Source organism: Streptosporangium sp. NPDC048886 (genome assembly GCF_055586905.1).
Map to the genome: position 1 here is coordinate 112,614 of NZ_JBVJHH010000015.1, position 56,502 is coordinate 169,115.

Genomic DNA, 56,502 nt, shown 5'->3' on the forward strand with positions numbered 1-56,502 from the left:
CATCCGCGCATCGCGGTGCCTCCGGAGACACGGTTCGTGGTGCCCGGCTACTACCGCAGGTTCGTCTTCGGGGACCTGCGCGAGCAGGGGAACCGGCGCAGGCTGGGCCGGTGGATCGTGAGCGACAAGGACACCAAGTTCAAGGAGCTCAAGCTCAACGGGGAAGAGCTGATCGAGAGCATCGCCGCCGGGCCGCCCACGCTGGGCTCGGCGATGGGCATCACCTTCCGTTCCTACGCCGAGCAGCACAGCAAGTCCCGCTGGGGCGACAAGCGGCCCAGCTACTACCACCACGTGGACCTACTGCTGCGCCTCTTCCCGGACGCCCAGTTCGTCCACCTGATCAGGGACGGCCGGGACTGCGTGTCGTCGCTGAAGGAGATGCCCTGGTACACCAAGGACATCTTCCACGCGGTGACCAACTGGGCCGAGGCGATCGACTTCGGCCGGCGGCACGCCAAGAACCTCCCGGCCGACAGCTACTACGAGCTGCGCTACGAGGACCTGACGGCCTACCCGGAGACCGAGCTCAGCAAGCTGTGCGACTTCCTCGGCGAGGACTACGACCCGGCGATGAGCGAGCCGCAGCATGTGGCCCGGGTGGCGATCCCCGAGCACAAGGTCTGGCACAGCAACACCCACGGAGACGTGACCACCGCCCGGACCGGCTCGTGGAAGTCCAGGCTGGAGCCCTGGGAGCTCTCGGTCTGCGAGACCGTGCTGGCCGAGCGGCTGACCGCCAACGGCTACGAGCTGAGCGGGGCCCCCAAGGCGGGCCGGGAGCACGTCGAGGCGTGTGAGAGGGCGGCGACCAAGCGGCGCTGGGCCCGCCGGCGCAAGGAGTTCCGCGACCGCCTGAACCGCTTCCGCGAGCCGAGTCCGGTGGCCGCCCAGCTCACCACCCGGCAGCTCGGCGAGCTGGCGAAGGTCTGACAATGCAGTCGGATCGGCCGATCTTCATCGTGGGCTGTCCCCGCTCGGGGACGACGATGCTGCAGCTCATGACGCACGCCCACCCCCGCATCGCGATCCCTCCGGAGACCCGGTTCATGGTCACCGCCTACCAGCGGCGGCTGCACTTCGGCGATCTGAACGACCCGGCACGCAGGCGCGAGCTGGCCGAGTGGGTGGTCAACCGCCGCCAGTCGCGCTTCCACGATCTGGGGCTGGACGGCGAGGAGGTCATCCGGCAGATCGTCGACGGGCCGCCGACGCTCGGCTCGGCGCTGGGCATCGTCCTGCGCTCCTACGCGACCCGGCACGGCAAGCCGCGCTGGGGCGACAAGCGGCCGTCGTACTTCCAGCACATCGACGTGCTGCTCCGGCTCTTCCCGGACGCCCAGTTCGTCCACCTGATCAGGGACGGCCGGGACTGCGTGGCGTCGCTGAAGGAGATGCCCTGGTACAACGGGAGCGTCTACAGCGCGGTCGCCGGCTGGGCCGAGGCGATCGACTTCGCCCGGCACGGCGCGCCCAAGCTCCCCGAGGGCAGCTACCACGAACTGCGCTACGAGGACCTGACGACCGACCCCGAGGCCCATCTGCGCCGGCTGTGCGAGTTCCTCGGCGAGGAGTTCGCCCCGGTCATGTGCGAGCCGAAACTGGTGGCCGGCATCGCCTGCCCCGAGCGCAAGACCTGGCATTCGCGTACGCACGAGGACGTGACCACCTCGCGGTCGGGCTCCTGGCGGGAGCGGCTGGATCCCTGGGAGATCTCGCTGTGCGAGAGCGTCCTCGGAGACCGGCTGGAGACCTACGGCTACGAGCTCAGCGGGGCGCCGAAGACCGAGACCTCGCGGATGGTCGCCTACGAGCGGACCGCGGCCAAGCGCAAGCTGGCCCGGGTCAAGCGGGTGGCCTTCGACCGGCTGATACGGCTCCGCGAGCCGAACCCGCTGGGCGCCCGGCTCACCGCCGGTCAGCTCGTGCTGGCCGGGGTGCCGCTGCCCCGCACCGAACCCGCCAAGGTCAACGGCTGACCCGCCCGGACGGACGTTTCCGCCGGGCCGGCGGTCAGCGGCCGACCTGCGCGAACAGGGCCCCCCAGCAGGTCGGCGGCCAGTGGCCGGCCCGCCCGGACGGACGCTTCCGCCGGGCCGGCGGTCAGCGGCCGACCTGCGCGAACAGGGCCTCCCAGCGGTCCAGGACCCGTTCCAGCCGGAACGCCTCGACGTGCGCGCGAGCGGCGGTGCCCAGCCGCCGCCGCTCCTCCACCGAGGACATCAGCCCGGCCAGGGCCGCGGCGAGGGCCGTCACGTCGGCCGGCGGCACCAGCAGGCCGGTCTCCCGGTCGACGACCAGCGTCCGCACCCCGCCCGACACGTCGAAGGCCACCGAGGGCACGCCGTGGGAGGCGGCCTCGCCGAGCACGAGCGGCAGTCCCTCGTGCTCGCTGGAGAGCCCGAGCAGCGATCCGTCCAGATACTCGCGGCCCATCTCGGCGGCGGGCACCGCGCCGCGGAACACCACCCGGCGGGCCACCCCGCACGCCCGCGCGTGCGACCGGAGGCGTTCCAGCTCCTCGCCCTCGCCGATCAGATGCAGCTCCCAGTCCCCGCCCACGGCGCGGCAGGACTCCGCGAAGGCCGAGATCAACCGGTCGAACCGCTTGACGCCCTCCAGCCTGCCGACTCCGAGCACCCGGTGGCCGGTCAGCTCGGCGGTCCGCGCCGGCCAGGCGGGCAGCGGATTGGGGATGGCCCAGGTGTTGGGCAGCAGCGCGTGCTCGGAGAACAGCCAGGCGTCGTCCTCGCTGAGGAACACCGCCTTCTCCAGCCGGCCGTAGTGGCCCCGGACCGAGCCGAGGTGCCAGGATCCCCGCGCGTGCTCGTAGGACCCGTGGTACTGGCCGATCGGGAGCAGGTGCTCCGGGAGCAGGGACGCGAGCCGGGTCACCACACCCGGGGAGGCGAGCACCGCGAAGCCGGCCCCCAGCTCCCGGAACAGCCTCCCGAGCACGCGGCGCTCGCGGTGCCTGCCCAGCCGGGAGACCTTGCCGATCGGCGTGCGGTGGATCACGTGGTGCCGGTATCCGGGCCGCTCCACGTAGCGGAACGGGCTCTCGGCCCGGTGCAGCCCGACCACGTGCACGTCGTGTCCCCGCTCGGCCAGGCCCTGCGCCACGGTGTGGGTGACCCGCTGTATCCCGCCGAGCGTGTCGGCGTCCATGCAGGCGAACACCACCGAACCCGTCCGGACGCGCGCCTCCGAACCCGTCCGGACACGCGGCTCCGGGCTCATCGCGACCACCACGGCGGGGTGAGCCGGATGGGCGACCACGCCGGCAGGGGCAGTCGGACCGTCCGCCGCGCGCCGTCCCGGCCGCGGCCGTCATCCCGGGTACGGCCGTCGCCCCGGGTATGACTGTCGCCCCGGGCGTGGCCGTTGATCCGGACCTGTCCGCCGGCCGGGGCCGGGGCCGGGCCGAAGAAGGCGTCCACCACCTTCGCCGAGGCGTGGCCCTTCTCGTCGGCGCACCACGTCCGGCGGAAGGCGATGTATCGGGCGGCGAACGACGCGGCCACCTCGTCGAGATCGCGCAGCGCGCCGATCAGCTCCTCCGTGGTGGTCAGGCAGGGACCGGGGGCGATCGACGGCAGGTCGTGGTAGACACCCCGCTCCACGCGCCGGTATTCGTCCCAGTCGTCGATCAGGAACAGCATCGGCCGGCCGGTGATCGCGTAGTCGCACATCAGGGAGGAGTAGTCGGTCAGCAGCGCGTCGGAGGCCAGCATCAGGTCGTTGACCTCGGGATAGGAGCCGGCCGGGCAGACGAAGTGGCGCAGGTCCTGCGGCACCCGGTAGCGCTCCACCGGGTGGGGGCGCAGGATCACCACCCATTCGTCGGCGAGCGCCTCGGCCATCATGGCCAGGTCGGCCCGGACGGACCGCCCGGAGGATCTGGCCCGGTCCCGGTAGGTGGGCGCGTACAGCAGCACCCTGCGCCCCGGCGGGAGCTCCAGGCGCTTCCTGACCCGCCGTACGGCCTCGTCGTCGCCGTGGACGAGCACGTCGCACCGGGGTGAGCCGTAGCGCAGGACCGGCCCCTCGTATCCGTGGGACGGCAGGAAGACCCGTTCGAACTCGGCGCTCGGCGACACCAGCGCGTCCCAGCGCGCCACCGCCGCCCGCCACTGCTCCCGCGGCCCGGGGAAGTCGGCCCGCAGGTCCGGCGAGTTGAAGCCGACCGACTTGATGCCCTGGCCGTGCCAGGTCTGCAGGTAGCGGGTCCCGGGTGGTTTGGGGTAGCCCAGCGGCATGCCGTGGCTGTCCACCCAGTAGCCGGCCCTGGCCATGGTCCACAGATGGCGCCAGCTCATGCGGCGCACCAGCTTGGCGTCGGCGGGGAAGTTCCGCCTGTTCCTGGCGACGGACCAGACCATGTCGAGGGGCGCCCGCCGCCGCCTGAGCTCCTCGTAGACATAGCGCGGATTGCCGGTGTATCCGGCGCCGACGTCGGACTCGAACAGCGCCAGGTCCCGGCGCGGCGGCACGATCCTGATCAGGCCCCTGTAGACGCGGAGCTTCACCTCCGGTCGCCCCACCCGCCTGATCACCCTTCGGGCGAACCGCCCCAGCCGGGGCACCGGCCGGAGCAGGCCCCTGCGCCGCCACTGCACCCGCAGGACCGCGGCGTGCCCCTCCGCCCTGACCGTGACCCGGTGGCCCGGGACGGTGGCGGTGAACGGCCCGGCGGCCGGGTCGACGAGCAGCCGGTCGGTGGTCACCCGGCCGTCGGCGCGGACGATCCCGACCCGGGGGTCGTAGTGGCCGCCGAAGCCCAGCGGGCCATGCCTGAACGTGGCGAGGTCGACGGTCGCCTCGCTCAGGTGGCTGCCGTCGTCCTGCTCACGCGGTGCCAGCGGCACCTGCCGGTCCCACATGCGCAGGGACGCGCTCCAGCCGGGGTTGGCAGCGAGCACCCCGAACGGGTCATAGGTCCTGATCGTCAGCGTGACCCGGGTGCCCTCGCCGGTGAAGGTGGCCTCGTGGCGGAGCCGGGAGGCGGTGTAGGGCAGCTCGGCCATCCGCAGCGAGGTGATGTCCATCCGCTCGTCGGGGACGGTGCCCCAGTAGGTCCGGCCGCCCTGCCGTACGGCGGAGCGCGGCGCGGCCTGCGGCCCGTTCAGCGAGCGGGCGGCCACCAGGAGCTCGTCGGTCCGGCCGTCGAGGATCAGCCCGCAGCAGACCCGGGCGACCGGCTCGATCCGCGTGAAGACCTCGGGGTCGATCTCGGCCAGGTAGGGCCGGACGAGCGAGGCGAACTCCTCGGCCCAGGCCAGGTCGCGCGAGGGCAGCGGGTTGAGGTAGACCCGCAGGTCCTGGCGGAGGAAGCGGCGATGGCGCTCGGGCACCAGGTGGGCCAGGCCGTGGCCGCGCAGGATGTCGTCGCTCAGCCGGGCCGCCCGGATCCGGTGCCGGACGTTGTCCATCTCCTTGACGCGCAGCGAGATGGACAGCCGTGCCCCGTCCTTCTCCTGGGCCCGGTGCCAGAGGTAGACGACCCACGGGACCACGGCGAAGCGCCGCGCGGCGCAGTAGAGCTCGGTGCTGAAGACGTGGTCCTCGTAGTACAGGTCCTCCCGGAAGGGCAGCCGCCGCAGCAGCTCGGCCGGGTAGAGCTTGTTGGTGCTGAAGGAGTCGAGGAACAGCTCGGGCTCCTGCGCGATCCCCTCGACGGTCCTGCGCCTGGCGAACAGGGCGGGGTAGTAGCTCTGCGTCCTGCCGCTCCACTCGTAGAGCCGCGAGATCTGTCCGGTGACGAAGTCGGCGCCGGTCCGTTCGATCTCCAGCACCATGCTCTTGCAGGCGTGCCGGGTCAGCCGGTCGTCGCTGTCGAGGAACATGACGTACGGCGCGCGGGCCGCCGCCACCCCGCTGTTGCGGGGCCGTCCGCAGCCGCCGCTGTTGACGTCCGCGCGCAGGTAGCGGACCCGGGGGTCCTCCCGCTGGAGCTCCCGCGCGACCCGTTCGGTGTCGTCGGTGCTCGCGTCGTCGGAGATGATCACCTCGACGTTCCGCAGCGACTGGTCGAGCACCGACCGCACGGCTCTGGGCAGCCGTGCGGCGTCGTTGTAGGTGATGACGACCACGCTGCAGTCCGGTGGATTGATCACATTATGTGGTGTTCCCGTAACTAAGGGGTGTCCTGTCTTGCTTGTGAACTGCTGAAGCTGTTTTTAACGGCTCCCGCACCACCGGGCCCCGCGATCCCCCCGGCCGGGTCCTCCTCCAGGGCCAGGCCGATGACGTCCTCGGTGTGGGCGCCGTGCTCGAAGGCGGTCGCGTAGGCGCGAGCGTCGAGTGTGCGGCGGATGAGGCGGACCGCCCTCGTGTGGGCGTCGTGGAAGGGGCGCAGCCCGGCGAGCACGACGCCGGTCGACTGCCGTAGCCGGTGTGCGGCCCCCAGCAGCCGGGTGGCGTGATCGTGCTGCCCGGCGGCGGCGACCGCCCAGGCCAGCGTCTCGACTCCCCATATGGGACCCCAGGAGTCGTCGATCTCCCGCTGGCGGCGCAGGGAGTCGCGGATCAGGGCGGCGGCCCGGCGGGGCTCGCCGTGTCTCAGCTCCGTGAGGCCCAGACACCACAGCGCCCACGAGTGGGCCCAGACCCCCTGGGACGCCTCGGCGTCGGCAAGGTAGGCGTCGCCGGCGGCGACCGCGATGTCCCGGTCGCCGAGGAAGGCCGCGGCCATGGCCCACATCATCGTGGCCATGTGGGCGTCGCCGACCTCGCCGCCCTGCCGGAAGCGGTCCCGCGCCCGCGCCAGCAGCGGTATGGCCCGCGCGTCGGCTCGGACGAGCATCGCGTGGGCGCCCTCGATGTATTCGACGGCCGCCACCGCGCCGGCGACCGCCGGATCCTGCCCCACGGTGGTCACGGCGTCCTGCCCGGCGACCGCCACCGGGTCCTGCCCGGCGACTGCCACCGGGTCCTGCCCGGCGACCGCCACCGGGTCCTGCCCGGTGAGCTGCCGCGCCGCGTCGCGGCAGTCGGCCAGGAAGGCGTCGGCGGCCTCCTGGTCGCCCTGGCAGAGGGCGATCCACGTCATGAGCGCCGCCCCGCCGGCGCGCAGCGGGCCGGGCCGGCGCGGGGACAGGGCGAGCGTGCGCTCCAGCCAGTGGCGTCCCTCGCCGAGGCTGCCGAGGAAGAACCAGCACCGGGTCCGGGTGAGGCCCGCGGCGATCTCCACTCCGGCCGGAGCCTGACCCGGCTGCGTGATGCAGAAATCCAGCGCGGCCCGCAGGTTGGGCAGCTCCTGCCGGAGCCGGGCCATCCACTCGGCCTCGCGGGGGCCGCACCAGTCCGCCGCGGCCCGGGCGACCAGGTCGCGATAGTGGTCGCGGTGGCGCCGCCGCAGCGCCGTGCCCTGGCCGAGGCCGTCGAGCCGCTGCTGTCCGTACTGGCGGATGGTCTCCGGCAGGCGGTATCGGGTCCGGTCGCCGGGACAGCTCGCCGTCACGATCGACTTGTGCACCAGGCCCGCGAGGACGTCCATGACGTCCTCGCGGGCGAGCCCCTCGCCGGAGCACACGGCCTCGGCCGCCGCCAGGTCGAACCCGCCGGAGAACACCGACACCCGCGCCCACAGCCGCCGCTCGTGCTCGGTGCACAGGTCGTGGCTCCAGTCGACCACGCCGCGCAGGGTGCGGTGGTAGCGGGGGGCGCTCCGGGCCCCGCTGTCGGTCAGCAGCCGGAACCGGTCGTCGAGCCGGTCGAGGATCTCCTCGACCGAGAGCGTGCTCAGCCGTACCGCCGCCAGCTCGATGGCCAGGGGGATGCCGTCCAGCCGCCGGCAGAGCTGGGCGACGGCGCCGCGGTTGCGGTCGGTGATCTGGAAATCCGGAGCCGAGGCGGCGGCGCGGTCCGTCAGCAGCCGTACGGCCTCATAGCGGGTCAGCGGCCCGTCGCCCCCGTGGGCCGGTGCCGGCAGGGGCGGCACGGGCAGGGGCGGAACGGGCAGGCAGTGCTCCCCCTGGAGGCCGAGCCGCTGCCTGCTGGTGGCGAGCGCCCGCAGGCCGGGCGCCGCGCGCAGGAGCGTGACCGTCAGCGCCGCGACGGCGTCCACCACGTGCTCGCAGTTGTCCAGCACCAGCAGTATCTGCCTGTCGCGCAGATGCTCGACCAGGACGTCCACGCCGGAGCGCGTCGACCGGTCGCGGATCCCCAGGGCCTCGGCCACCGCCCGGTCGAGCAGTCCGGGCTCGGTCAGCGGGGCGAGGTCGGCCAGCCAGACCCCGTCCAGGAAGGCGGGGGAGACCCGCGCCGCCACCCGCAGCGCCAGCCGCGTCTTGCCCACCCCGCCCAGGCCGGTCAGGGTGACCAGCCGGGCGCTCTCCAGCAGCCGCTGGGTCTGGACGAGCTGCCGCTCACGGCCGACGAACGTCGTCAGCTCGGCGGGCAGGTTGCCGGCCGCCCGCGTGCCGCCGTCACGCGGCACCGGGCGGGCGAGCGCGGGATCGGCGCCCAGCAGCCGCCCGTGCAGCTCCCGCAGCTCCGCGCCGGGATCGATGCCCAGCTCCTCGGCGAGGATCTCGCTGACGGTGCGATAGCACTGCAGGGCCTCGCCCTGGCGCCCCGACCGGTACAGCGCCAGCATCCGCTGCGCCCAGAACCGCTCCTTCAGCGGGTGCGCGCCGGTCAGCTCCCGCAGCTCCGGGAGCACGTCCTGGTGGCGCCCCAGCGCCAGGTCCGCCTCGATCCGCAGCTCGATCGCGCCCAGCCGGCGCTCGGCCAGTGCCGGCACGACCTCCCGCTGGAGCGGCTCCGAGGGCACATCCGACAGCGGCTGCCCGCGCCACAGCCTCAGCGCCTCCCGCAGCAGCGCCGACGCCTGCCCCGCCTCGCCTGCGGCGACGGCCGTCCTGGCGTGGCGTACCAGGGCGTCGAAGCGGTGCAGATCGATCGCGTCGTCGGCCACGCCGATCAGATAGCCCTGCGGGCAGGTCCGCACGGGACCGCCGCCCCCGGGGCCGCCCAGCACCCGGCGTAGCCGCATCACGTAGTTCTGCAGGGCGTTCCGCGCCCCGTCGGGCGGGTCCTCCCCCCACAGCCGGGCCGTCAACGTCTCGACGGGGACGACCCTGTTGGCCTCGATCAGCAGGCAGGCCAGCAGCACCCGCTGCTTGGCCGCTCCGACCGCCACGGGAGCGCCGTCGCGCAGCACCTTGAGCGGCCCCAGGACTCCGAACTCGAAACCCGTCCCTGACAGGCGGTTGTCCCGCCGAGCGTCCGTCACATGACTTTACGTTACCTTGTAATGACTTTGAGTCACCATTCGATGGCATGCTGTGAGTGCCGGGTGACCGTAAGGTGACCGGCGCGACAGCGGCCTCTGAGAACGTCTCCCCTGCCAGGCACTCCCGTGCCTGCCCAGCGCAAGTGAGACAAGGAGAACGAGATCCAGATGCGGAATCACACAGCACGCCACCGCCTCCCACGCATCACCGCCACCGCCGTCGCCACCGCCGCCGTTTCGGCGCTGACCTTCCTCGCCCCGGGCGTCGCCCTGGCGGACACCCGGCCGGCGGAGGCGGCCAACGGCGATCTGACGATCCGGAACGAGCTCCTCGCGGGCAAGTGCCTGGACGCGGACCTGGACAGCCTCGCCAGTCCCGGCACGAAGGTCCAGCTGTGGTGGGACTGCAACGGCCAGCCCCAGCAGAAGTGGTTCATGCCGGGCGACGGCACGATCCGCAGCCGCGTCGACGCGGGCAAGTGCCTGGACGCTGACCTGAACACCCTCGAAGACCCCGCCACGAGGGTCCAGCTGTGGTGGGACTGCAACGGCCAGCCCCAGCAGAAGTGGGACCTGCCGGGCGACGGCACGATCCACAGCCGCATCCGCCCGCACAAGTGCCTGGACGCCGACCTGAACACCCGCGAGAAGCCCGCCACGGTCGTCCAGCTGTGGGCGTGCAACGGCGAGCCCCAGCAGAAGTGGACCCTCGCCGGCTGAGCACCGCCGCCCGCCGGGCCTCCGGCGGCGTCCGGGGCCGTGCGGTCGCCGCACGGCCCCGGCCCGCCACCGGTGCTCATCGCCTTCCCCCGGCGTAACCGCTTCGACCCCTCCCGGGGCGGCGTCCGACCCTGGCTGTACGGCACCGCCACCGACCTGATCGGCCGCCACCGCCGGGCCGAGATCCGCCGCTACCGGGCACTGGCCCGGACAGGCCCGCCACCGGACGAGGACGGTCACGACCAGCGCGTCGTCGACCGCGTCACGGCCGGTGGTGCGGGGCCGGCTCAGCGGCGGCGCAGCATCCGTCGGACCAGCCAGCCGGCCAGGACGAGCCCCGCCAGGGCGGCCAGCAGCGGGGCGGCGCGCTTGAGCAGGGGCAGGCCCGCGATCTCCATGAGGTCGAGGGCCTCCTCCTCGGCGGTGCGCGAGGCGCGGTGGGTGCCCGCCGGGTGGGCGTCGAGGCCGAGCGCCTTCTCCACCGCGGCCCCCTCCGGGGAGGAGGGCACCGCGGTGAGGTGACGGACCGGCTCGCCCCTCCTGGAGGGCTCGCCGGAGCCCTCGCCCGCCGGGGCCGCCCCGCCCGCCGGACCCGCGGCGTCCTCCGGCGCCGGGAGATCCGCGGGCTCCGCCAGGCCCGCCAGGCCCGCCGCGCCCGTGCCCGCCGCGCCCGTGTCCGTGCCCTCCACGCCCTCGGTGACCTGCTCGGCCGTGCCCTGCCCGGGGACCAGCGGCGGCGCGGCCGGCTCGGCGGCCGGGCTCTCCCCGAGCAGCCCGGCGAGGTTGGCCGCGAACCTGTCGATCAGCCTGCCGCCGATCTCGGCCATGACCCCCCGGCCGAACTGGGCCGGGCGGCCGGTCACGTTGAAGGAGGTCTCGACGGCGACCCGGGTGTCCGGGCCCGCGGCGTGCAGCCGCGCGGTGACCGTGGCGCCGGCCGTGCCCGAGCCCCGCGTCTCCTTGCCGGCGGCCTTGATGGTCAGGGCGTGGGCGTCCTTGTCCACGTCTTCGAACGCGGCCTCACCCTGGTAGGTCACGGTGATCGGGCCGACTTTGACCTTCATCCGGCCGGTGAAGGAGTCACCCTCCACCGTGTCGAGGGTGGCGCCCGGCAGGCAGGGCGCGACCCGCTCGACGTCGAGCAGCACCGACCATGCCTGCTCCACCGGCACCGGAACCGTGAACTCGTGCTCGAACCGCATCGCCATCGATCCGCTCCTTGTCGATCGGCCACCGTCGACCGGCCGCCCCCGCTCCTGCGACATGGCGACCGCGCGGCTGTTACCAGTCTGCCTGCCCGCACCGGCGGGAGGTGAACTCACCGCCGGCGCCGACCTGCCCCGCACCGGCCGGGAACGAGTTCCCGGCCGGTGCGGGGCGCGGTTCAGCCGGCCGTGGCCCGGACCGCCCGGTGGGTCAGCACCCGGGCCAGGTGGCGGCGGTAGTCGGGTCCGGCGTGCAGGTCCGACGGGGGCGAGGTGCCGGAGTCCGCCTGGCCGCAGGCGTCCCTGACCGGGTCGTGCGCCCCGTCGTCACCGGCCGGCGGGGAGCCCAGGCCGCGCAGCGCCGCCTCCGCCGCCCGCGCCCGCACCGGCGTCGGACCCATGTTGGTCAGCCCGATCCGCGCCTCCTCGATGGTCTCGCCGGCACGCCGTACGGCCGCCGCCACGCCGACGATCGCCCACGCCTGCGCGGTCCGGTGGAACTTCTCGTAGTGGTAGCCCCAGCCGGGGCCGAGTTTGGGCACCCGGACGCCGACCAGCACCTCGCCGGGCCCGAGTGCGGACTCCAGGTAGTCGACGAAGAACTCGGCCGCCGGGATCTCCCGCTCGCCCTCGCCCGACCTGACGACGAACACGCAGTCCAGCGCCAGGGCGACGGCGGGCAGGTCGCCGGCGGGGTCGGCGTGGGCCATCGATCCGCCGAACGTGCCGCGGTGCCGTACGGCGGGGTCGGCGACCGTGGCGGTGGCCAGCGCGACCAGCGGGATCTGCTCCCTGACCAGGGCGGAGCGGAGCACCTCGTCGTGTGTGGTGAGCGCGCCGACGAACACGTGGTCGCCCCGGTCCTCGACGCCGTGCAGCTCGGGCAGCCGGCCCAGGTCCACCAGCGCGGCCGGGTAGGCCAGCCGCAGGCGCAGCAGCGGCAGCAGGGACTGGCCGCCGGCCAGCACCTTGACGTCGTCGCCGGAGGCGTCGGCCTCGGCGAGCACGCCGCAGGCCTCCTCCAGCGTGGCGGGCCGGATGTAGTCGAACGGAGCGGGGATCATCGGGCGCCCTCCTCGGGCGTGGAAGCGGACGCGGTCGTCTCCCCGGCTCCGGACGCGGCCGGCTCTCCGGTCCCGGTCCCGGTCCCGGACGTGGCCGCCGGCGCGGGCGCTCCCGCCTCGGAGACCAGGCGCCAGATCCGTTCCGGGGTGCACGGCATCCGCACGTCGTGCACGCCGTACGGGCGCAGCGCGTCGACGACCGCGTTGACGACGGCCGGGGTCGAGGCGATCGTCCCGGCCTCGCCGACGCCCTTGACGCCCAGCGGGTTGCTGGTCGCCGGGGTCTCGGTGCGGCCGGTGGTGAAGTCGGGCAGGTCGGCCGCCGACGGGATCAGGTAGTCGGCCATGGTCGTGGTGAGCAGGTTGCCCTCGGAGTCGTGGACCGCCTCCTCGAACAGCGCCTGGCCGATGCCCTGCGCGATGCCGCCGTGCACCTGGCCCTCGACGATCAGCGGGTTCACCACGGAGCCCACGTCGTCCACGGCCACGTAGGAGCGGATCGCGCACGCGCCGGTCTCGGTGTCCACCTCGACCGCGCACAGGTGGGTGCCGTGCGGGAAGGAGAAGTTGTCCGGGTCGAAGGTCGCCTCGGCGTCGAGCCCGGGCTCGACGCCGTCGGGCAGGTCGTGCGCGGCGAAGGCGGCCAGCGCGAGCTCCTGGATGGTCTTCCCCTCAGATGTCCCGCGCACGGTGAACGACCCGTCGGCGAACTCGACGTCGTCGGCGGCGGCCTCAAGCATGTGCGCGGCGAGCTGCCGGGCCTTGTCCTTCACCTTCTCGCAGGCCGCCAGGACGGCGACGCCGCCCACGACCAGTGAGCGCGAGCCGTAGGTGTCCATGCCCTTGTGGGAGATCGCCGTGTCGCCGTGGAGCACGGCGACGTCGCCGAACGGCACGCCCAGCGCGTCGGCCGCGATCTGGCTCCAGGCCGTCTCGTGCCCCTGGCCGTGCGGGCTGGTCCCGGTGACCACCTCGACCTTGCCGGTGGGCAGCATCCGGACCGTGGCGTGCTCCCACCCGCCGGCGCCGTAGCTCAGGCTCCCCAGCACGCGCGAGGGCGCCAGACCGCACATCTCGGTGTAGGTCGAGACCCCGATGCCGAGCTGCACCGGGTCCCGCCGCTCCCGCCGGTCGGTCTGCTCGGCCCGGAGCTTGTCGTAACCGAACAGCGCGAGCGCCTTGTCCGTCGCGGCCTCGTAGTTGCCGGAGTCGTAGGTGAGCCCGCAGATCGTCTCGTACGGGAACTCCTGGTGGGTGATCCAGCTGCGCCGCCGTACCTCGACGGGGTCCAGGCCCAGCTCGTGCGCGAGCTCGTCCATGGCCCGCTCGATGGCGAAGGTGGCCTCGGGACGGCCGGCGCCCCGGTAGGCGTCGGTCGGCATCTTGGTGGTGAAGACGCCGGTGCAGGTGAAGTCGTAGGCGTCCATTTTGTAGATGCCGTTGTACATGAACGCGCCGAGCAGCGGGACGCCGGGCGTGACCAGCATCAGGTAGGCGCCCATGTCGGCGAGGAGGTCCACCCGGACGCCCCGCAGCCGCCCGTCCCGCTCGGCCGCGAGGGAGATCCGCTGGAGCTGGTCGCGGCCGTGGTGCACGGTCAGGTTGCCCTCGGAGCGCGACTCGGTCCACTTCACCGGCTTGCCCAGCCGCCTGGTGACGAGCAGGGCGAGCACCTCCTCGGCGGTGACCTGGAGCTTGGAGCCGAAGCCGCCGCCCACATCGGGGGCGACCACGCGCAGCTTGTGCTCGGGGATGCCGGTCGTCAGCGCGAGCATGACGCGCAGCACGTGCGGGATCTGCGTGGCGGAGTAGAGGGTGAAGTCGTCGCCGTCGGTGGTGGCCACGACCGCGCGGGGCTCCATCGCGGTCGGGATGAGCCGCTGCTGCACGTAGGTGCGCTCGATCACCACGGGGGCGTCCCGGAACGCCGCGTCGATGTCACCCCCGGCGAACTTCCAGGTGAAGGCCCGGTTGCCGGACTCGTGGACCAGGGGAGCGTCCTCGGCGAGCGCCTCGGTCATGTCGGTCACCGCGGCCAGCGGTTCGTAGTCGACCTCGATGGCCTCCAGGGCGTCGGCGGCCTTGTAGCGGTCGGTGGCGACCACGCAGGCCACCGCCTCGCCCGCGTAGCGGACCTCGCGCACCGCCATCGGCGGGTGGTCGGGGATGACGATGTCCTCGGTGACCGGCCACGCGCACGGCAGGCTGCCCTGCTCGTCGGCGAGATCCTGGCCGCTGTAGACCGCGACCACGCCCGGCCGGCCGCGTGCGGCCGAGGTGTCCACCCGGGTGATCCGGGCGTGCGCCATCGGGCTGCGCAGGAACGCCATGTACAGCATGCCGGGGAGCTGGATGTTGTCGGTCCACGTGGTCCGGCCGGTGACCAGCCGGGCGTCTTCCTTGCGCCTGCGGGCCCGGCCGACCTCGCGCGCGCCGGAGGGCTCGCCGAGCCGGCCGCTCTCGGCGATCTGCTCGGCGACCAGCCCGGCGTCGAGTTGCTCGCTCATGACGCCGGGACCTCCCGCTCCTGACGGGCCTGCGACATCTCCTGGGCGCCGCGCCGTACCGCCCGGACGATGTTGCAGTAGCCGGTGCACCGGCACAGGTTGCCTTCCAGCCCCTTGCGGACGGCCTCCTCCGACGGGTCCGGGTCGTCGCGGAGCAGGTCGATCGCGGCCATGATCATGCCTGGGGTGCAGTATCCGCACTGCAGGGCGTGCTCGGTGTGGAAGGCCTTCTGCATGGGGTGCCACTCGCCCCCCTGGGCCAGGCCCTCGATCGTGACGACGTCGCTCCCGTCGGCCTGTACGGCGAGCACCGAGCAGCTCTTGGCGCTCCTGCCGTCGAGCAGCACCGTGCAGGCTCCGCAGTTGCTCGTGTCGCAGCCGACGGGTGTCCCCGTCCTGCCGAGCCGATCTCTCAGTAGGTGGACGAGGAGAAGACGCGGCTCGACCTCCTCCTCGTAGGTGATTCCGTCGACGGTGACGGTGATGCGAGGCATACGTCCTCCAAGAACACCCACGCGGGGCAGGAGAAGTGAGAGCCGACAGAAGTGAACGTACGCCCCTGTTGTTCCCGGTCAACCCCCTGGTATCACGTCAACGGAAGTTCCTTCGGTGTGCGGCCGCCGAGGATGCGGCGGTCCGCCTCGTCGATCCGGACGTCGTTGATGCTCGCCTCGCGGCGCCGCATCAGCCCGTCGTCGGCGAACTCCCACAGCTCGTTGCCGTAACTGCGCCACCACTGACCGTCCGCGTCGTGCCACTCGTACTGGAACCGTACGGCGATGCGGTTGCCGCCGAACGTCCACAGCTCCTTGCGGAGCGCGTAGTCCTGCTCCCGGGCCCACTTGCGGGTGAGGAACTCCCTGATCTCCTCGCGTCCGGTGACGGACTCCTCCCGGTTGCGCCAGACCGAGTCGGGCGTGTAGGCGAGCGAGACCCGCTCGGGATCCCGTGTGTTCCACGCGTCCTCGGCGGCCTGCACCTTGGCCCTGGCCGTCTCCTCGGTGAAATTCATGCTTCCTCCAGGAATATCGCCTGCACGGGGCAGGCCCGCGCGGCCTCCTCGACCGCGTCGATCAACTCGTCGCCCGGTTCGGCGACATGGACCAGCTCGTCGTTGTCATCCAGCTCGAACACCTCGGGCGCGGCGAACACGCACTGCGCGTGCACCTGGCACAGCGCCCGGTCCACGACGACTCTCATCGGGGCCCTCTTTCCCCGTCGGATCCCGTCGCGTGTCCCGCCGGCCCCTCCGGGGAGGCGGCGTGCAGCGGCGGGTTGAAACGGGAGTATCCGTCGAATCTCCAGCGGAGCGGGCTCGCCCCCCGGACGTGGACGGCCCGGTCCACCTCGAACTCGACCAGTCGCTGCGCCCCCGGGACGTCCCGCGGGTCCCAGTCGACGCGTGCCCGCCCGGTCAGGTGCAGCGCCTCGCCGCTGTCCCAGCCGAGGAAGAGCAGGCCGCAGCTGTCGTCCAGCTCCAGGTTGCCGAGCGTCATGTACATCGAGTTGCCGACGTAGTCGGGCCAGACCAGCCGCCGCTCGCCGACCACCCGGACGAACCCCGGGTTGCCGCCCCGGTGGGACAGGTCGGCGCCGAGCCCCGCCGCCCGGGTGGCGACGAAGAACGTGTCGGCGCTCTCGATCCAGGCCCGGTGCCCGCCGGTGAGCGCCTCCGTGGTTGAGACGGTCGCGGAAGGTCCGGCGGGCCCATCCGAGATGTCCCGCGTCTGGATGTATTTGGGGCAGTTCGCATAGGTCTGCTCGGTGTGGACGATCAGCCGACCGCCGTCACGCCGGACGGTGCCGTTGATCCGCATCCTGCGTCTGGTCTGCGGCTCGATGGCGAGCATCCCGATCTCCCCGGCGGCCAGCCCCGCCAGCGGGTCGTGATCGCCGGGCACCGCCTCGACCACGACCGTCCGCTCGTCCACCGCCTCGGCGAACCCCGCCGCCCCTGTAAGCGGGCTCGCCCACAGCAGCCCTTCCCGGTCCGCGGCCCCGATCAGCAGCATCCGCTGCCGCCGCAGGAATTCGGCGGCCACCGCCGGGATCTCCGGCCTGGCCGAGGCCGAGCCCCACGCCCCGGGGCGCACCCCGGCCCGCCGCTGGACCGCCAGCTCTCCCGCGTGTCTCATGGTCTTAGAAGAAGCCGCAGGTGGGAGCGCCGGCGGTCGGGGCGGGCCGCGCGCCGGCGCCGCTGGGCGCGAAGATCTCCAGCCGGATCCCGTCCGGGTCCTCGAAGAACACCCCGCCCGAGGACGCCCCCTCGCCGTGCGGCACCACGCCGTCGTGGTGGAGCGTGGCCCCGAGCTCCCGGATCACGGTCTCGGCGCGGTGGACCGCCTCGATGTCCGGCACCTGGAAGGACAGGTGGTGCAGCCCAGGCAGACCGGTGGCCGAGCGGCCCTCGCTCTGTTGCCAGAGGGTCAGCAGGAGGTCGCCGTCGAGGCCGAGGAAGGCGTAGCGGCGGTCCGCCTCGCCCGACTCGCCGAAGACCTGGAAGCCGAAGACCTTCAGGTAGAAGTCCTTGGACCTGTCGAGGTCGGTGACGTTGAGGCCGACATGGCCGGTCTTGAAGGTCATCCCATCTCCCATCACGTTTCTAACGGATGCGTCCGTTAGGTACCTGAAAGTAATCTAACGGAATTTACAAGAAAGCTCCGTTAGAAATATGTGATGTAGCTCACTCCTTCTTGGAGTCGCGGTGCTCCCGCCGTCCGCCCGCGCGGCACCCGGAGCCGCCGGGCGGGGCGTCCACGCGGCGGGACCGTGTGGACGCCCGCGTGGGCGGAAGGGGGAGGGGAGGCGGAAAGGAGAGGCGGAAGGGGAAGGGAAGGGTGCGGCGAGAGGGGAGGAGCGCGGCGGGTGGGACCGGCCAGGCTGCGGACCCGCGGGTCACCGGCCCTTGCGCCGGCGGTAGCGGCGAGCGGACCTACGGGTCACCGGCCCTTGCGCCGGCGGTAGTGGCGGGCGGACCTACGGGTCACCGGCCCTTGTGCTGGTGGTAGTGGCGGGCGGCGCGGGCCCGGTTGCCGCACCCGACCGAGCACCACTCCTGGCGCGGGTGCTCCTTGACGAAATAGAGCACGCAGCGCGGGGCCGGGCAGGCGTGCAGCTGCCCGCGCTCCGGCCCGGCCAGCAGCGCTATCGCCGAGGCCGCGAGGGCCGCGCGGATGCGCGCCGACTCGCCGGCCCGGCCCGCGGGGACGTCCGTGGCCACCGGCTCGCCCCCGTCCGGCCACTCCAGCCTCGGGGCCCGCGGCACGGCGAGCGCCGCGGCGTTGACCAGGTCGAGCGAGGCGGCGGCCCCCGGCAGCCGGTCGGCGTCGGCGCTGCTCACCGGGCCTGGCGCGACGGCCCTGGCGAACAGGGCCCGGACGGCCTGCCGCAGCTCGATCACCTCACGCCACAGGTCCTCCGTGGCGGTGAAGTCGGTGGCGAGCCCCAGCTCGGCGGCGTGCGCCCGGCCCCAGTCGGTCATGCCCGCGACGTCCGAGAGCGTGTCCAGAGGACCGCTCCGCGTCGCGCGGACCGTGCTGACGAACTCCAGGGCCAACATCCTTCAAGCCTAACGCTTGAGGGACCTTGAAGCCGTGAGGTCGGCATGGGTCCTGTTCCGTGGACCACGCCGGAGAACCGCTGACGCGATGAGCCGAGACGGCGCCGGCGGATCATGATCCGCGGTCGCCGGGGACGGGCGTCCTGGACGTGGCGGAGATCTGATACCGTCGCGGTGCACGTCATCGACCCGTCGCCGTGGAGGCGACCGGACTTGGGAGGTGAGACCCATTCCCGCTGTATCAGGCAGGGTGCTCCCTCAGTCCGCCGTGCGGTCAAGCTGACACAGGTGGCCGAGGGAATGCCCGCAGGCATTTCGAAAGGCAGAACCTGTGCGTTTCACCTCGCAGACGATCTCCGACGGCATCTCGGAACGACTGTTCACCCTCGGCGACGTCCCCGGCGTCCTCTGGTCACCTGACGGCGCCACCGGCCGCCGTCCCCTGGTCCTGCTGGCCCACGGCGGTGGCCAGCACAAGAAGGCCCCCGGTCTGCTGGCCCGTGCCCACCACTATGTGAAGGCGTGCGGCTTCGCGGTGGCGGCCATCGACGCGCCCGGGCACGGTGACCGGCCCCGGTCGGAGCAGGACACGCGGTCCGTGGCGGTCCTCAGGGAGCGGATGGCGGCGGGCCGGCCCGTCGGCCGGCACATCGCACGCGAAAACGCCGCACGAGCGGTACGGGCGGTCCCCGAATGGCAGGCCACGCTGGACGCGCTGCAGGGACTCGACTGCGTCGGCGCGGACGGGCCGGTGGGGTTCTGGGGCGTTTCGATGGGCAGCGCGATCGGCGTCCCGCTCGCCGCCGCCGAACCGCGGATCACCGCCGCCGTCTTCGGCCTCGCCGGCCATGAGACCCTGGCCGAGGCGGCGTCCCGGGTCACCGTCCCGGTCGAGTTCCTGCTGCAGTGGGACGACGAGCTGGTGCCGCGCGATTCGGCTCTCGCGCTGTTCGACGCCTTCGCCACGCGGGAGAAGACGCTGCACGCCAATCCCGGCGGCCACACGGCCGTGCCCGCGTTCGAGCTGGGCAGCTCCCAGCGCTTCTTCACCCGTCACCTCGCCGGCGACGCTTCCGCGGCGGCCGGGTAACGGCCGACTCCGCGGCGCATGAGTAAGGGCGCATGAGTGAGGCGGAGCCGGCCGCTGCCCGGCCGGCTCCGCCGCGCGTGAGTGGGACCGAGACGTACGCCAGGGCGGCGCCACCGTCGACGGTGAGGGCGGTGCCGGTGCCGGGCAGTTCGGACGGTGAAGGGCCGGCGCCGCTCCGCCCGCCTGCTCGGCGGAACGGAGCACCGGAGCACTAGCGCCGGAACGCCCGGGCGAGGATGGCGACCAGGCCCGCGAAGCCCAGGCCGCCCAGCACGACCGGGAGCATGATCAGCGGATCGATGGCCGGCCGGCTGATGAACACGGTCCCGACCGCGATGAACAGCACGCCGCTGAGCAGGGCCATCCAGTCCGTGCGGTGCCGCCCGCCGCGCCCGGTCCGCTCGACCTCAGGCCGCACGGCGCACCTCCACGTCTCCGATGCCCGCCCTGACGTTCAGGACGATGGTCGCGACGTCGCCCTCCGGGGTCACCTCCGGCTCCAGGACCTTGCTGAGCTGGATGTCGGCCCCGCCCTCCAGCTCGTGGTCGATCTTGACGTCGCCGAGCTTGGTGTAGCCGTTGACCTCGATCCGGGCCGTCGGCGGCAGGATCACGCTGATCTCGCCCACCGAGACGGACGCCTCGAGGACCGTCCGCGAGCCCGGTGGGAAGGTCAGCTCGCTGAGGTCGAGCGCGCCCTCGCCGACGCCCACCGTGTATTCCTTGGCCACATCGGACATCAGGACCGGCTCCCAGTGGTAGCTGCCGAACTTCTTCGGCATGTCGGTCAGCGTGGCCCCCGCGACCAGGGCGATGGAGATGAGCGTGCCCGCCGCGACCAGGGCCGCGCCCCGGCCGAACCACGCGGCGACCAGGAGGCCGGCGCCGATGGTGACCAGCGCCGCGCCGCCGGCGATCGTCATGTTGACCGTCCCCGAAGTGGCTTGGATCGCCATGATGATCCCTCCAACGACCATGGCCAGGCATAGGGTGACGCTTCCGATGAACGACCGGGGCCGCTTCGGCCGGGGCGCGGTCCGGACCGGCCCGCCGTACCCGGAGAGGTCATAGGGGGCGTAGGGCTGCTGCCGCCTGCGCGGGTCCAGGGGCTGGTAGGGGCCGTACGGCGAGAACGGCTCGCCGGAGGAGTCGAACGACGGCACGGCGGTGCGGTAGGGCGGGGGCGGCGCGTTCCCGGCCCGCGGCGTGCTCGGATGCCGCGGCACGTTCTCGGAGGGCGGGGCGCTCCCGGAGGACGGCGTGTGCTCGGGGAGTGGGACGCCTTCGGAGGGCGAGGTGTCCTCCGCTGGCGGGGCGCTCCCGGAGGACGGGACGCTCTCGGAGGACGGCGTCCCCGTGGAGAACGGGACGCTCGTGGAGAACGTGACGTCCCCGGCCGCCGAGGTGCCCGCGCTCGGCCGGGCGGTCTCCGGGGCCGGGCCCGCGGACGGGGGCTGGGCCGCGTGGGGGGCGGTGGGTGCCGCTCCGGCCCACGGGCGCCCGGTGGGATAGGGCTCCGCGATGGGCGGCTGCGCGGGGCCGAACGCGGCGGGCGGCCGGGGAACGCGGCGGCCGCGCAGCCGGTCGGGCAGGGAGCGGGCCACGGCGAGCAGGTCGACGCCGCGCGCGTGGGCGACGAGCATGGCGATGGCGAACAGCGTGCCGACCACGACCGTGCCGGTGCTGACGCCGTCCGAGGACACGTTGATGATCAACCCCAGCGCGAACACGCCGGTCAGCAGGGCCAGCACGGTCTCGCTGTCGAAGGTGCGCCGGGTCCACTGCTCCATGTATCCCGGACCGCCGTTCGTCTCCCGCATCAGCAGGAACGCCGCGATGTAGAGCATGACGCCGATCCCCGAACCGAGGATCAGCACGGCGAAACCGACGCGGAACAGCACCGGGTCGACACCGGCGTAGCGGCCCAGGCCGGCGCATACGCCGGTGAGCATGCGGCCCTCGTTGCTGCGCTGGAGCACGCGCTCCTCGCCGAAGGTGAATGCGGAGGGCGAGTCGGACAAGGTGCTCGCCGGGTCCTGTGCGCTCCCGGTGTCGGTCATGTTCCCATCGTGGCCCCTCTCCGGTGGGGGCCGCATCCGGGAGACCCCTGAGTCCTCCCGGAGCGCGCGGCCCCTCCTCAGGGTCGTGTCAGGGGAACGCCGGATGCGGTGAGGGGCCCCGACGTGTGACGATGCTGACGATATGGCTGAGCGACAGACAATTCATGACGCGGCGCCCGCGACTTCCGAGGAGCCCGCCTCCCCCCGGCTGATGAGGCCGGTGGAGGGGCGCCTGGTCGCCGGCGTGGCCCAGGGCGCCGCCGCCCAGCTCGGGCTCGACCCGGTCGTGCTGCGGCTGGCGTTCGTGCTGCTCACTGTGTTGGACGGGATCGGCACCGTGGCCTACGCGGCGCTGTGGATGTTCACCCCGCGTGAGCCGTACGAGGGCAGGGAGCCCGACCGGGACTGGAGCCAGCTCGCCGCCTACGGCGCGGTGGGGCTGGCGCTGATGGCCCTGGGCTGGCTCACCGGCACCTCGAAGGGCGGGATCGGCGCCTGGCCCATCGCGGTCGGCGGGATCGGCTCGCTCATCCTGTGGCAGCAGGCCGACCCCGACCGGCGACGGCGCTGGATGAGCACGACGGTCGGGCAGGTGCGCCGGAACCGGGTGCGCACCTTCGCCGGCCTGGGGCTCGTCGTCGTCGGCGCGATCGGCTTCCTGGTGGCCAACAACGAGCTGAGCAAGGCGCGTTCCGGCATCGTCTTCACGCTGGTGGTCGTGGGCGGCGTCGCGCTCATCGCGGCCCCCTGGCTGGCCGGCCTGTGGAAGGAGCTGCAGCGGGAGCGCCGTGAGCGCATCCGCCAGGAGGAGCGTGCCGAGATGGCCGCGCACGTGCACGACTCCGTGCTGCACACGCTCACGCTGATCCAGCGCAACGCCCATGACTCGCGCGAGGTGACGCGGCTGGCCCGCTCCCAGGAGCGTGAGCTGCGCAACTGGCTCTACCAGCCGAAACAGGACGCCGACGCGTCGGTGGCCGCGGCGGTGCGCCGGGCCGCGGCCGAAGAGGAGGACACGCACGGGGTGCCGATCGAGGTCGTCTGCGTCGGCGACCACCCGCTGACTCCGGAATTGTCGGCGATGATGCAGGCCGCCAGACAAGCTATGGTCAACGCCGCGAAATACTCTGAATCATCGGTCATCTCCGTCTACGCCGAGGCGGAGCCGGAGGAGGTCGTCATCTTCGTCCGGGACCGTGGTGTCGGGTTCGACATGGAGCAGGTGCCCGTGGACCGGATGGGCATCCGCCAGTCGATCATCGGCAGGATGGAGCGCCACGGCGGCAGCGCCCGCGTGCGGACCGCACCCGGCGAGGGCACGGAAGTGATGTTGACCATGAAGCTGGAGAAGACGTGAGCGAACGAGCCAGGAAGAATCGGGCCGGGGAGAGCGGCGGTGCGGGGACGCGGCCGGTGAGGGAGGACTCATGAGCACCGTCAAGGTCTTGATCGTCGACGACCATCGGCTGTTCCGCTCGGGTGTCCGCGCCGAACTGGGCGACTCCATCGAGGTGATCGGGGAGGCCGAGGACGTCGAGTCCGCGGTCAGGACGATCGCCGAGCTCCAGCCCGACGTGGTCCTGCTCGACGTGCACATGCCCGGCGGCGGCGGTCAGGAGGTCCTGCGCCGCGTCCTGGGCTCCGGCTCCACGGTCCGCTTCCTCGCGCTGTCGGTCTCCGACGCGGCCGAGGACGTCATCGGCGTGATCCGCGGCGGTGCCCGGGGCTACGTCACCAAGACCATCAGCGGTCGCGAGCTCACCGACGCGATCCGCCGGGTGGCCGAGGGCGACGCGGTGTTCTCCCCGAGGCTGGCGGGCTTCGTGCTGGACGCCTTCGCCTCCAGCGAGGCTCCGCCGATCGACCCCGAGCTCGACTCGCTGACCCAGCGCGAGCGCGAGGTCCTGCGCCTGATCGCCCGCGGCTACGCCTACAAGGAGATCGCCAAGGAGCTGTTCATCTCGGTCAAGACCGTGGAGACCCACGTCTCGTCCGTCCTGCGCAAGCTCCAGCTCTCCAACCGCCACGAGCTCTCCCGGTGGGCGACCGCGCGACGCTTGGTCTGACCCGTACTAACTTGGTCTGACCTGTACTATCTGTAACTTATGTGCGACTCTGCGAAGTATGGGTCGCGATGTGCCTGCGATGGTGTTCAATCGGGAGGACCGACGGCGATACCGGGACAAGGTCCGCCGATGTCTTGACGTCTTCGCGCAGCTGCTGCGCGAGTCCAGGTTCGAGTTCGACCGGCCGAGAGCCGGGCTGGAGATCGAACTCAACCTGGTGGACGACCGCGGCGAGCCCGCGATGAAGAACGCCGAGGTGCTGGCGGCGATCGCCGAACCGGACTGGGCGACCGAGCTCGGCCAGTTCAACGTGGAGATCAACGTCATGCCGGAGTCCCTTGAGGGGGACGGTCCCGTGCGGCTGGAGAAGGTGGTGCGGGACCGGCTCAACCACGCGGAGGAACGCGCGCGCACGGTCGGCGGGCACCTGATGATGGCCGGCATCCTGCCCACGCTCCGGGAGGAGGACGTGCACGAGGGCACCCTGTCGGCCAACCCGCGCTACAAGCTGCTCAACGAGCAGATCTTCCAGGCCAGGGGCGAGGACCTGCACCTGGCGATCCACGGCGAGGAGGCCCTGGAGACCTACGCCGACAGCATCACCCCCGAGGCGGCCTGCACGAGCCTCCAGCTCCACCTCCAGGTCAGCCCGCAGGCGTTCGCCGCCCACTGGAACGCGGCCCAGGTCATCGCCGGCCCCCAGGTGGCGGTGGCGGCCAACTCACCGTTCCTGTTCGGCCGGCGGCTCTGGCAGGAGACCAGGATCCCGCTGTTCGAGCAGGCCACCGACACCCGTCCGGTGGAGCTGAAGGCCCAGGGCGTGCGGCCGCGGGTCTGGTTCGGCGAGCGGTGGATCACCTCGGTCTTCGACCTGTTCGAGGAGAACGCGCGCTACTTCCCCGCGCTCCTGCCCATGTGCGAGGACGCCGACCCGCGCGAGGAACTGGCCCGTGGCGTCACCCCCGAGCTCGGCGAGCTGACCCTGCACAACGGCACCGTCTACCGATGGAACCGGCCGGTCTACGCCGTCGTCGACGACACCCCGCACCTGCGGGTGGAGAACCGGGTGCTGCCCGCCGGACCGTCGGTCGCGGACGTCGCCGCCAACGCCGTGTTCTACTACGGTCTCATGCGCGTGCTCCCCCACGCCGAACGGCCGGTGTGGACGCGCATGTCCTTCGCCGCCGCCGCGGACAACCTGCACGCCGCCGCCCGGCACGGGCTGGAGGCGCGCCTCTACTGGCCGGGCCTGGGCGAGGTGGCCGCCGCCGAGCTGATCCTGCGCCGCCTGCTGCCGCTCGCCTACGAGGGCCTCGACCTGTGGGGGGTCGACCCCGGCCCCAGGGACCGGCTGCTCGGCATCATCGAACGACGGTGCGTGACCGGCAGGACGGGGGCGAACTGGCAGATCGACACGGTGAACGCGCTGGGAGATCTCGACAGGCACGAGGCGCTGCGCCGGATGACCCTGCGCTACATCGAGCACATGCACACCAACGAGCCCGTGCACACCTGGCCGTCCCCCTGACCCGGTGGAGGCCGTCGCCCGTGCCGTGGGCGCCCCGTCGCACGAGGAGGGCCGGCCGGGTAAACATGAGGCGTATGAAAGCCTTCCGCTGTCTTCTCGTGCTCCTGATGGCCACGGCCGCGGCCTGCGGGAGTGACCGGCCGGGCACCGACGCCGCCAGGCCCGCCCCGCTGGGCCAGACGTTCGAGTCCGACGTCCGGCTGGCCAAGGAGCTCGGCGAGGCATACTGGCGGCAGACCTTCTCCGCCGACGGGCTGACCTACCGGCCGGTCACCGCCTTCACCCCCTACCGGGGGGACAACGGCCCCGACTGCGGCGGGCAGCCTTCGGCGCCGAACAACGCCTTCTACTGCCCGGTCGGGCACTTCATCGCCTACGACGAGAGCTGGATGCGCGAGCTCTACGACAAGATGGGGGACGGCTCGGTCTACGTGATCATCCCGCACGAGCTCGGGCACGCCGTACAGGCACAGCTCGACAGCGACTTCAGGCTCAACGTGGAGCGGGAGCTGCAGGCCGACTGCTACGCGGGCGGCACCCTGGGCACGCTCGTCAGGAGCGGGTCGCTGCAGGCGGAGCCGGGCGACGAGGACGAGCTGCTGCTCAACCTCGCCGCGGCGGGGGACCCCACCGACGACTGGCTGCGCCCCGACGCCCACGGTACGGCGGAGCAGCGCCAGGCGGTCTTCGCCAAGGGTTACAACGAGGGCACCGCGGCCTGCTGAGATACATCCCGACGGTGACCCGCGAATCCGCCGGGAGGCTGATGTCGCGCCACTGGGATCCGCCTAGTCTGAGGGCCGTCGATCCATCAGGGGGTGATGGCATGCGGAAGACGGTCCGCGAGATCGGCTGGGCCATCCGGGGGGCCTGCCGCGCGAGTGACCCCGAGCTGTTCTTCCCGCTGGCGCAGTCGGCCGAACAGGAGGCGCGGGCGAAGGCGGTCTGCGCGGAGTGCCCGGTTCTGGCCGAATGCCGGGCCTATGCCGTACGGGCGGGGGAGCCCGAGGGGATCTGGGGCGGCCTCACCGTCCAGGAGCGGCGCAGCCTGAGGTTCCCGTCCGGATGGCGACAGCCCGCCGCGGGATGATCCCGCCTCGCATAGCCTCGGAGCCGAGGCTGAGGAGGATCAAGGTGCGCGGATCCCAGGAGGAGCGCCGGAGGCGGAGCGCGGAGCCGCGCGCGGGCGGGTGCGGCCGTGACGGTGGAGCGGGCGGCGGAGCCCGGCGCGCGGCGGTGGCCGTGGGGCGGGGTGCCGTGTCCGGTTGGGCGTGGCGGTGACGGCGGTCCCGAGGCGTGGTCAGACGGCTGCGGGGCAGGGTGCCGTGTCCGGTTGGGTGTGGCGGACGGCGGACCCGAGGCGTGGTCAGGTGGCCGCGACGGTGACCGTGGGGCAGGGGGCCCCGCTCGCGGGCGCGGTGACCGTCCTGGTGGCGGCCAACGTGCTCAACAACCGCGTCGCGCCGCGCCTCGCCCCGCTGACCTCGGCCGCCGCCACCTGCGCGCTGCTCACCCTGGCCCGCCGTTCCGGGCTGTCCTGGTCCGAGCTGGGGTTCCACCGGCGCTCGCGCGGCCTGCGGATCGGCGGCGCCCTCGCCCTGGCCGTCGCCGGGGTCTACGGCGTGGGGATCACCGTCCCGGCCACCCGCCGCTTCTTCCGCGACGAGCGGGCGCTGTCGCTCTCGCGGGCCCGCGTGCTGGAGGAGGCCCTGCTCCAGGTGCCGGTCGGCACGGTCCTGCTGGAGGAGGTCGGCTTCCGGGGCGTGCTCCACGCCCTCCTGGCCCGCTCCCACGGCCCCCGTACGGCCGTCGCCGTCTCGTCGGTCCTGTTCGGCCTCTGGCACGTGCTCCCCGCGATCGACATGGTGACCGCCAATCCCGCGCTGAGCGGCCTGGCGTCAGGGGAGGCGCCCGGCGGCGGGCGGCGGGCGGACGGCGCCGGCGGGGCCGCGCCGGGACCGCCGGCGAAGGCGTCGCCGTGGCAGACGTCGCGGGCGGTGGCCGGGTCGGTGGCCGCGACAGGGCTCGCCGGGGTGCTCTTCTGCGAGCTCCGCCGCAGGGGCGGCCTGGCCGCGCCGTCACTGCTCCACATCGCGACCAACTCGCTGGGCTACCTGTCCGCCCGCCTCGCCCCGGCGGAGCCCGGCGCCGCGCGGAGCGCCGGGGACAACACCGCGGGGGGACGCCCCGCCGCCGCGCCGGGAGATCCGGTGGCGTGAAGGGCCGGCGGGGTTCAGCCGTCCGAGCCGCCGGGCGGGACGTCGGCTGTCTCACCGCCGGGCTGTTTCCCCGTCGGGCAGGGAGATCGGCTGTCTCACCGCCGGGCTGTTTCAGCGCCGGGCCGGGAACCGGCCGCGGGCGGCGAGCTCGATCGTGACGAGTACGGCCACCGCCTCGGAGGCCAGCAGCGCGACCAGCACGACGAGCTGGACGATCCCGGCCTGGACGGGGCTCGCCCCGCCGAGCAGCATGCCCACGAAGGCTCCGGGGAGCGTGACCAGCCCCACGGTCGATGTCTGGTCCAGCGCGGGCACCAGCGCCTGGGCGGCCGCCGGGCGGCAGATCTCCAGCGCCGCGTCCCGCTCGGAGAAGCCCAGCGCGAGCGCCGCCTCGACCTCGCCGCGCCGCTGGATGAGCTCCTCCACCGCCCGCCGTCCCGCGAGCGCCGTGGCCGTCAGGCAGCCGCCGAGCAGGATGCCCGCCACCGGGATCAGCGTGATGCCCTTCAGCGGGACGGTCCCGGTGCCGACGAGCAGCGCGAGCACCGGCAGCGTCCCCGCCGCGACCGGCAGGGCGGCCCACCGGACCGCCCGGCCCGAGGTGATCCTGCGGCCCGCGGTCAGGCTCGCCACGCCGTACATGACCAGGATGAAGGCCGCCACCGCGAGCGGCCGCTCCACGGCCCAGACGATGATCAGCGCCACCGCGCCGAGCTGGACGGCCGCCCGCAGGCACGCGGTGATGACGGCGCGGGCGTGGCCGAGGCGGCCGAGCAGCGCGGCGGCGGCGCCCCCGGCGGCCAGGAGGGCGACGACGACGGCGGTGGCCGGCGAGAGGTCGACGGTGTTCACGGGTGTGAGATGCCTTCCGGCGGGGCGTTCTCCGTCCCGGCCCGCTCAGGCGGTGGGGACCCGCTGGAAGGCCTCGGCGTAACGGCCCTCGCCGAAGCCCGCCTCGGTCGCGACCTGGGAGAAGCGGGTCCGGAGGAAGTCTTCGAACCCCTCCATGTGGCTGGTCTGGCTCACATGGGCGCGCAGCGCGGCGAGCTTGCGTTCGAAGGTGTCGGTGATGTCGATGTGGTGGTCGGGGGTCTGGCCGCCGTTGAGCCAGACCTCCCGGACCGTCCACGCCTCCAGGCCCTCCTGGAGCAGGAGCTCCGGGAAGGTGTAGGGGTTGCGCGCGTCGGGGTAGACGGCGTCGAGCGCGGAGCCGCCGACCGCGCGGTGGTCGGGGTGGCTGGGGGCGACGAACCTGTAGTTGCGCTCCGGAGTGTGGGTGACCACCAGGTCGGGCCTGACCTGGCGGATGACGCGGGTGATGTCGCGCCGCAGGTCGAGGCTCTGGACCACGGTCCCGTCGCGGTGGCCGAGGAATCGCACGTCGGTCACCCCGACGATCTTCGCCGCGTTGGTCTGCTCGGTGCGGCGGAGCTCCGCCATGCCCCCGTTGTCCAGCTCGCGGTCGAAACCGCCCGCGTCCCCGTCGGTGACGACACAGTAGGTCACCTCGACGCCACGGTCGGTGAACCGCGCGATCGTGCCTGCCGCGGCGAAGTCGACGTCGTCCGGATGGGCGGTCACCACGAGCACCCGGTTGATCTCGTTCTCAGACAACATGAGAGGCCCCTCTGTTCTTCCGCATATCGATCATCTCTCACAACCGGTGACAAGTCAGTCGGCATTCCTCTCCGGTGCTGGACCCGGTTGTCGGTGGACCGCCATAACCTAGGAGCGTGTCGATCCCAGCCGCTTCCCTGACCCACCCGTTGCTCGACGGGCTCAACCCCCAGCAGCGTGAGGCCGTCGTCCACCACGGCAGTCCGCTGCTCATCGTCGCGGGCGCCGGTTCGGGCAAGACGCGGGTGCTCACCCACCGCATCGCCTACCTGCTGGCCGAGCGGGGCGCGCAGCCGCAGGAGATCCTGGCGATCACCTTCACCAACAAGGCCGCGCGGGAGATGAAGGACCGGGTCGACAACCTCATCGGTCCGCGGTCGGCGGCGATGTGGGTGATGACCTTCCACAGCGCGTGCGTGCGGATCCTGCGCCGCGAGGCCAAGCGGCTGGGCTTCCCCTCCAGCTTCTCCATCTACGACCAGGCCGACTCCCAGCGGCTGATGGCCATGGTCTGCCGGGAGATGGACCTCGACCCCAAACGCTACCCGCCGCGCTCCTTCTCCGCGCAGGTCAGCAACTTCAAGAACGAGCTGATCGACTACGAGACGGCCGCCGACCAGGCGTCCACCCACCTGGAGCGCACGCTCGCCGAGGCATACCGCAACTACCAGCGGAAGCTGACCGAGGCCGGCGCGATGGACTTCGACGACCTCATCATGCTGACGGTCACCCTGTTCCAGATCTTCCCCGACGTGGCCGAGCACTACCGGCGCCGCTGGCGCCACGTCATGGTCGACGAATACCAGGACACCAACCACGCGCAATACACCCTGATCCGCGAGCTCGTCGGCGCCCCCGAGCTGCGCACCGCCGACGGCGACCTGATCCGGGAGGGCACGGTCGCCCCCGCCGAGCTGTGCGTGGTCGGTGACGCCGACCAGTCGATCTACGCCTTCCGGGGTGCGACGATCCGCAACATCCTGGAGTTCGAGCGCGACTATCCCAACGCCAGGACGATCCTGCTGGAGCAGAACTACCGCTCCACCCAGACGATCCTGAGCGCGGCCAACGCGGTGATCTCGCGCAACGAGAGCCGCAAGCCGAAGAACCTCTGGTCCGACCAGGGCACCGGGCCGAAGATCGTCGGATACGTCGCGGACAACGAGCACGACGAGGCCATGTTCGTCGCGCAGGAGGTCGACAAGCTCACCGACGACGAGGGCGTCGTGCCCGGCCAGGTGGCGGTGTTCTACCGGACCAACGCCGCCTCCCGGGTGTTCGAAGAGATCTTCATCCGGACCGGCCTGCCCTACAAGGTGGTCGGCGGGGTGCGCTTCTACGAGCGCAAGGAGGTCCGTGACCTGCTGGCCTACCTGCGGGTGCTGGCCAACCCCGGCGACGTGGTGTCGCTGCGCCGCATCCTCAACGTGCCCAAGCGCGGCATCGGCGACCGGGCCGAGGCGATGGTGGAGGCGTTCGCGGCGCGCGAGCGGATCTCCTTCTGGGAGGGGCTCCGCCGGGCGGACGAGGCACCCGGCATGGCCACCCGGTCGCTCAACGCCATCAAGGAGTTCGTCGCGCTGCTGGAGGAGCTGAGGGTCAAGGCCGCCGACATGCCGCCGTCGGAGCTGGCCCAGGAGGTGCTGGAGAGCACCGGTTACCGCGCGGAGCTCGCGGCCTCGGGCGACCCGCAGGACGAGAGCCGCCTGGAGAACCTGGACGAGATGGTCTCGGTGGCCTCGGAGTTCGAGGAGGCCAACCCCGAGGGCACGCTCGTGGAGTTCCTGGAGCAGGTCTCCCTGGTGGCCGACGCCGACCAGATCCCGGCCGGTGACGGCGGCCAGGGCGTGGTCACGCTGATGACCCTGCACACTGCCAAGGGCCTGGAGTTCCCGGTGGTCTTCCTCACCGGCATGGAAGACGGCGTCTTCCCGCACATGCGTTCGCTGGGCGAGCCGAAGGAGCTGGAGGAGGAGCGCCGCCTGGCCTACGTCGGCATCACCCGGGCCGAGAAGCGCCTCTACGTCTCCAGGGCGGCCGTCCGCAGCTCCTGGGGGGCGCCCGCGTTCAACCCGGCCTCCCGCTTCGTCGCCGAGATCCCGTCGGAGCTGGTCGACTGGCGCAGCGACCCCGGCAAGAACGCCTGGAGCGCGGCCTCGGGCGCCTCCCGCCGCGACGCCCGCCCGGCCCCCGCCAAGAAGCCCGGCGGGCGGCCGGTCCCCAACCTGGCCCCGGGCGACCGGGTCACCCACGACAAGTTCGGCCTGGGCACGGTCGTGTCGGTGGACGGCGTGGCGGAGAAGACCAAAGTCAAGATCGACTTCGGCAGCGGAGGTGAGAAGACCCTCCTGCTGGCCTACGCGCCGGTGGAGAAGCTCTGACCGGCGCCGAGCGCGCCGGGCGGCCGGGGTGGGTGCCGGGTGGCTGCGGGGGAAGGCCCGGTGGGTTCACCGGGCCTTCCCCGGACCGGGGCCGCTAGCGGATCGACCCGGAGCCGGACCGCCCCTGAGCCGGACCGACCCCGGGCCGGACCGGCTCAGGGCGCCGATCACGTGGCCGGATGGATCGGTCCCGGGGGACGATCCTCGCGGTGGACCAGTCCTTACGGATCAGTCCTTGAAGACCTGGGTGAAGGGGTCCTCGCTCTGCTCGGCGCCGAGGTCGAGCTCGTCGAAGTCCGCGACCTGGGCGGCGGACGGAGCCTTGATGGCCGACTTCACGCCCCAGCCGGAGTAGCGGCTGTCGTTGAGGTAGGTCATGTCCAGGCTGGTCAGGCCCCGCAGGGACTGCGTCCAGGACGAGACGGCCCGCCGCACGAGCTGGTCGGGGCCGAGATAGAGCTTCCAGCTCACCGGCAGCGTGGCGGACTTGGCCGAGGGCTTGGCGCCCAGCAGCGCGCGGACCGTGGGAGAGACCTTGTAGAGCTCGCCCAGGGTGATCGTGCCCGAGTGGACGACGGTCCGGGTGCCGTCCCAGGTGCCGCCGGGACGCTTGGCCGTCGTGTGGGCCAGCGCGGCCTTCAGGGTGGCGGGTTCGAGGGGGTTGACGATCTGCTGGGCGGGGTTGCCCGCCACCACCGCGCCGCCCCTGACGCGCAGCCACTCCTTGCCCTCGGGCAGGGCGTCGCCGTAGAAGCCGCCGGAGATGTAGGAGACGCCCTTCACCATGACGGTGCGGGAGGGGCCGAACAGGTTCTTCAGCTCCTTCTCGGCCCCGGGCAGGGTGAACTTCTCGGTCAGGTCCGAGGCCACCACGCCCTGCTTGCCGAACTCCAGCACGCCGTTGCGCCGGCTGAAGATCGCCCGGTTGTTCTTGCCCTCGCCGATGATCTTCGAGTTCTCGGCGAGCTTCACGCCGCGGTGGGTCCTGAACTGGCTCTTCAGCGCGGAGACCGGGTCCGTCTGCGCGGTCTGGGCGTTCGCCGGGGCGGCCGGGGCGGCCTGGGCGTTGGCGGGGGCGGCCACGAGCGCGGGCGCGATCAGCGCCGCCGCGGTGGCGCCGGTCAGGGTGGCGATCATTCGCCTCATTTAGGGGGTCCTCCTGTATGGGTCCTCGCATCCTCGCGGAGCGATCATCGAGATTCTTGCTCAATACGTGACATGGAGGGTGAAAATCTGATCAATCGACCGCGCCCGGCAGGCGGGGCCTGCCGGGCGCGGGGATGTGATCAGCGTGCACCGATCACTGCTCAGTGATCACCGGACAGCCGATCACCGAACAGCGATCGGCTGTTCGGTGATCAGTGCAGGGCGACCGACGCGAGGTGATCAGTTCTTGATCAGCGGGATCGTGGCGACGGCATTCACGCCCTTCTCCAGCTCCTTCATCTCGGCGACCTGGTCGGCGGCCGGGGCCTCGATCGTGACCTTGGAACCCCAGCCGGTGTAGCGGGTGTCGACCGTCGTGGACGAGTCCTTACCCTCCGAGTAGGTCGTCACCAGCCGCTGGGGGAGCCGGTCGGCGCCGACGTACAGCTTCCAGCTCACCGCGGACTTGGCCCTGTCCTCGGGGAGGAAGGGCGACGAGGCCCGGAACCACGGTGACACCTTCTGCAGCTCGGCGAGGGTGATCTTCCCGCTGTAGACCCCGGCGCGCTTGGTGGCGTGCGCCAGCAGGGCCTTGAGCGTCGCCGGCTCGGCGGGGTTGACGTACTGGCTCATCGAGCCGACGAGGCCGAGCGGGGCGGGCGGGTTGCGGACCCAGGTCTTGTCGGCGGGCAGGAACTCGCCCATGACGCCGCCGGAGACGTAGGAGGTGTCCTTGACGCGGACGACCCGCTCGGGCTTGGCCATCCCGGTGATGACCTTGGAGAGCGTCTCGTTCTTCGCGTCCTCGGTGTCCTCCGTGTCCTCCGCCGCCGCGAGGAGTGCTTCGAGCTCCTGCTGCTTGATCCGGAGCTGGGCGGTCTGGTCGGACGCGATGATGCCGGAGGCGCCGAACTGGAACTCGCCGGTGCGCTTGACGAACACCACGTTCCCCTCCGGGCCCTGGGATTTCGTCGTGTCGACGAAGCTCACCCCGCGACCGCCGCCGAACTGGCTCTTCAGCGCGGTGATCGGATCGGCGGCCTGGGCGTGTGCGGTCGAGGCGAGCGCGGGGGCGCTCAGCACGGCCGTCGCAGCGCATGCCAGACCGGCGATGTATCGCTTCAAGGAAAATTCCTCCTGAATGATCCCTCCACCCCGTGTGGGAGGGATGGGGGCATTCTGGCGGATCAAGATCGCAACAGCATCTCATATACGGATAAATGCCTTGAAATACCTGTGAATGTTCTGTGCAGACCTCCGCCGCCTCCGGGATCGCCGAGGGGAGGGCGGTCGCCCGCGGGAAGACCGGCGGTGCCGCGCGCCCTGTCCGACCGGCAGTACTGCGCACCCTGTCCGACCGCCGGTGTCGCGTGCCCTACCCGATCGGCAGCACCGCGGGTTCCGGGAAGTCGGCGCCGACGCGTCCGGCGTCGGCGGTGTCCTCCGGGGGCGGCGGGGTGAGCGTGACGGGTGAGCCCCAGCCGGTGTAGCGGGTGTCGGCGACCGTGGTGGTGTGCTGGCGGGGCCGGCCGGGGAGGGGCTGCTTCCAGGTGGTGGTCAGGCGGCGGGCCAGGCCGGACCGGTCGAGCCAGAGCCGGAAGCCGATCGGGATCCGGCCGCTCCGGGCGCCGGGCGGCCCGGGGAGCCGGTCGCGGAAGCTGGGGGAGACCCTGTAGAGCGTGCGCAGCGTGACGGCCCCCTGAAGGAACGTCCCGGACGGGACGCGCCTGTTCACCGCGGCGTGCGACAGCAGGGTGCCCAGGGTGGCGGGCTCGAAGATGTTCACGATCTGCGGCAGCGCCGCCGTCTGCTTGATGTTGGCCGGGCCGATCAGGCCGAGCCAGGTCTTGCCCTCCGGCAGCCACGTCTCGTAGCCGGGGCCTGACAGGTACGCCTCGTCCGGGAAGCAGATCACCCGGGTCGAGCCGAGCCGCCGTCCGATCTGGGCCTCCAGCTCCCTGACGACCCCCTTCCCCAGCTCCGTCCGCCCCACGGTGTCCGTGCCGTACACCCCGGCCGCGTCGAACTCCACCCTGCCCTTGCGCCAGATGGTGACGGCCGGCTTGCCGTCCTTGTAGACCCGGCCGAGGTCGGAGATCCGCAGCCCAACGTGCTCGCCGAACTGCTGCTTCAGCTTCTGCACCGGGGAGGGCGGCGCCTGCGCCCGCGCCACCCCCGTCGACAGCGCCGAAGCGGCCAGCACCGTCGCCAACGCGGCAACCCACCGTCTCATCGGATCTCCCTCTCCGGGGCCAGGATCCGCCAAGCTAGCCAACCGCCGCGGCCCCGGATATGGCGTGGGCCAACAAGTCGCGCCCGTGGATTGCGCGTGCGTGAGCCGTACGGCGGGCCGTGCCGGGCGGGTGCGGCGCGGCGCGGGGGCCTGCGGGCGATCTCTCGGCGGTTCCCCGTCGGCGGCCGAGGTCCCGCGCCGGTGCCGCCGGGACGCCCGGGGGCCAACCGTCCCTCGTCACTCCATTGACAGGGGGCGGAGGAGATGATCCCCTCCATGCATAGTTAGGAAGGCTTCCTAACTAGTTGTGCCGTCTCACCCCCCTCAGAACCACAGCAGGAGGATCGATGAGATCTCCTATCCGAGCGCGCTCGCTGGTCGGCGCGCTCGTGGCCGGACTGCTGCTCAGCCCGCTGGCCACCCTCCCCGCCACCGCCGCGCCGACCCGGTACGAAGCGGAGAACGCCACCGTCTCCCAGGGCGCCGTGGAGTCCAACCACGCCGGATACTCCGGGACCGGGTTCGTCAACACCGACAACGTCGTCGGCTCCTACGTCGAGTTCACCGTCGACGCGGCCGGCGCCGGGTCCGCCGCCATCGCCATCCGGTACGCCAACGGCACCACCGCCGACCGCCCCGCCGACGTCGCCGTCAACGGCGCCGTCGTCTCGGCTGGCCGCGCGTTCAACGGCACCGGCGGCTGGGACACCTGGGCGACCTCCACCCTGACCGTACCGGTGAACGCCGGCGCCAACACCGTCCGGATCACCTCCACGACCGCGGGCGGCACCCCCAACCTCGACTTCGTCGACGTCGAGGTGACCGCGGCCGGCAACGACCACCAGGCGGAGAACGCCACCGTCTCCCAGGGCGCCGTGGAGTCCAACCACGCAGGGTTCACCGGGACCGGGTTCGTCAACTACGACAACGTCGCCGGCTCCTACGTCGAGTTCACCGTCGACGCGGCGACCGCCGGCAACTACCGCCTGGCGTTCCGCTTCGCCAACGGCACCACCGCCGACCGTCCGATGGACGTCGCCGTCAACGGCGTGCCGGTCTCGGCCGGGCTGTCCTTCCCCGGCACGGGCGCGTGGACCACCTGGGTGGAGAAGTCCGTCACCGCGGGCCTCGTCGCCGGTGCCAACAAGGTCCGGGTCACCGCCACCACCGCGGGCGGGGGCCCCAACCTCGACCGGCTGAGCGCGACGGCGCCGGCCGACGCCGAGCCGCCGACCGCGCCGGCGGACCTGCGCGCCGTCGGCGAGATCAGGCCGACCTCGGTCGACCTGGCCTGGACGGCGTCCACCGACAACGTGGGCGTGTCACAGTACAAGATCTACAACGGCGGCAACGTGCTCATGACCGTGGGCGGCAACGTCACCGGCACCACGCTGCCCGGCCTGACGCCCAACACCAGATACGTGCTCAGCGTGCTCGCCTACGACGCGGCGGGCAACGCCTCCCAGGGCAGCAACAACCTCGACGTCACCACGCCGCCGAGCGACGACACGCAGCCGCCCGGAACGCCGGCCGGCCTGCGCGCGACCAACGTCGGGGCCGGCACGGTCACGCTGGCCTGGAACGCCTCCACCGACAACATCGGGGTCACCGGCTACAACCTCTACCGCGACGGCACGGCGTTCGCCACCGTGCCCGACCTGACCGCGACCGCCGACGGGCTGACGCCCAACACGGCCTACGCGTTCGCGGTCGAGGCGTTCGACGCCAACGGCAACGTCTCGCCGCGCAGCGCGCCGCTGACGGTCAGGACGACCGGTACGGCGGCCGGCGGCGACCCCGTCCACGACAAGGACGTCGCCAAGCTCGACCTGCCGTGGGGCATCGCCTTCCTGCCCGACAACAGCGCGCTGGTCGCCGAGCGGGACCGCTTCGAGATCGCCCGCGTCACCCCGGACGGGCAGAAGACCGTGGTCGGCAAGATCACCGAAGCGGTGACGACCAGCGGCGAGGGCGGGCTCCTGGGCCTGGCGGTCTCGCCGGCCTTCGCCACCGACCACTACGTCTACGCCTTCCACACGGCCGCCTCCGACAACCGCGTGGTGCGCTTCAAGTACGAGAACGGGCGGATCGGCGCCCGCGAACCACTCGTCACGGGCATCGCCAAGAACAAGTTCCACAACGGCGGCCGGATCAAGTTCGGCCCCGACGGCTTGCTCTACATCACCACCGGCGACGCCCAGGACGGCAACCGGGCGCAGAACCTCAACTCGCTCAACGGCAAGATCCTGCGGGTGACGCCGACCGGCGCCGGCGCGCCCGGCAACCCGTTCCCGAGCGCGCCGCGGGTCTACACCCTCGGCCATCGCAACCCGCAGGGCCTGGCCTGGGACTCCCGGGGACGGCTGTGGGCGTCGGAGTTCGGCGACGCCACCCTGGACGAGCTCAACCTGATCCAGCCCGGCAAGAACTACGGCTGGCCCAACTGCGAGGGCGGATGCGGCAACCCGGCCTACGTCGACCCGGTCCGGCAGTGGGACGTGGCCGCCGCGTCGCCGAGCGGTCTGGAGATCGTCAACGACTGGATCTACATGGCGGCCGTCCGGGGCCAGCGGCTCTGGGTCATGAAGATCACCGGTAACACCACCGACACGCCCCGGGCGTTCTTCAACGGCCGGTGGGGCCGCCTGCGCACCGTCGTCAAGACCCCCGACGGGGGGCTCTGGCTCACCTCGACCAACAACGACAAGAACGGCGGCACGCCGACGGTCCTCGACAACACCATCGTGCGGCTGAAGTTCGCCGCGGCGCCGTCCGCGCTGACCAGCAGCGCGTTCGCCGCCGGCGGCACCATCCCCGCCAAGTACACCTGCCAGGGGGACGGGGTGGCCGGCAACGACATCTCGCCCCCGCTGGCCTGGACCACGGCGCCGCCGGGCACGCAGAGCTACGCGATCACCTTCGTCGACACCGCCAACGGCGGCAAGCACTGGGCGATCTGGGACATTCCCGCCGGCAGGCTGTCACTGCCGGAGGGGCTCGGCCTCGGCTTCAACGTGCCGCAGGTCCCGGGCGCCAAGCAGAAGGCGATGAGCAGCGGGAACAAGGCCCTGCAGTACTTCGGGCCGTGCCCCGGCGGGTCCACCCACAAGTACGAGTTCACGCTGTACGCCGTGAACACCGCGACGCTGCCGGGAGTGAGCTCCAGCTCGTCGGTGGCGGCGGTGGAGACCGCGATCCTGGCGAACGACCTCGCCGCGGCGACGCTGGCCGGCACCTCGAACGCCGGCACCTGACACCGGCGTCCAAAGGGGCGGGCGCCCCGGCCGGGACGGAGGGATCCGGGCCGGCCGGGGCGCTCCGGGCCGGCCGGTCTCGGCGCCCCCGGAGCGGGTCCGCCCCTCCCGCGCTACTCGGTGGCGGTCTCCTCCTCCTGCGGCGCGACGAGGTTAACCCGGGTCCCCCACGAGGCGAACCGCACGTCGCTGACGCGGGTGACCCCCATGCTGAGCGGCGGCTCCGCCCACGAGGTGACCAGCCTGCTGGGGAGCCCGTCGCGTCCCGTCCACAGCCGCCAGGCCACCTTCATGGCCGCGACCTTGGCGTTCGGCCGCTTGCGCAGGTCCGCCCGGTAGGACGGCGAGACGCGGTAGAGCGCGCCGAGGGTGATCACGCCTTTGTGGAGGGCCGCGCCGGGCTTCTTGACGGTGCTGGTGGACAGCAGGGCCTTCAGCGTGGCCGGCTCCAGGGCGAGGACCGGGGTCAGGAAGGGAGACAGATCACGGATCTTGCCGGGCGTCCGCATCCACTTCCGGCCCTCGGGGAGGCTCTCGCCGATCACTCCGCCGCTCATGTACACATTCCCGCCGACGGCGAGGTTGCGGATCGGGGTGGCCTTCTCCCCGGCGAGATCGGACCTGGTCAGGATGTCGTATCCGGCCACGCCCGAGGCGCCGAACTGCACGACGCCGCGGCGCTTCTGCGCGGAGAGGGGCTTGCCGTCGGAGTTGGTCCGGCCGCTCTCGACGATCTTCACACCACGCTGGGCGACGAACTGGGCCTTCAGCGCGGCCACCGGGTCGGTGGGCGCGGTCCGGGCGTGCGCCGGGGCGGCGGTCGTGGACAGGATCAGAGCGCCGGCCACCAGGATGATCCATCGCTTCACGGGGAAGTCTCCTCCTGAGGATAGAAGATCAAAAACCCTAGGGTATGCCGTACCGGAATGTAGGGGTAATACCGATAAAGGCAGCAGATTGGGTGTGAGCCCATGGAGAGCCGGGCCCGTGGCGGCTGAAAGCCGTCACCGGGCCGGTCCCTCACCGCGCGGACGGTTACGCTGCCCACAGCTCCCGTCGCGGGTGCCGGTGGCTCCCACGGCGTGGGCGGGGCGCAGACAAGGAGGTCTGTATGGACGCCGTGCCGAGGATCCGCGTCGTCATCGCCAAACCCGGGCTCGACGGGCACGACCGCGGTGTGAAGATCGTGGCGAGGGCGCTGCGGGACGCCGGGATGGAGGTCGTCTACACCGGCCTGCACCAGACGCCCGAGCAGATCGTGCGCACCGCCGTCCAGGAAGACGCGGCCGCGATCGGGCTGTCCGTCCTGTCGGGCGCGCACATGACGCTCTTCGCCAGGGTGCTCGAACTACTGAGGGACGGCGACGCCGACGACATCACGGTGTTCGGCGGTGGGATCATCCCGGAGGCGGACATACCCGAGCTCCACCGGATGGGCGTGGCCCGGATCTTCACCCCGGGCGCGACCACCCAGGAGATCGTCGAGTGGGTGCGGAGCGCCGTTCCCGCCCGCGTTTAGGACCCGGTGACCTGCTCATGCCCTTCAGGGGGCTAGGCTTCATTGGCGCAAAACCCGCCGGGCTCCCCTCACCCGTGGAGCCGGCCCGCCGACATCTGTACACCAGCCGGACAAGCAAGGACGGACCCTCGTGGACCTGTTCGAACATCAGGCGAAGGAGCTCTTCGCGGAGTACGGCATCCCGGTGCCGCGTGGCATTGTCGCGCACACCGTGGAGGAGGCACGCGCGGCAGCCGAGCAGCTGACCGGCCGTGTCGTCGTCAAGGCACAGGTCAAGACCGGTGGCCGCGGTAAGGCCGGCGGCGTGAAGGTCGCCGACGACGCCGCCGACGCCGAGCAGAAGGCCACCCAGATCCTCGGCATGGACATCAAGGGCCACACGGTCCACAAGGTCCTGATCGAGGAAGCCAGCGCGATCGCGGAGGAATATTACTTCTCCTTCCTGCTCGACCGCGCGAACCGCACCTTCCTCGCCATCTGCTCCGCCGCGGGCGGCATGGACATCGAAGAGGTCGCGCACAGCGCCCCGGAGAAGGTCGCCAAGATCCCTGTCTCCCCGCTCGACGGGGTCGACCGGGCCAAGGCCCGTGAGATCGCCGAGGCCGGCGGCCTGCCGGCGGCCGCGCTCGACGGCGCCGCGGAGCTCATCGAGAAGCTCTGGTGCGCCTTCGTCGACGAGGACGCCTCCCTGGTCGAGGTCAACCCGATGATCCTGTCGGCCGACGGCCAGGTCAAGGCCCTCGACGGCAAGGTCACCCTGGACGACAACGCGACCTTCCGCCAGGCCGACCACGCGGTCTTCGAGGACAAGGCCGCCGAGGACCCCCTTGAGGCCGCGGCCAAGGAGAAGGACCTCAACTACGTCAAGCTCGACGGCAGCGTGGGCATCATCGGCAACGGCGCGGGCCTGGTCATGTCGACCCTCGACGTCGTCGCCTACGCCGGCGAGGCCTTCCCCGGCCGGCCCAAGCCCGCCAACTTCCTCGACATCGGCGGCGGCGCCTCGGCCGAGGTCATGGCGTCCGGCCTGGAGATCATCATCTCCGACCCGTCCGTGAAGTCGATCTTCGTGAACGTCTTCGGCGGCATCACCGCCTGTGACGCGGTCGCCAACGGCATCGTCTCCGCCTTCCAGCTCCTGGAGAGCCGCGGCGAGGCCGTCAGCCGCCCGCTGGTCGTCCGGCTGGACGGCAACAACGCCGAGCTCGGCCGGCAGATTCTGGCCGACGCCAAGCTTGCCGGCGTCGAGCTGGTGGACACGATGGACGATGCGGCCAAGCGTGCCGCCGAACTCGCCGCGGTAGGTGCGTAATGGCTATCTGGCTGACCGAGAACAGCAAGATCATTGTCCAGGGCATGACCGGCGGTGAGGGCACCAAGCACACCCGCCGCATGCTCGCCTCCGGCGCCCGCGTCGTCGGCGGCGTCAACGCCCGCAAGGCCGGCACCACCCACGAGGGCCTGCCCGTCTTCGGCACCGTCGTCGAGGCCATCAGGGAGACCGGCGCCGACGTGTCGGTCGTCTTCGTGCCCCCGGCGTTCACCAAGGACGCCGTCAAGGAGGCCATCGACGCCGAGATCCCGCTCTGCGTGGTGATCACCGAGGGTGTCCCGGTCCACGACACCACCGAGTTCTGGGCCTACGCGGTCGCCAAGGGCAACAAGACCCGCATCATCGGGCCGAACTGCCCCGGCATCGCCTCGCCCGGCGCCTCCAACGCCGGCATCATCCCCGCCGACATCACCACCGCCGGCCGCATCGGCCTGGTCTCGAAGTCCGGGACGCTGACCTACCAGCTCATGTACGAGCTGCGTGACTTCGGCTTCTCCACCGCCGTCGGCATCGGCGGCGACCCGGTCATCGGCACCACGCACATCGACGCGCTGCAGGCGTTCCAGGACGACCCGGCCACCGACGCGATCGTGATGATCGGTGAGATCGGCGGCGACGCCGAGGAGCGCGCGGCCGCCTACATCGAGCAGCACGTGACCAAGCCGGTCGTCGCCTACGTCGCGGGCTTCACCGCCCCCGAGGGCAAGACCATGGGCCACGCCGGCGCGATCGTGTCCGGCTCGGCCGGCACCGCCCAGGCGAAGAAGGAGGCTCTGGAGAAGGTCGGCGTCCGCGTCGGCAAGACCCCGAGCGAGACCGCCCGCCTGATGCGCGAGGTCATGCAGTCCCGCTAGTCCCGCTGGTTCCGCCGGGGAGGCGCCCGATGTCCAACCGGGCGCCTTCCTCGCTGTCCGGCGCCCTCCGGTAGGACCGTCCCGCGTCCTCCGGTAGGACCGTCCCACGTCCTCCCGTACGGTCCCGCCGTCCGGCGCCCTCTCGTACGGCGCGCGACACGCGGGGCGGAGGAGTCTCTCCCACGCGGAAGATCCTGAGACCATCGACTATTGTGACGGCCCTTCTCGATCAGCTCCGGACGGCTCCCCGTAACGTCCTCAGCCGTATCCCCCTGCCAGGCGTCACGGGTGACGACGACGACGTCCGCCGGCCGCTCCCCGTATCCGGGATGCTCGCCGCCGCCTGGACCCTCGGCGTGGGCCTGGCGGTGCTCACCACCCTCACCCTGGTCGGCTGGATCGCCTCCCCCAAGGGGGCGCTCGGCCCCGGCCTGCCGGGGGTCTTCCGCACCGCCGCGCAGCTCTGGCTGGCGGCCCACCACGCGGGGTTCGCGATCCCCGGCGGGTCGGTGGGGCTGCTCCCGCTCGGGCTGACGGTGCTGCCGGCCTTCCTGCTCTACCGAGCCGGCATCTGGATGACCCGGGACGCGGACCTGCGCCTGCGGCTGCCCGCCCGGCTGCCCAAGAACAGCCCGAAGGACGAGGCCAACGCCCGGCGCCGGGCCCAGCTCGTGCTGGTCGCCCAGGCGGGCGTCTCGCTGGCGGCGCCGTACGCGCTGCTGGCCGGGATCATCGCGCTGGTCACCCGGAACGAGATCACCCAACCGTTCCTCGGCGACGTGCTGGTCAGCCATGTGGCGGTGGCCTTCCTCGCGGGCTCGCTGGCCACCGCCAGGACGATCGGCCCGTGGCGGTCGATGCTGCGCCTGCTGCCCGAGCGGCTGCGCTCCGTCGTGGTGGCCTCGGCCGCCGCACTGGGGATCATGCTCGTGGCGGGGGCCGTCATGGTGCTCGCCGCCGTCGCGGTGAACTTCAGACAGGTCCAGGAGCTGTCCGGCGTCCTGTCGCCCGGCTTCGTCGGCGGCCTGCTGCTCCTGCTGGTCCAGGGGCTCTATCTGGTCAACGCGGTCATCTGGGGGATGGCCTACATCGCCGGTCCGGGCTTCGCGGTCGGCTCCGGCACGCTGGTCGCGCCCACCGGGGTCCAGCTCGGGACGGTGCCGAGCCTGCCGATCCTGGGCGCCCTGCCGGAGACGGGTCCCACCCCGGCGTGGGTGATGGTGGTGATCGCGCTGCCGTTCGCGGCCGGGGCGGTGGCGGGGATCCTGGGTGTCAGGATCGCGCCGTCGCCGTCGTACGAGGGCGCGCCGCTGTGGGGGTTCGTCTGCGGGCTGGCGACCGGCACGGCGGCCGGGCTGCTGGCCGCGCTGTCCGGCGGGCCGCTGGGCGGGGCGAGGCTCTCCTCGGTCGGCCCGGCGGGCTGGGAGGTCATGCTCTCGGTGACGCTGGAGGTGGGCGTCGCCGCGGGCATCTCGGCGGGGCTGGCCAACTGGTGGCTGATCTTCCGGGGGCACAACACCGCCGTCACCAAGGCCGCCGCCAAGGTCGGCACGGCCACCGCGCCGGTCCGCAAGGCGGGAGTCAAGATCGCGAAGGCGGCGGGGGCGGTGGCCGGCAAGGTCGGCTTCGCCGAGCCCGAGGGCCTGCGCACGCTCCCCGGCCACTGGCTGGACGCCACCGAGTGTGACACCCAGCCGATCCCGGTGATCAGGGACGACTGGGAGGACGAGCACGCCTCGGCGGCGGCGGAGAACCCTCCCCAGCTCCACCACCGCGGGCCGCCGCGCCCGCCCCGGCGCGACATCGTCGACGAGTCCGACGACAAGGGCGGCCACGTGATCTACCTGGACCCCTACGCCTGGGACCGCGACTGAGCCGCGGGCGGCCCGCCCCGCCCACGGAGGAGCCGGGCGGGGAGTTCCGCGGGGATCACGCGGCCGGCCGCCCGGGAGTCGCGGGAGCGGCCGAGGTCACCGAAGGGCCGTGTGGGAGTCCCTTGAACCAGGAAGTCCCCGGGATCAGGGAGGGAACGGGAACTGCACGTCGCCGGGCCGGACGAAGGGCATCTTCTTCTCCATCGCCCGTTCGAGCTGGTCCACGCACTCGTTCTGGGCGGTGACGGTGCCCGCGCCCCGGCGGCACTCGGCGTAGGAGGCCAGCTCGTCGCTGAAGTAGAACTGCATCGCGGTCACTCCCGCGGCGATCAGCAGCGTCAGCACCGACACGACGACGCCGACGACGGCGGGCGTCGCCGGCTTCGTCACCGAGCGCAGGGCCCCGATCGCGCGGACCGAGGCGACGAGGGCGAACAGCGACATGACGAGCCCCGCGAGGGGGAGCATGAGCGTCAACACCACCGAGGCGAAGGCGAGCCACAACGCCCGCCGTCCCGCGCCCTCCGCCGGCCGTGCCTGGACGGGAGTCGTCACCTGACCTCCTTGCTTCGTGTGAGCGGACAGGCCGATACCCTTGCAGCGGCGTGAGTCCCCGTCGGAATGGAGTGCGTCGGTGTCATCCCAGGCCGCTCGGCTTGTGGTCCTCGTGTCCGGTTCTGGAACCAACCTACAGGCCTTACTGAACGCTGTGGCAGACGAGGCTTACGGGGCCCGGATCGTTGCCGTGGGCGCCGATCGCGACGGTATCGAGGGATTGGCCCGCGCGGAGCGCGCCGGCATCCCCACCTTCGTCGAGAGACTGGCCGACCACCCTGGGCGTGACGTCTGGGACCGGGCGGTCGCGGCGCGGATCGCCGAGCACCGGCCCGACCTGGTCGTCTGCGCGGGGTTCATGAAGATCCTCGGTGAGCCGACGCTGACCGCCTTCCCCGTCCTCAACACCCACCCCGCGCTGCTGCCCGCCTTCCCCGGCGCGCACGGGGTCCGCGACGCCCTCGCGTACGGCGTGCGGATCACCGGCTGCACGGTGATGCTCGCCGACGCCGGGGTCGACACCGGGCCGATCATCGCCCAGGAGGCCGTGCCCGTTCTCGACGGCGACGACGAGGCGTCCCTGCACGAGCGCATCAAGACCGTCGAGCGGGCCCTGCTCGTCGAGACCGTCGGCCGGATGGCCCGTGAGGGCTGGACCGTGGCCGGAAGGACCTTTCGCTTCGGACGACCCGGTGGATGAGCCGGGCGCCCCGGATGAGACCGGAACCAAACAGGAGGATCAGGAAGTGACCCGCATCGCCATCCGGCGCGCGTTGATCGCTGTGTATGACAAGAGCGGGCTGGAGGAGTTGGCCCGCGGACTCGACGCCGCGGGTGTGGAGATCGTCTCCACCGGTGGCACCGCCGCGAAGATCGCGTCGTTCGGTGTCCCCGTCACCCCGGTCGAGGCGCTGACCGGGTTCCCCGAGTGCCTCGACGGCCGCGTCAAGACCCTGCACCCGCGCGTGCACGCCGGCCTGCTGGCCGACAGCGGCAACCCCGCCCACGTCAAGCAGCTCGAAGAGCTGGAGATCGACCCGTTCGAGCTGGTGGTGGTCAACCTCTACCCGTTCCAGGAGACCGTGGCCTCCGGAGCCTCCGACCGCGACTGCGTGGAGCAGATCGACATCGGCGGCCCCGCCATGATCCGCGCCGCGGCGAAGAACCACGGCACCGCCGCGATCGTGGTCGACCCGGGCGCCTACGGCGACGTGCTCGCCGCGGTGGCCGAGGGCGGTTTCACCCTCACCGAGCGCCGCCGCCTCGCCGCGGCCGCCTACGCCCACACCGCCGCCTACGACACCGCGGTGGCCTCCTGGTTCGCCGACGTCTACGCCCCGCAGGAGGGCGCCTGGCCGAGCTACATGGGCGCCGCCTGGGAGCTCAAGTCGCCGCTGCGTTACGGCGAGAACCCGCACCAGGGCGCGGCCCTCTACTCCGGCGGGCGTGACGGCCTGGCCAACGCCGAGCAGCTGCACGGCAAGGAGATGTCCTACAACAACTATCTCGACGCCGACGCGGCCTGGCGGGCCGCCTGGGACTTCACCGGGCCCGCGGTGGCGATCATCAAGCACCAGAACCCGTGCGGCATCGCGGTCGGCGCCGACGTCGCCGAGGCGCACCGCAGGGCCAACGCCTGCGACCCGGTCTCCGCCTACGGCGGTGTGATCGCGGTCAACGGCGAGGTCACCGAGGAGCTGGCCCGGCAGATCGCCGAGGTGTTCACCGAGGTCGTGGTGGCCCCGGCCTTCGCCGCGGAGGCGCTGGCCGTCCTCACCCAGAAGAAGAACATCCGGCTGCTGGCCTGCCCGCAGGGGCCGGACAACCGGACCGAGTTCCGCCGGATCGACGGCGGCCTGCTGGTGCAGGCCACCGACCGGGTGGACGCCCCCGGCGACGACCCGTCCACCTGGGAGCTCAAGGCCGGTCCGGCGGCCTCCGCCGAGGTCCTCGCCGACCTGGCCTTCGCCTGGAAGGCCTGCCGCTCGGTGAAGTCCAACGCGATCCTGCTCGCCGCCGACGGCGCGAGCGTCGGGGTCGGCATGGGCCAGGTCAACCGGGTCGACTCGGCGCAGCTGGCGGTCTCCCGGGCCGGTGACCGGGCCCGGGGGTCGGTGGCGGCCTCCGACGCGTTCTTCCCGTTCGCCGACGGCCCGCAGGTGCTCATCGACGCCGGGGTGAAGGCGATCGTGGAGCCCGGCGGCTCCATCCGCGACGCGGACGTGATCGCCGCGGCCGAGGCCGCCGGGATCACCCTCTACTTCACCGGCACCCGCCACTTCTTCCACTGATCTCCGTTGCCGTGTACGGCCGCCGCACACGTGGGGCGGCCGTACACGGGAGACAAGAGAGTGGCGGACCGGACAGGATTTTCTGGCCAGAGAAGGTTTAAACCCCGGTTAACCTGAACCATTCCTTCCCTCGCCTCCTGTGGAGATCCCTCATGCCTCTGCTCGATCCCGTCCTGAACGCCTTCGTGATCATGAACGGGTTCTGGGAGAGCCCCTGGCTTCTCCTCATCTTCGCCTTCGGCGCCGCCTACCTGGGCGCCAAGGCCGTGGAGGTCATCCCCTTCACGCGCAGGATCATCGAGCGGAGGGAAGCGGAGCGCGGCTGATCTCGTGGAAGGATTGAACCCATGAGCGCGCAGATTCTGGACGGCAAGGCCACCGCGGCGAAGATCAAGGCAGACCTCACGGCGCGGGTCGCCGCGCTGAGAGAGCGCGGGATCACCCCCGGGCTCGGCACCGTCCTGGTCGGCGACGACCCGGGCAGCCAGATCTACGTGGCGGGCAAGCACCGCGACTGCGCGGAGGTCGGCATCGCCTCCATCCGCAGGGACCTGCCCGCGACGGCCACGCAGGCCGAGGTCGAGGCGGTCATCGACGAGCTCAACGCCGCCGAGGAGTGCACCGGCTACATCGTGCAGCTCCCCCTGCCCCGCCACCTCGACACCATGGCGCTGATCGAGCGGATGGACCCGGCCAAGGACGCCGACGGCCTGCATCCGGTCAACCTGGGCCGGCTGGTCCACACGGTCGACGCGCCGCTGCCCTGCACCCCGCACGGCATCGTCCTGCTCCTGCAGGAATACGGCGTGCCGATCAAGGGCGCCGAGGTCGTCGTGGTCGGCCGCGGCATCACCGTGGGCCGCTCGCTCGGTCTGCTGCTGACCCGCCGCTCGGAGAACGCCACGGTCACCCTCTGCCACACCGGCACCCAGGACCTGGCGGCTCACACCCGACGCGCCGACATCGTCGTCGCCGCGGCGGGCGTGCCGCATCTGATCACCGCTGACATGGTCAAGCCCGGCGCCGCCGTGCTCGACGTCGGGGTCTCCCGGGTCGACGGCAAGATCGCCGGTGATGTCGCCCCCGGCGTCAAGGACGTCGCGGGCTTCCTCACCCCCAACCCCGGCGGCGTGGGCCCGATGACCCGAGCCCTGCTGCTGAGCAACGTGGTCGAGGCCGCCGAGAAGCAGGGCTAGGTCTCAGGACGCCCGGCGGCCCGCGGCGCTCGCCGCCGGCTGCGGCTCCGGGGTGCCGGCCGCGCGCTGCGGCGGCACCACCGGGGTCGGCCGGACCAGCCCCAGGGCGACGACCTCGTTGGCCAGCCTGGTGCGCCGGTTGGTCCCTTCCGGGATCCGGAACTTCTGGTAGAGGCGGAGCAGGTGCTGCTTGACCGCGGCCTCCGTCACCACCAGATCGTCGGCGATCTCCCGCGCCGTGGCCGGTGCGACGAACGCCTCGTCCGACAGCGCCGGACGGCACAGCGACGTCAGCACGTCCACCTCCCGCCGGGTCAGCTCCGGAGCCGCGGCGCGGCGGAGCTCGACCTCGGGGGCGAAGTCCTCGCGCGGGACTCCGCCGATCCTGCCCCGCGCGGCGCCGAAGGAGACGACGTCGCCGTCGTCGAGCACCCTCCGGGCGATCGGCCTGCCGTTCACCCGCGTGCCGTTGCGGGACAGGCCCAGATCAACGACATACAGGTAGGGTCCGCGCCGGACGAATTCCGCGTGCAGCCGGGACACACTCGGATCGGTGAGCCGGATGTCAACTCCCCGGCCGCGCCCGATCGTTGTGATCTCGGGGCGCAACGGGACCACCTCGCCAGTGTCCTCGATGCGTATGAACGGCCCCTCCACGGCAGTTCCTCCCCAGGTAGCCCGCCGTAACTATTCCTACAGCTCCGGCTTACCCAAACGAGGTGATGCGGAATCGCCTTTGCCAGAAGGAGAATCCCTCGTGAAATTGGTCTGGACCTCTCGGGAAGGTTTCCCCTGCTCACGGGTAGACTTCGAACGAAGATAAGCGGAGGAAACACTCATGGCGGACAAGCCCACAAAAGGCCTCGCCGATGTCGTAGCCGCGTCCACAGCGCTCAGTGACATCGACGGTCAGGCCGGTCTCCTTTTCTATCGTGGCTACGACATCCACGATCTGGCCGGCCGTACCACCTTCGAAGAGACCGCCCACCTGCTGCAGTGCGGAAGCCTCCCCAACGGGGAGCAGCTGGCCGCCTACGGGGCGCGGCTCGTCGAAGGGCGTAAGCTCGGCGCGCTCGCCGACGCGAACATCCCGGAGATCGCGGACAGGCAGGCGCCCATGGAGGCGCTGCGCACCCTGGTCTCGCTGGCCGGGGCCGACGATCCGGACAAGGACTCCAACAGTCCCGAGGCCAACCTGCGCAAGGCCGCCCGGCTGACCGCCCAGCAGCCGGTCCTCGTCGCCCGCTACCACGCGGCCAGGACGGGCGCCACGATCCCCGAGCCGGACCCCGGGCTGAGCGTCGCGGCCAACTTCCTGCTGCAGATCACCGGCCGCACCCCCGAGCGGCGCGAGGTCGAGATCTTCGACACCTGCCTGGTCCTGCACGCCGACCACACGATGAACGCCTCGACGTTCGCCGCCCGCGTGTGCGCCGCGACCCTGTCCGACATGCACTCGGCCATCGTGGCGGCCATCGGCACGCTCAAGGGCCCGCTCCACGGCGGGGCCAACGAGCAGGTCATGCGGACCCTGGAGGCGCTCGACCCGGCCGCCGTCGCCCAGTCCGTGCGCGACCGGCTCGCCGCCGGCGAGAAGATCATGGGCTTCGGGCACCGGGTCTACAAGACCGAGGACCCGCGCGCCACGCACCTGCGCAAGATGTCGCAGGAGCTCGCGGACGCCTCCGGCGACGACAAGTTCTACCGCATGTCCAAGGAGATGGAGGAGGTCGTCTTCGAGACGAAGGGCCTCTATCCCAACGTCGACTTCTACGCGGCGACCGTCTACCACTACCTCGGTATCCCGACAGACCTGTTCACTCCGGTCTTCTCGGTCAGTCGCATGGCAGGATGGACCGCACACGTCATCGAGCAGCACGCCGACAATCGCCTGATCCGCCCGGACAGCGAATACATCGGCGAGCGCGACCAGAAGTGGAAGCCGCTCGCCGAGCGATGAGCCGGGTGCGGGCGACGAGTGCGCGAATGAACGGCGGCCATGGGTGGGAGCGGTGAGCACAACTGAAGATCGCTGGAGACCGTATCCGCTGGTGCTGGCGGGTGCGATCCTGGCCGTGACCTTTGCCGTCCTGCTCGACCCCGAGTGGGGTGGATTCTCTCTCGGTGTGGTCATGACGCTGGGGGCCGTGCTCCGGCTGGCGGGCAGCGGACTGCTCGCCGTACGGACCAGGTCGACCGACGCCGTCACACTCGCCGTCTTCGGCGTCGCGCTGATGGCCGGCTCGCTGGTGCTCCAGTATCCGGCGCTCATGCCGCTCTAAGCCGGACGCACGGGTGGATCGCAAGCCGCCTGAACCCGTCCGATAGCCTCAACGGCCAGTGAGCCTCAAAAGGACTGTCTGGCCAGTGTTAGTTCAGAAGGGGAACCACACGCATGCCCAAGATCAAGGTAGAGGGCCCCGTCGTCGAGCTTGACGGCGACGAGATGACCCGGATCATCTGGCAGTTCATCAAGGACCAGCTGATCCTTCCCTACCTCGACGTCGACCTGAAGTACTACGACCTCGGGATCGAGCACCGTGACGCCACCGACGACCAGGTGACGATCGACGCCGCCAACGCGATCAGGCAGTACGGCGTCGGCGTCAAGTGCGCCACGATCACCCCGGACGAGGCACGGGTCGAGGAGTTCGGCCTGAAGAAGATGTGGAAGTCCCCGAACGGGACGATCCGTAACATCCTCGGCGGTGTCATCTTCCGCGAGCCGATCATCATGTCCAACGTGCCGAGGCTCGTCCCCGGCTGGACCAAGCCGATCATCATCGGCCGTCACGCGTTCGGCGACCAGTACCGCGCCACCGACCTGAAGATCCCGGGCGAGGGCACGCTGACCCTCACCTACACGCCGAAGGACGGCTCGGAGCCGATCGAGCTCGACGTCTACGACTTCCCCGGGGCCGGCATCGCGATGGCGATGTACAACCTGGACGAGTCCATCCGCGACTTCGCCCGCGCCTCCATGCGCTACGGCCTGTCCCGTGGCTACCCGGTCTACCTCTCCACGAAGAACACGATCCTGAAGGCCTACGACGGCCGCTTCAAGGACATCTTCGCCGAGGTCTTCGAGACCGAGTTCAAGGCCGAGTTCGAGGCCGCCGGCATCACCTACGAGCACCGCCTGATCGACGACATGGTCGCCGCGGCGCTCAAGTGGGAGGGCGGCTACGTCTGGGCGGCCAAGAACTACGACGGCGACGTCCAGTCCGACACCGTCGCGCAGGGCTTCGGCTCCCTCGGCCTGATGACCTCGGTGCTGATGACCCCCGACGGCCGGACCGTCGAGGCCGAGGCCGCCCACGGCACCGTGACCCGTCACTACCGTGAGCACCAGAAGGGCAACCCCACCTCCACCAACCCGATCGCCTCGATCTTCGCGTGGACCCGTGGCCTCCAGCACCGTGGCAAGCTCGACAACACCCCCGCGGTGATCGACTTCGCCGAGAAGTTGGAGCAGGTCTGCATCGAGACCGTCGAGGGCGGCCAGATGACCAAGGACCTCGCCCTTCTCGTCGGCGGCGACGCCAAGTGGCTGACCACCCAGGACTTCCTGGCGGCCCTGGACGAGAACCTGAAGAAGAAGATGGCCTGAGGCGTGTTCTGCGGATCCTCACCACGGTGAGGATCCACGGACGCGCCCCGGCCGTCCGCCGGGAACGCAGGAAGGGCCGCCCATCGGGCGGCCCTTCCCGTTTTCCGCCCTCAGCCCGGCACGCCTGCTCCGGCGCGGCGGCGGGCGATCTCAGGCCGTCTCAGGCCGTCCGCAGGCCGGCTCTCCACAGCCCCCGCGCCGGCCTCAGCCGGCCGTCACCGCGCCGAGCACGATCAGGCTGTCGTCGGCGAGGCCGGTCACGCGGTGCGCGCGGCCGGTCACGGCGTCCATCCTGAAGAAGCCGGCGGGGCGGCCGCCCGCCTTGGCGCTCAGCCGGACGACGACCTCATGGGAGTTCAGCCAGCCGACGACCTCCGCCTTGGCGGGGCCGCCCAGGGAGGGGAGGGGCAGGCGCTTGAACACCTGCCGCGACCGGGCGTCGACGATGTGGAGGCTGTCGCCCCCGGCCTCCTCGGCGCCGACCGCGGCCGCGTGCCTGCCGCTGGGGGACTCGCGCCAGGCGCGGTAGCTCTTGCGGAGCCAGCCCGCCGCCTTCTCCGCGGCCGTCGCCTGCCCGGCGGGCAGTGACGTCATGGTCCCGGTGGTGAAGTCGGTCCGCAGCCGGCGCGCGCCGAGCGCGACGGTGAAGTGGCGGCCGTCCGGGGAGACGCTCACCCCGGTGCCGGTCTCGGTGTCGGAGGGGGCCAGCACGGGCGTCAGATACCGCTTCACGCCGCTGTGTAGGTCGTGGGCGACATATCGCCCCTCCGCCGCACTGAGATAGGCGATGCGGTGCCCGTCGGGGCTGAGAGCCGGACTCAGCCGCCAGGAGCTCCGGCCGTCGCCGTGCGCCAGCCGTTCGGCCGCGTCGGGCACGCTCACCGTGGACTCGCAGCGGCCCCGGCCCGTGCAGCCGGCGGGCTCGCCCGCCGAGCCGGCCGGGTCGCCGCCGGCCAGCTTGAGCGTCCAGCCCGCGCAGATGACCTTCCCCGCCTTCGGGGGCGTGGAGGCGTCGCCCGCCGAGCCGCCGTCGGGACACCGCTTGGGCACCGCGTAGCGGATCGCGAGGGAGGTGCGCGGGGCCTGCCAGGGCTTGAGGCCGGAGTCCGGCTCCGGGCTGCCGGTCGGCTCCGGGCTGGTGACCACCCGCATGGCCTCCGGGGCGTCCGCCGGATGGGACCGGTTCGGCTCGCCCAGTGCCGAGTTCCACACCACTCCCTGCGAGAACAGGGTGAAGGCGGCGATGAGGCCGATCGGGACGAGGGCCGCGATCGCCGTCAGGAAGGCCCCGCGGTTGCGGCGGCGCCGTAGCGTGCGCACCGACCGTGCGGTGAGGTCGGGGACCGACGCCTCGCCCGCCGCGGTCGCCAGCCTCGTCTTCAGCCGGGCCACGTTGCCCTTGGTGAGCGTGGCCACCGCCTCGGTGATCTCCGTTTCCACGGTCTCCACCGGGATGCCGAGGAGGGTGGCCATCTCGGCGTGGGTCCTGCCGTCATGGATGCACGCGACGGTGAGGAGGCGCTGCCGGGGCGGGAGCCGTACCAGGGCGGTGGCCCCCGCGGCGGTGGGCTTGCGGAGGAAGCGGCGATAAAGGGCGATGTGGGCGTGTGTGGTGGTGTTCTCCCAGAGGGTGGGGGGCCAGCTGAGGCCGACCGTGCGCAAGGACCACAGGGCCAGGCGGATGGCCTGCTCGTGGCTGCCGGTGAGGAGGAGGGCCGTGCCGACGAGGGAACGCTGATCGCGCTGAACGAATTCGCGATAACCGATATATCGGCGCATGAGGGATTTGCTCCGGCTTGCGTGAGGGACGGTCAACGGTAGTGATCTAAGCGGTTGGGGCGCCAGCTTGGGTTGATTGTCGCTAATTGGGTGGTTGGTAGGCCCGCCGACCCCCATCGCCGTAGGTGATGGGAGGTCACTAGGGAGTAACACGGCGGGCGGTGGAGCTACGGCATCGTAAAGTTTGGCTGGTTGGAGATTTACTACACCGTAGGGACGATGATGCCGGAGATCGCGCCGCTGGAAGCGGGGGAACCGCACCGCCTGGGGCCGTTCCGCGTCCTCGGCCGGATCGGTGAGGGTGGGCAGGGGATCGTCTACCTGGGGGTCAACGAGTCGGGGGAGCGGGCGGCGATCAAGTTGCTGCACGTGAAATTCTCCGGCGACACGACGGCCAGATCCCGGTTCGCCCGCGAGGCGCGCGCCGCCCAGCGGGTCGCCTCGTTCTGTACGGCGGGCGTGGTGGACGCCGATCTCGAAGGCGACACCCCCTACATCGCGAGCGAATACATCGAGGGCAGGTCGCTGCGGGAGGTCGTGGAGACCGACGGCCCGCTCCGGGGCACCGCGCTGCAGCGGCTGGCGATCGGCACGGCCACCGCGCTGACCGCGATTCACCACGCCGCGATCGTGCACCGCGACTTCAAACCGGACAACGTGCTCATCGCCGCCGACGGCCCCCGCGTGGTGGACTTCGGCATCGCCCGCATCCTCGACTCCACCGGGACGATCACCAGCCGGGCCATCGGCACCCCGGCCTACATGGCGCCCGAGCAGATCTCCGGCGCCGACGTCGGGCCGCACACCGACGTCTTCGCCTGGGGGGCGACCATCGCGTTCGCCGCGACCGGGGAGACGGTCTTCGCCGGCGACTCGATCGCGGTGGTGCTCAACCGCATCCTCAACCACGAGGTGGACGTCAGCGTCATGCCGGAGCCGCTGCGCGGCGCGGTCCGCGCGGCCCTGTCCAAGTCGCCCGCCGCCCGCCCGTCGGCCGACCAGATCCTGCTGCGGATGCTCGGCCACCCCGAGAGCGTGGACGCGTCGCCGGCCGTCCTCAACGAGGGGGCGCAGGTCGCCGGCCCCGACTCGGACGAGGCCACCCATCTCATGCGGATACGGGGCGCGGCCCCGGACCGGCCCGCCCCCAACGCCCCGCCCGTGCCGTCCACCGGCTTCCGCGCGCAGCCCCCGGGCCCCGGCGAGCGCCCGTCATCCCCGGCCTATGACGAGCATCCGTCCGCCCCGGCTTACGGGGAGCATCCGTCCATTCCGGGTCATGGCGGGCGCGGTCCTTCCCCGGCGTACGGGGAGCAGCCGTCCTTCCCGGCGTACGGCGAGCGCCCGTCCGCCCCGACTTACGGGGAGCATCCGTCCTTCCCGGCGTACGGCGAGCGCCCGTCCGCCCCGGCGTATCGCGAGCAGCCCCCGCCTCCCGCCCACGGCGAGCGTCCGTCGTTCCCGGGGCACGGCGGGTCCTCGACCGTCCCGCCCCCGGACTGGCAGACCACGCTCACCGAGCACGTCATGGACGTGGAGCCGCCCCGGCCCTCCCGGAAGGGGCGCTGGGTCGCGGCCGCCGTGGCCGTCCTGCTGGTCGCCGCCGCCGTGGCGGCCGTCGTCGTCACCGGCTGGCCGCCGAGCCTGGGCGCGGGTGCCGAGCCCACCGCGTCCGCCCCGGCGGAGTTCACCTCGGTGGTGGACAAGGCGGCCCGGACCGGCAAGCTCACCGTCGGCGTGCGCGGCTTCCTGCCGGGCATCGCGCTGGACAGCGGCGGTAAGTGGAGCGGGTTCGAGGTGGACCTCGCCACCGAGATCGCCAAGGCGCTGCAGGTGCCCGCCGACGGCGTCACCTTCCGGGCGACCAACCGGGAGGAGCGGCCGGGGCTGCTGGCCTCCGGTGACGTCGACCTGGTCATCTCGACCTACTCGATCAACGACGGCGACGACGTCACCTTCGCCGGGCCGTACTATCTCGCCCACGTCGACGTGCTCGTCAAGGCCGGATCCCCGATCGTCTCCGCGGCCGGTCTGGAGGGCGGGCGGCTGTGCCAGCCGGCCTCCAGTTCCTCGGTCCGCGTCCTGCAGGAGACGGTGAGCCGGATCGAACTGGTCCCCGCCCAGACCTACACCGACTGCATGAACAAGCTGCTGGCCGGCGAGGTCGACGCGGTCCCGGGCGACGACCTGCTGCTGGCCGGGTTCGCCAACCGGGAGAGCCTCCGCTACAAGGTGCTCGGCCTGAAGCTGACCGACGAGCGCTACGCGGTGGCCATGAAGAAGGGCGACAGCCGCACCTGCAAGGCCGTGCAGGGCGCGATCGCCGATCTCTACGACAGCGGCGTGATCAAGAAACTGCTCGACAGGCACTTCTCCCGGGTCGACTTCGCCACCCGCGAGGACAGCCTCCCGGCCATGACTAGCTGCGGCTAGACCCCTCGATCTCGGCCGCGGTCTCTTCGGCCCAGTCGCGCATCAGCCGCGTCTGACGGATGCCCAGCTCCAGGGCGTACTGACCGAAGCCGGGCTTCTTCCACGAGGACCTGGCCGCGCGTATCGCCTCCAGCTCGGCCAGCCTGACGCCGTAGGACTCGGCCTCCACGCGGAGCAGCGCCGCGGCCTCGTGCGGCTCCAGCGTGGGCAGCAGGAAGGCCCGCAGCACCCCTTCGCTGCGGTAGGACCGTGACGGTCCCTTCTCGATCAGCCAGCCGCGCAGCTCATGCGTGCCCTCGTCGGTGATCGCGTAGGTCTTCCGGCCGCGCGGGCCCTCCTCCTCGACCGTGATCAGGCCGTCGGCGGCCATCTTGTTCAGCTCCGGATAGATCTGGCTGTGCCGGGCCTGCCAGGCGTTGTTGATCGAACTCTCGAACAGTTTCGTCAGGTCGTAGCCGCTGGCGGGGCCGGAGACGGTCAGCAGGCCGAGGAGCGCGATCCGTAGGGACATGCCCTCATCATAATTATCAATTGACACGTCAAAACTGACACGTCACTATCAACATGTGTCTACTGACGTATCGCCTCCTCTCGCGGCGTCCCCTCCCAAACCCAAGAACGGGCTGCTCCTCCTCGCCGTCCTCGGCGGGATGTTCCTGGCCATGCTCGACCAGACGATCGTCGGGACCGCCCTGCCCCGGATCACCCAGGAGCTCGGCGGCGTGGGCCTCTACACCTGGGTCGTGACGGCCTATCTGCTGACCTCCACGATCACCGTCCCGCTGTACGGCAGGCTGTCGGACACCTACGGGCGCAAGCCCCTGCTGCTCGTCGGCGTCGTGCTGTTCCTGCTCGGCTCGCTCCTGTGCGGCCTCGCCCAGGACATGAACCAGCTCATCGCCTTCCGGGCGCTGCAGGGCCTGGGCGCCGGGGCGCTGCTGCCCCTCTCTCTGGCCCTGGTGGTCGACCTGTTCCCGCCGGACAGGAGCGGCCGGGTCCAGGGCGCGATGGGCGGGGTGATGGCGCTGAGCTACATCGCCGGCCCCTTCCTCGGCGGCGTCTTCACCGACCAGGCGAGCTGGCGCTGGGCCTTCATGGTCAACCTCCCCATCGGCCTGGTCCTCATCGCGATCGTCGTGGCGCGGCTGCCGCACGTGGCCGGCCAGGGCCG

At 71.9% G+C, this 56,502-nt stretch carries 49 protein-coding genes (2 of these 49 running past the window's edge); 25 read left to right on the top strand and 24 right to left on the bottom strand.

All coding sequences use genetic code 11. The annotated features are described in order from the left end of the window. Both ACZ6R6_RS20340 and ACZ6R6_RS20345 read left to right on the top strand, forming a co-directional pair. Window positions 1–933, top strand: partial view of a sulfotransferase family protein gene (locus ACZ6R6_RS20340; protein ID WP_470095390.1) — the 3' portion only. Its footprint begins 78 nt before the window's first position; only the last 933 of its 1,011 coding nucleotides appear in the window; its start codon lies off the left edge, out of view; it ends in the stop codon at window positions 931–933. A gap of 2 nt (window positions 934–935) precedes the next feature. Further along, a complete protein-coding gene (locus tag ACZ6R6_RS20345) occupies window positions 936–1,979 on the top strand; it encodes a sulfotransferase family protein (RefSeq protein WP_470095392.1) in 1,044 nt (347 codons plus the stop codon). A gap of 124 nt (window positions 1,980–2,103) precedes the next feature. Here the strand turns inward: ACZ6R6_RS20345 and ACZ6R6_RS20350 are convergent, their stop codons facing one another. Genes ACZ6R6_RS20350 through ACZ6R6_RS20360 form a run of 3 tightly spaced genes read right to left on the bottom strand, consistent with a single transcriptional unit; the run spans window position 2,104 to window position 9,238 of the window. Then, the gene (locus ACZ6R6_RS20350; RefSeq protein ID WP_470095394.1) at window positions 2,104–3,240 is read right to left on the bottom strand and encodes a glycosyltransferase; all 1,137 of its coding nucleotides are present in this window, start codon (window positions 3,238–3,240) and stop codon (window positions 2,104–2,106) included. Further along, a complete protein-coding gene (locus ACZ6R6_RS20355) occupies window positions 3,237–6,116 on the bottom strand; it encodes a bifunctional glycosyltransferase/CDP-glycerol:glycerophosphate glycerophosphotransferase (RefSeq protein WP_470095396.1) in 2,880 nt (959 codons plus the stop codon). The genes ACZ6R6_RS20350 and ACZ6R6_RS20355 overlap by 4 nt, the downstream gene beginning before the upstream one ends. A 20-nt stretch (window positions 6,117–6,136) precedes the next feature. Next, window positions 6,137–9,238 carry an AfsR/SARP family transcriptional regulator gene (locus ACZ6R6_RS20360; RefSeq protein ID WP_470095398.1) on the bottom strand — a complete coding sequence of 1,034 codons (3,102 nt, stop codon included), beginning with the start codon at window positions 9,236–9,238 and terminating at the stop codon, window positions 6,137–6,139. A 168-nt stretch (window positions 9,239–9,406) separates the two neighbouring features. Here ACZ6R6_RS20360 and ACZ6R6_RS20365 point away from each other — a divergent pair, with 168 nt between their 5' ends. Then, window positions 9,407–9,958 (top strand): RICIN domain-containing protein, encoded by a 552-nt coding sequence (locus tag ACZ6R6_RS20365; RefSeq protein ID WP_470095400.1) that lies wholly within the window; start codon window positions 9,407–9,409, stop codon window positions 9,956–9,958. A 287-nt stretch (window positions 9,959–10,245) separates the two neighbouring features. Here the strand turns inward: ACZ6R6_RS20365 and ACZ6R6_RS20370 are convergent, their stop codons facing one another. The 9 genes from ACZ6R6_RS20370 to ACZ6R6_RS20410 all read right to left on the bottom strand — a co-directional run bounded on the left by ACZ6R6_RS20370 (window position 10,246) and on the right by ACZ6R6_RS20410 (window position 18,293). Next, complete coding sequence (locus tag ACZ6R6_RS20370; RefSeq protein WP_470095402.1) at window positions 10,246–11,166, bottom strand: SRPBCC family protein; 921 nt, start codon at window positions 11,164–11,166, stop codon at window positions 10,246–10,248. 176 nt (window positions 11,167–11,342) lie between these two features. Continuing rightward, window positions 11,343–12,227 (bottom strand): FAD binding domain-containing protein, encoded by an 885-nt coding sequence (locus ACZ6R6_RS20375; RefSeq protein WP_470095404.1) that lies wholly within the window; start codon window positions 12,225–12,227, stop codon window positions 11,343–11,345. Next, a complete protein-coding gene (locus ACZ6R6_RS20380; RefSeq protein WP_470095406.1) occupies window positions 12,224–14,734 on the bottom strand; it encodes a xanthine dehydrogenase family protein molybdopterin-binding subunit in 2,511 nt (836 codons plus the stop codon). The genes ACZ6R6_RS20375 and ACZ6R6_RS20380 overlap by 4 nt, the downstream gene beginning before the upstream one ends. Next, the gene (locus ACZ6R6_RS20385) at window positions 14,731–15,228 is read right to left on the bottom strand and encodes a (2Fe-2S)-binding protein (protein WP_470095408.1); all 498 of its coding nucleotides are present in this window, start codon (window positions 15,226–15,228) and stop codon (window positions 14,731–14,733) included. The genes ACZ6R6_RS20380 and ACZ6R6_RS20385 overlap by 4 nt, the downstream gene beginning before the upstream one ends. A gap of 92 nt (window positions 15,229–15,320) precedes the next feature. Then, window positions 15,321–15,746 carry a nuclear transport factor 2 family protein gene (locus ACZ6R6_RS20390; RefSeq protein WP_451930523.1) on the bottom strand — a complete coding sequence of 142 codons (426 nt, stop codon included), beginning with the start codon at window positions 15,744–15,746 and terminating at the stop codon, window positions 15,321–15,323. After that, window positions 15,743–15,934 carry a ferredoxin gene (locus ACZ6R6_RS20395; RefSeq protein WP_470095410.1) on the bottom strand — a complete coding sequence of 64 codons (192 nt, stop codon included), beginning with the start codon at window positions 15,932–15,934 and terminating at the stop codon, window positions 15,743–15,745. The genes ACZ6R6_RS20390 and ACZ6R6_RS20395 overlap by 4 nt, the downstream gene beginning before the upstream one ends. Beyond that, window positions 15,931–16,869 carry a pyridoxamine 5'-phosphate oxidase family protein gene (locus ACZ6R6_RS20400; RefSeq protein WP_470095412.1) on the bottom strand — a complete coding sequence of 313 codons (939 nt, stop codon included), beginning with the start codon at window positions 16,867–16,869 and terminating at the stop codon, window positions 15,931–15,933. The genes ACZ6R6_RS20395 and ACZ6R6_RS20400 overlap by 4 nt, the downstream gene beginning before the upstream one ends. 4 nt (window positions 16,870–16,873) lie before the next feature. Continuing rightward, entirely contained in the window at window positions 16,874–17,317 is a 444-nt protein-coding gene (locus ACZ6R6_RS20405; protein WP_470095414.1) for a VOC family protein, read from the bottom strand. Between the two features lie 400 nt (window positions 17,318–17,717). Further along, on the bottom strand, window positions 17,718–18,293 hold the full coding sequence (locus ACZ6R6_RS20410) for a CGNR zinc finger domain-containing protein (protein WP_470095416.1): 576 nt from the start codon (window positions 18,291–18,293) through the stop codon (window positions 17,718–17,720). Between the two features lie 331 nt (window positions 18,294–18,624). Here ACZ6R6_RS20410 and ACZ6R6_RS20415 point away from each other — a divergent pair, with 331 nt between their 5' ends. Next, window positions 18,625–19,383, top strand: coding sequence for a dienelactone hydrolase family protein (locus tag ACZ6R6_RS20415; protein WP_470095418.1), 759 nt, complete (start codon window positions 18,625–18,627; stop codon window positions 19,381–19,383). Between the two features lie 211 nt (window positions 19,384–19,594). On the opposite strand, the gene ACZ6R6_RS20420 is transcribed toward ACZ6R6_RS20415, so the two are convergent. Both ACZ6R6_RS20420 and ACZ6R6_RS20425 read right to left on the bottom strand, forming a co-directional pair. Further along, window positions 19,595–19,801, bottom strand: coding sequence for a hypothetical protein (locus tag ACZ6R6_RS20420; RefSeq protein WP_470095420.1), 207 nt, complete (start codon window positions 19,799–19,801; stop codon window positions 19,595–19,597). Continuing rightward, window positions 19,791–21,443, bottom strand: coding sequence for a PspC domain-containing protein (locus ACZ6R6_RS20425; protein WP_470095422.1), 1,653 nt, complete (start codon window positions 21,441–21,443; stop codon window positions 19,791–19,793). The genes ACZ6R6_RS20420 and ACZ6R6_RS20425 overlap by 11 nt, the downstream gene beginning before the upstream one ends. Window positions 21,444–21,585: 142 nt before the next feature. On the opposite strand from ACZ6R6_RS20425, the gene ACZ6R6_RS20430 reads away from it, so the two are divergent. The 6 genes from ACZ6R6_RS20430 to ACZ6R6_RS20455 all read left to right on the top strand — a co-directional run bounded on the left by ACZ6R6_RS20430 (window position 21,586) and on the right by ACZ6R6_RS20455 (window position 27,256). Next, a complete protein-coding gene (locus ACZ6R6_RS20430) occupies window positions 21,586–22,800 on the top strand; it encodes an ATP-binding protein (RefSeq protein ID WP_470095424.1) in 1,215 nt (404 codons plus the stop codon). A 70-nt stretch (window positions 22,801–22,870) separates the two neighbouring features. Further along, on the top strand, window positions 22,871–23,509 hold the full coding sequence (locus ACZ6R6_RS20435; protein WP_306859391.1) for a response regulator: 639 nt from the start codon (window positions 22,871–22,873) through the stop codon (window positions 23,507–23,509). A gap of 79 nt (window positions 23,510–23,588) precedes the next feature. Further along, window positions 23,589–25,037 (top strand): glutamate-cysteine ligase family protein, encoded by a 1,449-nt coding sequence (locus ACZ6R6_RS20440; RefSeq protein WP_470095426.1) that lies wholly within the window; start codon window positions 23,589–23,591, stop codon window positions 25,035–25,037. 74 nt (window positions 25,038–25,111) lie between these two features. Beyond that, window positions 25,112–25,762 (top strand): neutral zinc metallopeptidase, encoded by a 651-nt coding sequence (locus tag ACZ6R6_RS20445; protein WP_470095428.1) that lies wholly within the window; start codon window positions 25,112–25,114, stop codon window positions 25,760–25,762. 101 nt (window positions 25,763–25,863) lie between these two features. Continuing rightward, window positions 25,864–26,127 carry a WhiB family transcriptional regulator gene (locus tag ACZ6R6_RS20450; protein WP_470095430.1) on the top strand — a complete coding sequence of 88 codons (264 nt, stop codon included), beginning with the start codon at window positions 25,864–25,866 and terminating at the stop codon, window positions 26,125–26,127. A 280-nt stretch (window positions 26,128–26,407) separates the two neighbouring features. Beyond that, complete coding sequence (locus ACZ6R6_RS20455) at window positions 26,408–27,256, top strand: lysostaphin resistance A-like protein (RefSeq protein WP_470095432.1); 849 nt, start codon at window positions 26,408–26,410, stop codon at window positions 27,254–27,256. A gap of 111 nt (window positions 27,257–27,367) precedes the next feature. On the opposite strand, the gene ACZ6R6_RS20460 is transcribed toward ACZ6R6_RS20455, so the two are convergent. Both ACZ6R6_RS20460 and ACZ6R6_RS20465 read right to left on the bottom strand, forming a co-directional pair. Continuing rightward, complete coding sequence (locus ACZ6R6_RS20460) at window positions 27,368–28,108, bottom strand: ABC transporter permease (RefSeq protein WP_470095434.1); 741 nt, start codon at window positions 28,106–28,108, stop codon at window positions 27,368–27,370. Between the two features lie 45 nt (window positions 28,109–28,153). Next, the gene (locus tag ACZ6R6_RS20465; protein ID WP_470095436.1) at window positions 28,154–28,873 is read right to left on the bottom strand and encodes a PIG-L deacetylase family protein; all 720 of its coding nucleotides are present in this window, start codon (window positions 28,871–28,873) and stop codon (window positions 28,154–28,156) included. Window positions 28,874–28,995: 122 nt separating this feature from the next. Here ACZ6R6_RS20465 and pcrA point away from each other — a divergent pair, with 122 nt between their 5' ends. After that, entirely contained in the window at window positions 28,996–31,254 is a 2,259-nt protein-coding gene (gene pcrA, locus ACZ6R6_RS20470; RefSeq protein WP_470095546.1) for a DNA helicase PcrA, read from the top strand. Between the two features lie 228 nt (window positions 31,255–31,482). Here pcrA and ACZ6R6_RS20475 read toward each other — a convergent pair whose 3' ends face one another. From ACZ6R6_RS20475 to ACZ6R6_RS20485, 3 genes are all read right to left on the bottom strand, one after another. After that, window positions 31,483–32,391, bottom strand: a complete 909-nt coding sequence (locus ACZ6R6_RS20475) for a hypothetical protein (RefSeq protein ID WP_470095438.1) — start codon at window positions 32,389–32,391, stop codon at window positions 31,483–31,485. A 249-nt stretch (window positions 32,392–32,640) separates the two neighbouring features. Further along, the gene (locus tag ACZ6R6_RS20480) at window positions 32,641–33,525 is read right to left on the bottom strand and encodes a hypothetical protein (protein ID WP_470095440.1); all 885 of its coding nucleotides are present in this window, start codon (window positions 33,523–33,525) and stop codon (window positions 32,641–32,643) included. Window positions 33,526–33,775: 250 nt separating this feature from the next. Continuing rightward, window positions 33,776–34,633 (bottom strand): hypothetical protein, encoded by an 858-nt coding sequence (locus ACZ6R6_RS20485; RefSeq protein ID WP_470095442.1) that lies wholly within the window; start codon window positions 34,631–34,633, stop codon window positions 33,776–33,778. A gap of 347 nt (window positions 34,634–34,980) precedes the next feature. On the opposite strand from ACZ6R6_RS20485, the gene ACZ6R6_RS20490 reads away from it, so the two are divergent. Beyond that, the gene (locus ACZ6R6_RS20490) at window positions 34,981–37,887 is read left to right on the top strand and encodes a YbhB/YbcL family Raf kinase inhibitor-like protein (protein ID WP_470095444.1); all 2,907 of its coding nucleotides are present in this window, start codon (window positions 34,981–34,983) and stop codon (window positions 37,885–37,887) included. Between the two features lie 113 nt (window positions 37,888–38,000). Here the strand turns inward: ACZ6R6_RS20490 and ACZ6R6_RS20495 are convergent, their stop codons facing one another. After that, complete coding sequence (locus tag ACZ6R6_RS20495) at window positions 38,001–38,756, bottom strand: hypothetical protein (RefSeq protein ID WP_470095446.1); 756 nt, start codon at window positions 38,754–38,756, stop codon at window positions 38,001–38,003. A gap of 242 nt (window positions 38,757–38,998) precedes the next feature. Between ACZ6R6_RS20495 and ACZ6R6_RS20500 the strand changes: the two genes are divergently transcribed. From ACZ6R6_RS20500 to ACZ6R6_RS20515, 4 genes are all read left to right on the top strand, one after another. Then, on the top strand, window positions 38,999–39,406 hold the full coding sequence (locus ACZ6R6_RS20500) for a cobalamin B12-binding domain-containing protein (RefSeq protein ID WP_470095448.1): 408 nt from the start codon (window positions 38,999–39,001) through the stop codon (window positions 39,404–39,406). A gap of 130 nt (window positions 39,407–39,536) precedes the next feature. Next, complete coding sequence (sucC, locus tag ACZ6R6_RS20505) at window positions 39,537–40,718, top strand: ADP-forming succinate--CoA ligase subunit beta (RefSeq protein WP_470095450.1); 1,182 nt, start codon at window positions 39,537–39,539, stop codon at window positions 40,716–40,718. Continuing rightward, window positions 40,718–41,593 carry a succinate--CoA ligase subunit alpha gene (gene sucD, locus ACZ6R6_RS20510; RefSeq protein ID WP_470095452.1) on the top strand — a complete coding sequence of 292 codons (876 nt, stop codon included), beginning with the start codon at window positions 40,718–40,720 and terminating at the stop codon, window positions 41,591–41,593. Before sucC ends, sucD begins: the two co-directional genes overlap by 1 nt. A 212-nt stretch (window positions 41,594–41,805) precedes the next feature. Continuing rightward, window positions 41,806–43,467, top strand: a complete 1,662-nt coding sequence (locus ACZ6R6_RS20515) for a cell division protein PerM (RefSeq protein ID WP_470095454.1) — start codon at window positions 41,806–41,808, stop codon at window positions 43,465–43,467. 144 nt (window positions 43,468–43,611) lie between these two features. Here the strand turns inward: ACZ6R6_RS20515 and ACZ6R6_RS20520 are convergent, their stop codons facing one another. After that, the gene (locus ACZ6R6_RS20520) at window positions 43,612–44,022 is read right to left on the bottom strand and encodes a hypothetical protein (protein WP_470095456.1); all 411 of its coding nucleotides are present in this window, start codon (window positions 44,020–44,022) and stop codon (window positions 43,612–43,614) included. Window positions 44,023–44,101: 79 nt separating this feature from the next. Between ACZ6R6_RS20520 and purN the strand changes: the two genes are divergently transcribed. From purN to ACZ6R6_RS20540, 4 genes are all read left to right on the top strand, one after another. After that, entirely contained in the window at window positions 44,102–44,722 is a 621-nt protein-coding gene (gene purN, locus ACZ6R6_RS20525; RefSeq protein ID WP_470095458.1) for a phosphoribosylglycinamide formyltransferase, read from the top strand. A 46-nt stretch (window positions 44,723–44,768) separates the two neighbouring features. Further along, window positions 44,769–46,313, top strand: coding sequence for a bifunctional phosphoribosylaminoimidazolecarboxamide formyltransferase/IMP cyclohydrolase (gene purH, locus ACZ6R6_RS20530; protein ID WP_470095460.1), 1,545 nt, complete (start codon window positions 44,769–44,771; stop codon window positions 46,311–46,313). A gap of 152 nt (window positions 46,314–46,465) precedes the next feature. Continuing rightward, window positions 46,466–46,639: a hypothetical protein gene (locus ACZ6R6_RS20535; protein WP_306859349.1), complete on the top strand. Its 174-nt coding sequence runs from the start codon at window positions 46,466–46,468 to the stop codon at window positions 46,637–46,639. A 21-nt stretch (window positions 46,640–46,660) separates the two neighbouring features. Continuing rightward, window positions 46,661–47,509, top strand: coding sequence for a bifunctional methylenetetrahydrofolate dehydrogenase/methenyltetrahydrofolate cyclohydrolase (locus ACZ6R6_RS20540; protein ID WP_451931720.1), 849 nt, complete (start codon window positions 46,661–46,663; stop codon window positions 47,507–47,509). A 3-nt stretch (window positions 47,510–47,512) separates the two neighbouring features. On the opposite strand, the gene ACZ6R6_RS20545 is transcribed toward ACZ6R6_RS20540, so the two are convergent. Beyond that, window positions 47,513–48,166 carry an FHA domain-containing protein gene (locus ACZ6R6_RS20545; protein ID WP_470095462.1) on the bottom strand — a complete coding sequence of 218 codons (654 nt, stop codon included), beginning with the start codon at window positions 48,164–48,166 and terminating at the stop codon, window positions 47,513–47,515. A gap of 181 nt (window positions 48,167–48,347) precedes the next feature. Here ACZ6R6_RS20545 and ACZ6R6_RS20550 point away from each other — a divergent pair, with 181 nt between their 5' ends. From ACZ6R6_RS20550 to ACZ6R6_RS20560, 3 genes are all read left to right on the top strand, one after another. Next, window positions 48,348–49,469 carry a citrate/2-methylcitrate synthase gene (locus ACZ6R6_RS20550; protein ID WP_470095464.1) on the top strand — a complete coding sequence of 374 codons (1,122 nt, stop codon included), beginning with the start codon at window positions 48,348–48,350 and terminating at the stop codon, window positions 49,467–49,469. Window positions 49,470–49,521: 52 nt separating this feature from the next. Next, a complete protein-coding gene (locus ACZ6R6_RS20555) occupies window positions 49,522–49,791 on the top strand; it encodes a DUF3017 domain-containing protein (RefSeq protein ID WP_470095466.1) in 270 nt (89 codons plus the stop codon). 113 nt (window positions 49,792–49,904) lie between these two features. Continuing rightward, window positions 49,905–51,119 carry an NADP-dependent isocitrate dehydrogenase gene (locus ACZ6R6_RS20560; RefSeq protein ID WP_470095468.1) on the top strand — a complete coding sequence of 405 codons (1,215 nt, stop codon included), beginning with the start codon at window positions 49,905–49,907 and terminating at the stop codon, window positions 51,117–51,119. Window positions 51,120–51,323: 204 nt separating this feature from the next. Here the strand turns inward: ACZ6R6_RS20560 and ACZ6R6_RS20565 are convergent, their stop codons facing one another. After that, on the bottom strand, window positions 51,324–52,898 hold the full coding sequence (locus tag ACZ6R6_RS20565) for a sigma factor-like helix-turn-helix DNA-binding protein (protein ID WP_470095470.1): 1,575 nt from the start codon (window positions 52,896–52,898) through the stop codon (window positions 51,324–51,326). A 192-nt stretch (window positions 52,899–53,090) separates the two neighbouring features. On the opposite strand from ACZ6R6_RS20565, the gene ACZ6R6_RS20570 reads away from it, so the two are divergent. After that, window positions 53,091–55,331 (top strand): bifunctional serine/threonine-protein kinase/glutamate ABC transporter substrate-binding protein, encoded by a 2,241-nt coding sequence (locus tag ACZ6R6_RS20570; protein ID WP_470095472.1) that lies wholly within the window; start codon window positions 53,091–53,093, stop codon window positions 55,329–55,331. On the opposite strand, the gene ACZ6R6_RS20575 is transcribed toward ACZ6R6_RS20570, so the two are convergent. After that, the gene (locus tag ACZ6R6_RS20575) at window positions 55,318–55,842 is read right to left on the bottom strand and encodes a PadR family transcriptional regulator (RefSeq protein ID WP_470095474.1); all 525 of its coding nucleotides are present in this window, start codon (window positions 55,840–55,842) and stop codon (window positions 55,318–55,320) included. The genes ACZ6R6_RS20570 and ACZ6R6_RS20575 overlap by 14 nt on opposite strands. A 55-nt stretch (window positions 55,843–55,897) precedes the next feature. Here ACZ6R6_RS20575 and ACZ6R6_RS20580 point away from each other — a divergent pair, with 55 nt between their 5' ends. Further along, window positions 55,898–56,502, top strand: partial view of an MDR family MFS transporter gene (locus ACZ6R6_RS20580; protein WP_470095476.1) — the 5' portion only. 859 nt of this gene lie beyond the right edge of the window; the window shows 605 of its 1,464 coding nt (coding positions 1–605); its start codon is at window positions 55,898–55,900; its stop codon lies off the right edge, out of view.

What these genes read in the sequence shown, in the direction of transcription:
- ACZ6R6_RS20405 (WP_470095414.1), bottom strand. Translation starts at nt 17,317, where the DNA reads ATGACCTTCAAGACCGGCCATGTCGGCCTCAACGTCACCGACCTCGAC.
- ACZ6R6_RS20410 (WP_470095416.1), bottom strand. Translation starts at nt 18,293, where the DNA reads ATGTTGGCCCTGGAGTTCGTCAGCACGGTCCGCGCGACGCGGAGCGGT.
- ACZ6R6_RS20395 (WP_470095410.1), bottom strand. Translation starts at nt 15,934, where the DNA reads ATGAGAGTCGTCGTGGACCGGGCGCTGTGCCAGGTGCACGCGCAGTGC.
- ACZ6R6_RS20435 (WP_306859391.1), top strand. Translation starts at nt 22,871, where the DNA reads ATGAGCACCGTCAAGGTCTTGATCGTCGACGACCATCGGCTGTTCCGC.
- ACZ6R6_RS20400 (WP_470095412.1), bottom strand. Translation starts at nt 16,869, where the DNA reads ATGAGACACGCGGGAGAGCTGGCGGTCCAGCGGCGGGCCGGGGTGCGC.
- ACZ6R6_RS20565 (WP_470095470.1), bottom strand. Translation starts at nt 52,898, where the DNA reads ATGCGCCGATATATCGGTTATCGCGAATTCGTTCAGCGCGATCAGCGT.
- ACZ6R6_RS20380 (WP_470095406.1), bottom strand. Translation starts at nt 14,734, where the DNA reads ATGAGCGAGCAACTCGACGCCGGGCTGGTCGCCGAGCAGATCGCCGAG.
- ACZ6R6_RS20490 (WP_470095444.1), top strand. Translation starts at nt 34,981, where the DNA reads ATGAGATCTCCTATCCGAGCGCGCTCGCTGGTCGGCGCGCTCGTGGCC.
- ACZ6R6_RS20375 (WP_470095404.1), bottom strand. Translation starts at nt 12,227, where the DNA reads ATGATCCCCGCTCCGTTCGACTACATCCGGCCCGCCACGCTGGAGGAG.
- ACZ6R6_RS20425 (WP_470095422.1), bottom strand. Translation starts at nt 21,443, where the DNA reads ATGACCGACACCGGGAGCGCACAGGACCCGGCGAGCACCTTGTCCGAC.
- ACZ6R6_RS20390 (WP_451930523.1), bottom strand. Translation starts at nt 15,746, where the DNA reads ATGAATTTCACCGAGGAGACGGCCAGGGCCAAGGTGCAGGCCGCCGAG.
- ACZ6R6_RS20370 (WP_470095402.1), bottom strand. Translation starts at nt 11,166, where the DNA reads ATGGCGATGCGGTTCGAGCACGAGTTCACGGTTCCGGTGCCGGTGGAG.
- ACZ6R6_RS20475 (WP_470095438.1), bottom strand. Translation starts at nt 32,391, where the DNA reads ATGATCGCCACCCTGACCGGCGCCACCGCGGCGGCGCTGATCGCGCCC.
- ACZ6R6_RS20560 (WP_470095468.1), top strand. Translation starts at nt 49,905, where the DNA reads ATGCCCAAGATCAAGGTAGAGGGCCCCGTCGTCGAGCTTGACGGCGAC.
- ACZ6R6_RS20345 (WP_470095392.1), top strand. Translation starts at nt 936, where the DNA reads ATGCAGTCGGATCGGCCGATCTTCATCGTGGGCTGTCCCCGCTCGGGG.
- ACZ6R6_RS20450 (WP_470095430.1), top strand. Translation starts at nt 25,864, where the DNA reads ATGCGGAAGACGGTCCGCGAGATCGGCTGGGCCATCCGGGGGGCCTGC.
- ACZ6R6_RS20575 (WP_470095474.1), bottom strand. Translation starts at nt 55,842, where the DNA reads ATGTCCCTACGGATCGCGCTCCTCGGCCTGCTGACCGTCTCCGGCCCC.
- ACZ6R6_RS20500 (WP_470095448.1), top strand. Translation starts at nt 38,999, where the DNA reads ATGGACGCCGTGCCGAGGATCCGCGTCGTCATCGCCAAACCCGGGCTC.
- sucD (WP_470095452.1), top strand. Translation starts at nt 40,718, where the DNA reads ATGGCTATCTGGCTGACCGAGAACAGCAAGATCATTGTCCAGGGCATG.
- ACZ6R6_RS20540 (WP_451931720.1), top strand. Translation starts at nt 46,661, where the DNA reads ATGAGCGCGCAGATTCTGGACGGCAAGGCCACCGCGGCGAAGATCAAG.
- ACZ6R6_RS20350 (WP_470095394.1), bottom strand. Translation starts at nt 3,240, where the DNA reads ATGAGCCCGGAGCCGCGTGTCCGGACGGGTTCGGAGGCGCGCGTCCGG.
- ACZ6R6_RS20535 (WP_306859349.1), top strand. Translation starts at nt 46,466, where the DNA reads ATGCCTCTGCTCGATCCCGTCCTGAACGCCTTCGTGATCATGAACGGG.
- ACZ6R6_RS20365 (WP_470095400.1), top strand. Translation starts at nt 9,407, where the DNA reads ATGCGGAATCACACAGCACGCCACCGCCTCCCACGCATCACCGCCACC.
- ACZ6R6_RS20430 (WP_470095424.1), top strand. Translation starts at nt 21,586, where the DNA reads ATGGCTGAGCGACAGACAATTCATGACGCGGCGCCCGCGACTTCCGAG.
- ACZ6R6_RS20440 (WP_470095426.1), top strand. Translation starts at nt 23,589, where the DNA reads ATGGTGTTCAATCGGGAGGACCGACGGCGATACCGGGACAAGGTCCGC.
- ACZ6R6_RS20550 (WP_470095464.1), top strand. Translation starts at nt 48,348, where the DNA reads ATGGCGGACAAGCCCACAAAAGGCCTCGCCGATGTCGTAGCCGCGTCC.
- ACZ6R6_RS20445 (WP_470095428.1), top strand. Translation starts at nt 25,112, where the DNA reads ATGAAAGCCTTCCGCTGTCTTCTCGTGCTCCTGATGGCCACGGCCGCG.
- ACZ6R6_RS20385 (WP_470095408.1), bottom strand. Translation starts at nt 15,228, where the DNA reads ATGCCTCGCATCACCGTCACCGTCGACGGAATCACCTACGAGGAGGAG.
- ACZ6R6_RS20485 (WP_470095442.1), bottom strand. Translation starts at nt 34,633, where the DNA reads ATGAGACGGTGGGTTGCCGCGTTGGCGACGGTGCTGGCCGCTTCGGCG.
- ACZ6R6_RS20465 (WP_470095436.1), bottom strand. Translation starts at nt 28,873, where the DNA reads ATGTTGTCTGAGAACGAGATCAACCGGGTGCTCGTGGTGACCGCCCAT.